The organism is Priestia endophytica DSM 13796 (genome assembly GCF_900115845.1).
Lineage (GTDB): Bacteria > Bacillota > Bacilli > Bacillales > Bacillaceae_H > Bacillus_I > Bacillus_I endophytica.
In genome coordinates this window covers 14,152-71,822 of the sequence record NZ_FOXX01000016.1, presented here as the reverse complement: position 1 = coordinate 71,822, position 57,671 = coordinate 14,152, and the positions used below count along the sequence as shown (strand labels likewise).

Here is a 57,671-nt window from a genome sequence, read left to right as displayed (position 1 = left end):
TCGATAGTCAAACAGCATCATTAAAAACTCAGTAAGAAATCAAAAATTACATTGTTATATTTTTGTTGCATTTTAGAGAAAATATAAGTAAAACAAGTAAATTAATGTTTGTTGATGTATAATACTTGAATGATTATTTATAAAATGACAGGCATTTATCCAGTAAGGATTAATGCCCTTTTTAGCTTTCATTTTGACTGATAAACTCATTTGTGAAAGGTAACGGTGGCTTTCTTTAAATCATTGCAGGGAATTTTCTTATAATAAATGTGGCATATTCCTGTCATAAGTTAAGTGAAAAATAGATTAGAGAAATTTGTGAAGGAATACACTTAAACATTAGGCGGCGTTAGTAAAATAAGACATTCCAATATAAAAAGCATGTTTTGATATCAAAACATGTTTTTTATATTATATTTTTAGTGCAAATTATCTCCTAAACATATGAAAAATAACTCCTAAAGTAATAGAAAAAACCGACTGTTCTTCATAATATCCCAAAAACCATGTTTTTTGGGATACCATTAAACCTAAAACCCTAGACAATAAAAATATTCCTTTTTTCTTAGGAAAGCATTATAATAGGAAAATCTGAAAGAAAAGGAAATAAGTTATGGTAGAAATATTTTGGTACATTTATTTAGGTTTATTAGGGACTGCAGCAATCGGATTTTTAATTAAGGGAGAGAAAACTCTCTTTTATATGTTAGATTTCATTATCTCTATCTTCACTTGGCTTGGACTTTTTGGATATGTAACGCATACAACCATGTTTACACCAGTTATATGGAAGATTGTATTTGTTGGAGGTCTCCTTTGGGATATTGTATTTAGCCTTATTAAAGGGGTAAAGAGTGAAGAGTTTGAAGAAATGCCTATATCCATTCGGATTATTTTTATGTTAGGAACTACTCTTATCTTGCTTGGTCCATTATATTACGGGCTGTTTAAATATGCCTTTTAGGAAGAGGTAATATATACGTACTAAAGTCCAAGAAATTAAATAAAGTAGAAGGCTAATTTAATTAATAAATAGCCTTCTACTTATGCTTTATTAGGTACTGTCTCCTTTCTGCTTAATAGAAAGAATGACCACCAACTCTTTTATTTGATTTATCTCTAGCATGGTAATGCGAGAAGTAATTACTTCCCGTTCCATGTTTCTCAGCTTTGGTAGGGCTGTATTTACCTGCACTGTTAGCTACACTCCATGCATACCCACTACTTCTTGACCAAGTATCTCCACCTGCTCGTAAATTCTTTGCAGCTGTAGAAAGAGTAACGCTATTTCCAATATATAATTTCCCTTTTACTAGTTTTGCTAGATAATACTTTGGATCTTTACGTTTTAGTTTACTTGTTACCTTAGTAGCTGCATAATATGTTGCACCAGCTATAACTACAGCAGCAGAAGCAGCGATAAGATGTGCTGCTAGGGACTCACCAATTACCACTCCTATAGGAACTAAAAATGCAAAAGAAGCCTGCAATTCTCCATTGTTAACCGATATTGTCTCATTTGTTTCAGTGTCAGTAAAGTCTGCTACAAAGACATCGTCATATGCTTCTTTAACATCTACTTCATATGTTTTCTCTTTTTCCCCATCAACTACAGTAGAGATAGTAAGTTGACTTAAATCCTTATCTACTTCAGCAACAACAGAGTCTACTTCTTCACCTTCCCCTAAATCAGAGTAACTTTCTTCTGATTCCTCTTCTGTCACAGCTGTCTCATCATAATCCTCTGAATCTACTTCCATAGAAACGATTAAACTTTTATCTGTATCTTCTAAAATCTCAATATCTTCATTAGCTAACATACTTTCATTTACATCTGGAGTTATGGTATCTATACTTTCTTCTGCGGAAGTATTCTTTGCTGGAACTAATCCAATACCCATTGTTAAAATAATTAATAGAGAAACAACTTTTGCTATACCTTTTTTCATCTTAATTCTCCTTTTGGTTGAATTGAACAAACCCATTTCCATATAATTCTCTTTCTTCAGAAGGGACAACTTTATTTACCTTTTGATTTAGTATATTTTTTACTTCCTCTGTTAGATTGGTATCAGGAGATCTCCTATCTAATAAACCCCCTTCTTGAATAATTAAAGAAATTGCTCCTGTTATATACGGAGCAGCGAAGGAGGTCCCATCTACTGTAGAGTAAGCTCCATACTTACTGGTTGTAAGAATATTTCTCCCTGGAGCTGAATAGTCTATTTTACCCTTTGACGAGAAACGTGATCTTACTAAGTTTTTATCTACTGCCGTTACAGAGAGGGTCTCCTTATAACGTGCAGGATAGTCAACCTCCCACCCGTAATTATTTCCTGCGGCTGCTACAATAACAATGTTTTTCTCATAGGCTTCATGAATTATGGTGCGAAGCTTCGGATTATCAGTTTTGAATCCAAAGCTTATATTAATAACGTTAACATCGTTATCAATACACCATTTAATAGCTTTGACGAGATTGTCAATACTCCCTTTTCCTTTGCTATCTAATACTTTGACTGAATAGATATTTGAATCAGGAGCAACCCCAACTACTCCAAATTTATTATTTTGGGCAGCAATAATTCCAGCAACAGAGGTTCCGTGTCCGAAATCATCTTTAGTTTTCTTATTTGGATTAATAGCATTGTATTCCTTTTTCACTATGCCCCTTAAATCCGGATGGTTCTTATCAACACCACTATCAATGATAGCAATGTTAACAGGCCGTTTACTAAGACTTGTCTCTGTATACGTGCTTTTATCTAATAAAATCTTATGTAGCCCCCAGGGGACAACCTGTTTTTCTGTTAATGTATTGAATTCTTGGTTAGGCTCTTCTTTATAAGAAGAATTATTTGGGATATTCTCTTCACTCCTATCCTTAACGGAGCTACTTTTATTTAAATAAAAGAATAAAGATATACAAATGATAGATATAGCCATCAAAATAATAGAAATGTAAACAAATAATTTCCTTTCCTTAATAAAATAGTCCTCCCTAACTTCATATTCCAAAAATACAATAATAAACATATTATACATATTTCAACATTAATTGCATATATTTTTTTGGGATTTAGTGCATTAATTGGATTTTTTGTTAAAATAGAGCTTTATTGATGTGTTATATGGAGGGATAATATTGGAATTTAAAAATAAATTAGAGGAAAAAGGTTTAATTTTTAATGAGTTAGAGGGGAAAGCAGGGGACTTTAAGAAAAAATGGGAAGAGGTATTTTTAAATAATATTAGTAAATCACAGAAAAAGAAGATCAAAATTGATTCTTTTCTATGGCATATTTTTAGTTATGAAAAGTTACCTTGTTTAAAAGGGGAAGAAGCTATCGAAGCTTTTGATAAACAAACTAAGAAAGAATGCTATATTTTTGAACAACATGAGGATAATGCTTTTAAAGTTATGAATACTCATAAACTAAAAGCAAAAGATATTACAACAGAATTAGGTGAATACCTATCTGATATATATATTGTAAGCTCTTGCTTTACGTGGACTTACATAGTAACACACGAAAAAGAATGTGGCCCCTATTTTTACAAAAAAGAGGATTAAACTTATTAGTTAAATAAGGCCTTCAAAGGAAGGCTTTATTTATCTATCCCATCACAAATAATACATTTTTAGTTAACATAATGATTGTTATTAACAGTAAAAAGCAAACTAGTGGATAGACAATAGGTTTATTTATTTTATGTAGAAACCCTTTTATAACTTCATTATGTACTAACAAGACTATGTGAGACTCTTTTTTCCTTATCTCCTATTAGTGTGGATCTAGAATAAAGCTGTACTGTTTTGAAATAAAGATGGATAAAACAGTTTGCTAATCATTAAAATAGTGTAAGCTGTTTTTACTTAATAGTTAGTGTAAAATTGAGATAAGGAATATAGAACGACGCATAGAGGTGAAATTAGATGTTTGAACAAATAAATATGAAAAAGGGCAAGCTAGATACCTTACGTCCATTGCCGAAATATACATTAAAGAGTTTGCGTGAAAAGCTATTGCTTGAATGGACATATAATACCAACGCTATTGAAGGTAACACCTTAACAATAAATGAAACAAAGGTCGTGTTAGAAGGAATTACTGTTGGCGGTAAAACGATGCGAGAGCATTTGGAAGTCATCAATCATCGAGATGCAATTGCATACGTTGAAGAAATTGTGCAAAAAGGAGAGCCATTAACAGAATGGCAAATAAAAAATCTCCATCGACTAGTTTTAAAAGGAATTGATGATGAGTACGCAGGTGTATATCGTGATCAACAAGTGTTTATTGCTGGCGCAAAACATACACCACCAGCGCCTTATTTAATTAAAGAACAAATGGAACAGCTAATTAAGTGGTATGAGAGTGAGGCACAAACGTTACATCCAGTGGAGCGAGGAGCTATGCTACATGCAATATTCGTTGGAATTCATCCGTTCATTGATGGTAATGGGCGTACATCTCGCCTTCTTTTAAATTTAGAATTGATGAAAGCTGGTTTTCCTGCAGTTGTTATTAAAGTAGAAAACCGATTAGCTTATTATGAAGCATTAGATAAATCTCATACAACAAAAAATTATCATGATTTCATTCAGTTAATTGTAAAAGAAGTAGAAGATTCATTAAATCTTTATTTAAGTGCTCTTTCTTAAGATCATTAAGAGCTTCAGGAAAAAAGCACCACTAAAAAGTGGTCTTTTTTCTTCTTATAACTGTATAACTCTATACATACTTAGTTCACATAATGAATTTTATAGGCAGTAATGGGTGTAATAATATTTCCAATTAGTGTATAGTAAAGAATAATTTTTCATTATATATCTAAGAGGTGGGATTGTTATGGAAAAACTAGAATATGAATGGGTAAAACAAGCACGACAGATTTTATTAAATCAGTGTAAAGAATTGAATGAAGATGACTTTACTAAGGAATTTGAATTTGGTTTTCAGAGTATTAGAGATTCTTTAGTTCATGTGGCAGGTTGCTATCATGCTTGGCTAGGTTCTTTTATACTTTCGGAAACATCATCACCACTATTTACAAAAGAAGTAATTAATAATATGCAGGTAGACGATATTCAACGTTATTTTCAACAGGCTGATAGACATGTAGAGAAAGTATTTGAACAATTTACAGACAAATTTGATGAAGTTATTGAAAAAGAGCCTTCTTGGAAAGCAAATAGTGGTTTTATCAAAAAAACACCTCGCCAATTGCTCATCCATTCAATTACTCATGAATCACATCATAAAGGACAAATTATAGCTATGCTACGTCTACTCGGCCATATACCTAAAAGTACAGACATAGTGGGATTACCTGCAAAAGAACTTGCCAAATAATAAATAAAGAAAACTTTCTTAATAGAGCACATTGTTAAAGCAACAGATGTGCTCTTCTTCATGTATACCATATACCAAATTAGTTTACATAATCTTCAGGGAAGTTGCGAAAGTGCAGATCCTTGTCCCCGAATGATTCTACGCCTTCCTTTTTTCTTCTTTATGCGGGAGTTTTATACATCCTTGACCTGACAAGCTTTATCCACTTCTCCAACACAAAAAACGCGCATTAAAACCAGCCGGTTTATGCACGCTTTTTATGACTTAATAAGAAACTAATAATCTTCGCTTCCCTTAATTATTTTTATTTTATTGTATCTTTCCATGATACTTAAAGCAATTATGGTAGCTAAAAATTCAACACAAAGTAGCCCCAGTACAATAACAATAAATTGAAAATCAAATATTCCCTCAATTAATGCTTTTTCCATCGGATCAGGTTGATCTTGACTTAGAATAAAGCTAATTAAAACATAGGTACCAAAAGTAAGCATAATCCAAATTAAAATGGGTTGATATGTCTTAATAAAACCGACTCCAAATAGTCTTTTTATTACTAGTCTCTTTTGATGCTTATGAAATAAAATAATTAAGTTTTGAACAATGAGAAAGATAAAAATGCCCATCATTCCTATCATTGTCAGGACAGTAGCTCTAATGTCCTTGTGTAAGTTTTCAAGTTCTTCAGATACGTATTGTTTAAATGAAACTATATTAATTATACTGTCTAGCTTATGTTGTCTAAGAAACGGCTTTATCTTGTCATAAGTAAGTATTGGATTTTGATTAATTAATTTTACCTTTAATGGGTCATTTAATCCGAATCCTTTAATACCACTTCTATATGTGAACAAATGATTTTTATCTGTTTTAATGTGAATGATTGGATCAATAATATTATTTTCCTCTTGTGGAAAAACATCAGGATTTAAAGTAAATATATGTTGATTTGACTTAGTCCAAATTATTTTCATTTTTTGACCAGTATCTTCTCTAAGGAAGAAACCTCTTGTTTCTTTATCTTCATCAAAGTATGAACGAATTTCTTTTTCACGCTTTTTATATTGTTCAGGGACTAATACCGTCCAATCCTCACTTGATTCCGATATTTGAATAGGTTTTCCTTGAGAATCATATATTGGATATTCTTTCAAATAATTAGGGTTTAAAGTAATCGATAGAATACCACTGAAACCTTCATTTAATTGTAAAGAGGACTGCTCATAATCCCTTGCATCGACATATAAAGCTCCTAATTCATTAAAGATTGGATATACTTTGTAAAGAGCTTGATCTATTTTGGACATTTCTTCTTCAAATTCTCGATTATTATAGGCTGTTGTATATCCCGCATAAGCTTTTGCAATTCCATAATTCTGTGCATCATTCCAATTACTAACCTGTTTTTCTTGCATGTGAAACTGTCGTTCTTTCTCACGTAAGTCGGTATACGAAGTATAAGTTTGTAAAAAGAGCTGGATTAAAATAACCGCACAGATAACTTTAAGAAGCATATTAAGGACAAAGATAGGGTTTGTCTTTTTCTTATTTTTAATTGCCTCATATACTTTAATACTTGCTATATATACGTAACAAACTATCGATAAAACCATGAAAATGATATAACTTGTTACTAATTGAAAAGAGATATTATATATAAAGGACATAGGCATTTTTAATGCTAAAGACCATATAAGCACACCAATAACTATTATTATAGTAGTTACTGTAACCATTTTACCTGCAATTAACCACCATAAACGAAAATTGGATACTCCATGCAATTTTAGGATTCCAATACGTCTTACAGAATTAAAAATGTAGTAAATTAATAAAAGTAATGTAACTAAGAGTAAAATAGATTGTTCAAGTTGTTTGCCTGAATCAGTAGTTAGTGTAAAGAAGCCTTCTTGTGGTTCTACAAATGCTTTGGAAGGTTGTAGATCTTTTGGACTATAAGAAAAATTATCTGTTTTATCTTTTTGACTTAAGAATGAATTAATCTCTTTGGAAAATTCATTTAAAAATATTTGAAATTCTTTATCACTAGTTGCCTCTACGAAGTATCGTCCTGAAACCGGAATATGCTTATAAGAAGATTTTAATGAATGAATAGATATTATTTGTTTCTGATCAAAATAATGGATTTTCCCAATTTGTTTTCTATTAGTTGTTTTAACCGATGACAAGAACAATTGACTATCTTGAGTTTCATTCATTTTGAGCCTACGGCCGTTATCCAATTCTATATAATCATAAAAATCTGTTTTATCTGTCAACAAAATATACTTAATAATCTCTATTTGCTCATCATTCCTATAATGGCGCGCTCCTCTAAAAATATTAACGCCGGATTTCTTTGCAGACTTTAACAAGAGTGGATATATATTGTCGGAGTTAGACAATAATTTATTATCAGGAATGACAAATGGATGCGTAAACCCTCGTTCAAACGTAGCCAGGTTCTCTATTTTCTCATTTTTTGTTTGTTCATAGGCAATGTAAATTGAATATAAAAAACTAGCAATTATAGCAACCAAAACCACTTTTCTCAAAATTATAAACTCCTTCATGGTAACTTTTAGGTCGTAAGTAGAGAATAAATTGGAAAAAAGAAATCATAGTGAATTACTATAATCCACTATGATTCTCTAAATTTAAAATATTAAGAAAACTAAGACTCTACTTTAGGGAACAACTTGTGTTCCAGTTAACGTACGCTGTTGCGTTTGTCTTCTTTGTCATTTTAGCATAGGATGACTTGTCTTTTCCAACACAATCACGCACAGGGGTACTAGCACCAAGTGCAGCAGAAGATCCATGAACTTTAGTTTTGTGCCAATATTTGGAGGAAGCTGATTTATATTTATTTAAAAAACCATGTGTCCAAACATTATGTTCCCAAGTACCTCCACCTACTTTTCCACCACCAAATGGTGTTACTGTACTATTCGAAATTGCCAAACCTCCACTAGTTGCCTCCTCTGCTGATGATACTGTAGTAAACGATACTGCTACACCTATGCTTAAAACAACAGCAGTAATACCTCTCATAACCTTTTTCTTCATACTAAATACCTCCCATTTTTAGAATTAGTTACAAATTAACTTTAACAAATTATTACATAAAATTACATAAAAAGTATTAATTTTCATTATTTTCTATATAACTCATTTTATGTAGTGTTATAATCGTCTTATAATTTCTAACACGTCTCTCTATTGATACTAAATTTAAGCTCTTTCATTAATCAAGTTCATCATCTGACACTAAAGGAGTAATAAAAAAATGGAGAAAATATGTGAATTAATAGAAGTAAATAAACGTTACGGAGAAAAATATATTTTAGAGGACTTTAGCCTTTCAATACATAAAAGTGAAATGATGGCTATTACAGGTAGAAGTGGATCTGGCAAAACAACAATATTAAATATTATAGGAGTCCTTGAAAAACCAGATTCAGGAATAGTCCAGCTATTTGGAACAGAGAATCCCCGTCTTAGTTCCTCTAAAACTAATCAACTCCTAAGAACAAAAATAGGTTACCTATTTCAAAACTTTGCATTAATTGAGGATTCAACTATAAATGAAAATTTAGAAATTCCCTTAATTTATTCAAAAATGTCGAAAAAAGAAAAGGAAAAAAGGAAAAAACAAGTTTTAGAGCAAGTAGGTTTACATGTATCATTACAGCAGAAAGTTCATCAGCTATCTGGAGGAGAGCAACAACGAGTTGCTATTGCTAGAATTCTTCTGAAGCAATGTGAACTCATTTTAGCAGATGAGCCAACTGGATCATTGGATCTTAAAAACCGTAATGAAATTATGGAGCTTTTAACACAGCTGAATCAAGCTGGAAAGACAATTGTTATAGTCACTCACGATCCTTATATAGCAGATAAATGTGATAGGGTTGTAACGTTAAACTAACTCATTTTAAATATTAAACTTAGTTCAGATTCTAATTATAAGACTTCACAAATTGTCATTTTATGTAAATAAATAGAAAAAGGACTCCGGAATGTGGAGCCCTTTTTATTATCTCGTTATTTTCAACTTTAATATTGACTAAGGGAAAATTTCTAATAATGAACTGGAACACGCTCTAACTTTCTCTGTTTTGCTACATAATAGCGACTGTAACTATCCAAAAGTTCATGCGTTTCAGGATCAATAATAATCGGTTTATCTACCGTTCCATTCTTCTCAATACTCTCTTCCACTGCCTTTTGTTTAGCAATTCCTGGTGTAAATTGAAGAAAGGTTTCTGGAACCTTAATTTCTTCTAAAGACATCCAATCCTTTGTTCCCTTTGGAACAAGAATCTGCTTTTTCTCTTTCCCTTGTTTACTTTCTCCTTGAGGTTTGGCTTCCTCTTGTTTTTTAGCCCTTGAACCCTTTTTTGGTGTTTGTTTCGGTTGTTTCTTCTCTTTTCCTCTGTCCTCAATTTCTTGTATCTGCATACAGATAACGCCAATCTCACCTGTACATTGCTCAAACGGAATATCCAAACAAGGCTCTCCTTGCACAAGGAAGCGTCGTTGAGAAAATTCCTCTTGGCTTATATTTAATTTGTTAAATTGTTTTAGACTTACTACAACGGTATAGGTAATCAGATTACTTTTAAACGGAATCCCTTTTGGTGCATTGGGACTTCCCTTTTCCTCCATATCAAAAGCCAAGTACTTCCCATAGTCTTGAATTGAGCTAGTCGGACAGCCAGTTACACTAATTTTATGAGCCATCGTTCTCCTCCTTCTCTCTCTATATGTCTAGTATATATACCCTCATATACGATTGAACAGAGCTAAAATCCAAAAAGCAACAGAAAAAAATGATTTTCCCATAATTTTATGAATTTACTACATTATCAATTTCCTATATTTGCTACAATAAAGAAAACAAAGGGAAAGTGGTGTTGATAAAGTGAAAAGTACGGGGATTGTAAGGAAAGTCGATCAATTAGGACGTGTGGTCTTACCAAATGAGCTAAGAAAAAACCTTGCTATCGAAAAGAATGATCCTTTAGAAATTTTTGTAGACGAGAATCAAATCATCTTAAGAAAATATCAGTATCATAAAGCATGTATGATTACGGGAAAAATATCCGAAGACAATATGGTATTAGCAAATGGAAAAGTAGTACTAAGTCGGGAAGGAATAGAGATTTTATCTAAAGAGGTAGGGGAAATCGACGTTTACGTCTAAAAGATAAATGATAAGTATGAATGAGTAAGTATGGATGTGATGATAGGCCCGAATTTTGCATTTACCTTTTGTTTCGTGGGGAATCCACTAAATGCAAAATTCAGGCCTCTTTTAATATGTGCTTTTTTGCTTATATCCTTTTATTAACAGCATAAAAAAACAAACCGTCATTAAAAGGTTTGTCTCTTTAAGGCTATTAGTTGTTAATGCACTGCAACGAAGCCGTACATTAGTGAAAATAGGAAAACAAATGTAAAAACAGCCTATTTTTTTCTTAAAATTAGTCGCCATTTATTATTGAATTTCTCAAATTGAATAATATAATTTTCTTTTTCATAAATAAAAATATCCCCAGGTTTTGTTGGTTTCCCCATTATCTCCAAAATTTCATCTTTTGAATAATCAAGTTCAACTTGAATTGTATAAATCTCTTTCATTTCATCTTCGTCGATAATAAAATTTTGATTTTCAATTGTATATCCATATGTTTGAATGTCTTCATGGTCAAAATGTTCGTTTGGTTTACCCCAAATTCTCTCTACATCGCTCATTTTAATATCATTATCAAGCCTTAAAGGTGTTCCTTTTATGATTCCTTTTTCTAAGTTTTTAATCGTTTCAGCATCTAAATTAAATACGCTATGCCTTGAAGTATCTCCTACTTTATTTTTCTCTTTTGATACTTGCGTACTGCAACCAGATATAAAAAGTAAAACAGCAATCAATGTTATTAATAAATTCACTATTTTCAAATTCATCACCTATTCTAACAACACTTACTTTTCTTAAATGCACATAATGTTAAGTTCACTTTTCGTTCCTCTTAAGTAATATATTCTTTTTAATTTTCCGTAACAAAAAAGCACCTTCTAAGATAGAAGATACTTTCTAATCACCTTTATTTATTTTTTGGTAACCACTTTCACCTTTTACTTGGGAAGTTGACGAATAAACAATCAGGGTGAAAAAAACAGAGTTTAATCGACTTTTAAAATTATTTATTGTTTAAAATAATATCTGACTGTTATATGCTTATATTTCATTATGTTTGGTTTTTACCAAAGTAAAAGGATAAGACTAACTAATGATAGTTACCTTAACGTACAAGAATAATGGAGTTGATTTTATGAGTAAAGCTAAGGGTAAAGGCGGAACAGGCAGAGGAACAGGTAAGAAGGGCTGGAATCGTTGGCAAGCTAGTTCAAAAAAAGCAAAGAGTGCCAAACCCTACAAAAGTAAAGATGTTAAAAATCGCGATGATACAGAGACAACTATTAATGGTGATACATTCGAAAAATAGTGACTACTTCTAAAAAATACCATTCCTTAATGAACTAACGGGTGCATTAGCTGAAAATCAGCGCTGTCGGATTGATTTCATAAAATAAAAAATAACCTCGAAAGATCGAGGTTATTTTTTATTTACTTGACGTCCACTTTTTTTGGAACTCTGTGAACTTGTGTTTCCAATTTGAAATTCATTACCTAGTTCAACATCATTTCTTTTATCCTGTTTCTCGATTTGCTTTCTCGTTTGATCCTTGTTTTGCATCCCTTGTTTAGACAATACATATCCATCTCGCTTTCAATGTTATTGTTTTTAATATGCGCAAGTATAAGGAAAATACGTATTATTTATTTAAAAAATAATTCTTGTCTTTAGTAACTTATTATTTAGACCTTGTTGAAATATCAGGTACGTTAGCTTAAAAATTACTGTCTTTAAGGCAGTTTTTTTCTTTATGCAACTAAAAAAAGGGCAACCAGAAATATTTTCTTATCTGGCTGACCTTATAATACGAACGGGCAGCTTAGTTTAAGGAAGTTTTTTAACTTGTATTCACCAATCGGGCCAATTTTTTGAATAAAACTTAGATTTTTAAAACACTACACTACGCTACATTAAATAACTTTATTGTCATCTTACACTTAGTGCAAAATGCTTTTATTTTATGAAGAAAACAGGGTTTAAATGAACGAAAGTATGACATATTAAGGGAAAGAACCATTTGGAAGGGAGAATTTTAGTGGATTATCTATCTCGCGAACAAATTATGAATGAATTACAGCAATCCTTTCAACCCTATTTAAATATGTATGGAATTGAAAATATCGGTATTTTTGAAGAAGAAGGACAAGATGATCGCTATTATCTTGGATATACAACTCGAAAAGATGGCCAAACCCATCATATTCATCTGCCTTTTCAAAAAAATAATAATGGCGGGTTATCCCCAATTGATAGTAAGTGGACGGTAGAATCAGACAATCCACTGGAAAAAGATCTTAAAGAATTTGAAGATCTAGATCATGTATTCCGCGAAATATACTAACGATTACTTAGATTACTTAGGTGAAGGGCAGAGGAAAACCACTTCACCTACAAATTTTTAAAAGTGTAAAGTTGTACAATCCCAATGTTTGCTGCTCGTCGTTCGCTGACCTTGTCATCCTATTTGTTGCAACTCTTTTGCAATAAATTTATTAAACCATCAGTGTCCAACTTAGTTAAAGATAATATGTGTCTTTGAAATAAAGTTGAACTGTTAATAAAAAAAGAGGAACATTCAAAAAAGCGATTTGGCTTTCCTTGGCATACCACTAATGACTTTCCACACGTTGGACATTTATGAGGCTCTGCTTCCACCTCTTGATACACCTCTTTGGCTGTGTCGGTAGGATTTACTTCTAAAATCAACTCTTGAAGGGCTTTACGGTCAAATAGTTGTACACTACACGCTTCGGCTAATGCACTTGCTGATTTCGTAAAGAAACTATTTTTGATGACCCATGCTTCATCGGCTTTATAATAAGCTTGTACTTCATATATCTCTTGCACAGCTGATAAACTGACTCTATTTTTAGATCCATATCGCTTCGCTTGAATGACAATTTTTTATTATCCCTTCATGATTAAATTGGCCACAAAATTTATCAAGACTTAAATCATAAAAGGTCATAAAAAATAAAGGATGATACATATTGTACATGTACAATATGTATCACCCTTTTACTGTTGGTTTATAAAAAATTTAATTATTATTCTACCTGTGTTGCTCAACAATCGCGCCCTATTGTGGTATTAGTGCTCTGACAATGTAGTAATAATAGGCCCTTCCTTCGTAAGAATAATCGTATGTTCGTATTGAGCCACAAAGCTTTCATCGGTTAGGAGGGTCCATCCATCTTCGGATTGGAAAACCTCCTCTTCAAATGTAGAGATAAAAGGTTCAAAGGCAATTACCATACCATCTTTTAAAATTTCATCATCCTCGTGAGAGTAGTAATTGAAAATATGTTCTGGTTCTTCATGAATGGAGCGCCCAATACCGTGTCCAGTAAGATTTTTTATGACGGTTAAGCCATGCCTTTTCGCTACATTATGTGCAGCTTTTCCGAGCGCGCTTTTTTTCGAACCTGGTTTTGCTTTCTTAAGTCCAGCGTCGAATGCTTCTTTAGCAACGTCACATATTTTCTGTAGAATGCTCTCTCCTTTTCCCACTACAATGGAAATTCCGGTATCTGCGAAATAACCGTTTTTCGAACCTGAAATATCAATATTAACAAGATCCCCTTCTTGAATGGTCTGTTCCCTCGGAATCCCGTGTGCTACTTCTTCATTTATGCTGATACACGTATATCCAGGAAAATCATATTCACCTTTTGGTGCAGATTGAGCTCCTGCTTTTTTAAACATCTCTCCCGCAATTTCATCGAGTTCTTTTGTAGTCATTCCAGGTTTAGCGCAATGGACTAATTCATCTCGAATCGATCCGCAAATCTTACCAATTTCTTTTAATCCATTAAAATCCTCTTCAGTTTTTGCAATCATTGTATATCCTCACTTTTTAAAGTATTCTATGATCAGTATTCCATTTAAATTCTAGTATAAACGAACAGGCTTTTTCTTCAACAAAAGGTTCATTAAAAGAATAAGCAATCAGAAGAATACCATTCCCCATTCCTAAAATTTTTTCTATACCTCTCCATAAAATTTAAACACTTTCACATCATGTTAATATTTTATTAATAAGGTTTTCTAGGTGACATTCTCGTTTAGTCTGTTCTCAAAAAAAGGCCTGCATTCCAAACTGACCTTTCAAAAATTCTTGTCGTGAAATTCCTTTTTCTTTTGCCAGTTCATCAATCTTTTTCACTGCAACTGGATCTACATTTCTCACTTTAATCTCCATTTCATTCATCCTCTCTCAACATTCAGTGCTCTACATTTTAAAAGCTAGAAGAGCATAAGGGGTTTTTGCCCCCACTAAGGTGTGGGGTTAGGCAGAGCCTAACAAAACCGTGGGTACAAAGAAAAGTGCCAAACGTCCCCTCAACGTCCCCTCAAATCAGGGTGGGGTCCCCTCAACGCCACCTCATTTTTTCGTGAAGTCCCCTCAACATCCCCCTAGGTTTCACAAGTTCAAGCTAAATCTTGCTCTTTTTCGTTCAACCTTTTTACCTTTTCCTTCAACATTTTCTTCTCATCTTTATAGAGACTAATGCTCTCTTCTTTCATTCGAATGTCATTTTCTTTACCTGAAATTTGAGCTTCCATTTCAGCTTTTCTGTCTCAATTTGATACTACATATTGGCTTTTAATTCCCCCATTTCTTTTCGGAAAGTTCCTTGGATTTCCACCTCAACTACAACGGCTTTTTTAGGGAATTTCATTTTCTTTTTGATCTATTTTTACCGGATGTCGATCACTAATAACCTGTAAACTTTCCTATTCTTATATGACCTTTTTGCACTCGTAGGTATTTTTGCTTAATCCCTGAACAAGTTCATCTTCTGATTATTCCTTCTCTGTTTTTTCTTTATTTCTCTCGCTATCTACACTTTCTGCTGTCGTCGACTTTTGATACACATCAAGATCTAAGACTCCCTAATCTAAAGATAATTGTTTCACCCTTACCACGTCCCTGATATAAAACTTTAATCTGTAAGTCTATCCTTGAATGGACTTTTTCTAGATTTTAAAAGGAAATGACTCTCCATTTTATTTATTCAACTTTTTATCTTATCCCCCTACAAAAAATAGCCCTCGCATCATGTGAGGGCTATACTCTCTTCCTTAAAAGTTATCAAAAAATTGATTTCGGGTTAACCTCTTGATAATTGACTTTACTTTTGGCTTCTGATTTATTCGGTTCTTCATTTACACGACGTTCATTTTGTACAGAGGGAGACGTTTTCTCAAGGATAGATAAATCTTTTCGTGGAGATCCCCCTGAAAGGATACTCTCTTTTACCGTTAAAGTATCTTTTCCTCTAAGAGCCTCTAAAATGAACATATCTCGACTCATTTCTTTATCGACATGATGATTTAAAACGCTCTCCGTTCCATACAGCTCAATCATATGGTACACAATTTTACGTAGAGATAGCGCAATGTTATCTTGATTTTCAAACCATTTATAAAACTCATCGGTTTCGTTGCTTTTAAACTTCCAGTTGTACTGTGTTTTTCTCTTTTTTTCGTTCGTCATACCTTTACATCACCACAGTTTCTTTGTATTCTTCTGTAAATAGCATGTTGCGATTTAAGATATCTAATCCTTTCACGTTCATATCAACCGCATATTGTTCTGGAATCCAAAGGACTTTCGCATCTACAGAATCTGCAAATTCTTTTAAATACTTATACATGTCTTCTTTAAACTCAATGGATCCCCCACCATAGCAAGCCAGATATTCCGGTTCACTAGATAAAGTCGTTGTATACTTACGTTCTACATCTTCTAAGATAAAATCAACTTGATTAATACGAGCTTCACGTAGGAAATGAACAGCTAGATTATGATCTTTTGGATACTCGTCTGGTCGCTCAATATATTTGGCAAACTGTTGACGGTTAATATTTAGGCCTTTACGTTCTTCCTTCATTAATTGAATAGCTTCTTCTACTGCATGACCTACCCCACGTCTTTCTCCTGTACATTGCTCTGGTTGTGGGTTCACCCCTACAGAATAAATGTACTCGGTTGTTCCACTTCCAATATCAATATGCATAATCTTCGAATTCATAAAGTATGAACCATCTACCTTTTTCAATCCATATTCTTTAGAAAACTCTTTAAACATATCATTTGGGGCTTCAAAGATGGCATATAATGCCGGAATACCTTCTTTTGTGACTTTTAATTGTGAGAAGTTTAATTCTACGGTTACTTGCTCTTGGCCAACATACACAATCACCACATGAGAAGTCTCCATGAAACGTTCCTCTAACTGTTTTGCTGTCTCTACATTGTGTTGGCTTGCTGGGATTGCACTACTCATGCCTACTTCTGCTTTTAGAGATTGAGGAAGTTCTCCTTTTTCCTCATAGTGTTTTTGCACCACTCTCGCAGCAGCATAACCTAATGTATTAATTAAAGGTAAATCGCTGCTATGTTTCTCATGAACCGCAATATCCATATTGCTTACGCCTTCTGTGGTTTGAATTGCTCGTTCTCCAATCATATATAAACCATCACGACGAATCGATGAGCTTGAAATATGTACAAGTAATTGGTCAATAAGATTTGTTACGTTCTTTTTTACATCATTTTCGTGAACCGAAGGTTTTCGATTAATTCGTTTATAAGCACTTGGAACTTTCACTACCTCTTTCATGCCTGGTTCAAGAATCTTCATTTTGTCATTTCCAATATCATTAGCAAGGATTAATTTCATTAACAAATCCCACTCCTTATATATAATATATGTATATTATATCATTTATTATACTTTTATAACATTTATTATATAAATAATAAATAAAAAAGATGTATTAACTGTAATCCATACAATTAATACATCTATATTGATATAAAATATATATATAATGAGTATCTGGTTTGTTAATAAGTTTAATTTTATATATACTTTATATAATTAATATACTTATTATCTCCAAAATTCCCACCACTTCTTTTGAAGTGCCTTCCTATTTTCCTCTAAAGATGTAGCAATCACCTTTTTAGTTTCTTTTATTTCTTTCATTGCATCAAGGAGTAGCTTATCTCTGTTTTCAATTTTCTCTTTTTCTAACGAACTGGTATCTTCTAATCGTTCAACCTTTCTTATGAGTTCTTGATTTTGCAGAAGAACTTTTTCATTCTGATCTAAGACAGCTTTCATTTGAGCTTGCATAGCAGCTATAGCTTTAGACATATCTTGCACATCAGACATACCAGACATATCATCATATGGTCCTCTAGATATATCTGCGATATCTACCATATCTGACATGTTAGAAAGAGCTCGTTGTACAGCTTTTTCTAGAGTCATATTCTTTTGTTTTTTAATTTGGATTATCTCTTTAAATATAGATACTTCATCTTTATCATACATTAAAGCTCCTTGGTTACTTCTTGAAAATGTATAACCTTGTTTTTCAATTAAAAAACTGTATTTACGAATTGTAGATGCAGCAACACCTACAGCATGGGAAACATCTTCGACCTTTAATAATATATCAGACATATCAGTTACACCTCCTATATCTTACTGATATGTCTAGTATATCTTGTTGCTATATTTGTTGCTACTACTGATATATAAATCTCTAATAAGTTTCGTTTTAAACTAACATGTAATTAGATAAGGTTAAATGTTGGTTTAATTCCTATATACTAAAATGTTAAAGTAGAAAAAAATAACAATTATTCAATTAAATCGAAGAAGGGGACTAAAACAAATGGAGGAAAGAATCGACGAATTTTAAAATTAAATATAAATGATAATGAAATTAATCAAATGGATAGTGAATACTCGTTATCAGTTCCAGCTCAGGATTTATATGATTTTAAAGATGGGGGACGGATTAAACATAATCTATCATGGTAGTGGATTTTAAAAATATGGGGGGGAGAATTGATAATTTATTACATAGGATCGAAAAACGAGGACTTGAATACTATATAAAATCTTTCTAAATTGATCAGGAAGGCGAAAAAAACTAAGAAAAAGGATTGAATATCTTGGTCTTACATCTTCATGGATTAATAAGGGAACAAAGAATGAATTAAATATTTTTTATAATGATAAATTAATTTATAGTTTTGATAACCCTACTTCATTTAATTTTTCAAATGAAAATTTAAATGAAGCTCATAGCATGTTAGATAACCTAGAGAAAACAATTGAAATTAAAATCTTGTCAAAGGAAGGCTATTTAAAAGTAGAGGTAACACCTAAGGATTTTACCGTCATTATGTAGATTAAAAATATACTACCCTATATAAATTTCTGCTTCATTTAAGTCACCAAAATACAACTTAAGTTCACCCTCGTTTTTCAATTAAGATGCTGTATTTACGAATTGTAGATGTAGCAATACCTACAACTTGGGAGACATCTTCGACTTTTAATAATATATCAGACATATCAGTTACACCTTATATATCTTACTGATATGTCTAGTATAGCCGTGTTTGGTTCTACTACTGATATATAAATTTCTAATTAATTAACTTTGTTTTAAACTAATCTGTAATTAGATATAGGGAAATGTCGGTTTTATTCATATGTATTAAAATGTTAAAGTAAAAAAACAACCATTCAATTAAACAAAAGAAAGAGGCTTAATTAAATGTGTAGAAGAACTAAGCGAAGCAGTTTGCGAAACTACAAGAATATATTAATTCCAACTTAGAGGCACAAGCTCAACAAATAATCAGTACAGCTCGCGACATTCAAAAAATTAGGAAGGTACTCTCGAAAAAGCCCTGGTAGAAGTTTTAGTGATATATCTGATATGTCTTGTTAATAGCGATCAAAATATTATAGGGAGGGATTTAGATGTCTAAGTATAAAATGGGAGATGAATTTTCATTAGATGAGATTATGGAGTCTGGAAAGGATTTTTCCACTTTTGAACTAAAGGGTTATCAAGTTGAAGGGAATACAGCGATACACCCTGAAACACAAGAAGCTATTCTTCTGCAAGATATGTTAGATGAAGTTAGAAATGTACGAAATGAACAAGAAAAAATTATAGCAAAGAGAAAGAACCCGTCCGATCCATTAAGAGCTGTTCTAGCTATTAATAAAAAAGGATAAGGCTCATCACATAATAATTCAAATGATTACGATACCTTTACATAAACACCTCTTACAAAATCGTTATATAGGAATCTAAAGGAGCTATAAAACGGCTCCTTTTTTATTTTGCTGCCGTTGTTTAAGATCGATTTAAAATACATCACAAGCACGCATTTTAAATAAATGAAAAGGAGTATGAAACAATCTGGTCCGTTTCTTGATAACAAAACATCACTTGAAATAATTAGATTTAGCTAACTTATCTAGAATGTCATTTATATACCAAGGACTTCTTCTCCTCAGTTTAAAATAACGTATATTAAGTAATAAGAGAGAATCTGTAAGTAATCTTCGAGCATCAATCAATGATTCTAATACCTCTAGTTCATCAAATACCTTTTCGAGATCATTTAGACATGTAATATTAAAGTAGTCAATTGACTTCCCTTTATAGGTAACATAAATCTCTTTGCTTTTTCCTCGAGAATCTTTTTTTGTAGTCGAATCCAATCCTAAGTTTGAAATCCGTTTTCTCAATAAGGGAAATTCTTTCTCCAAACGTTCTTCTTCTTCTTTTTTCTCTATTTCCAATTGTTCACGTCTTTTTTTCTTTTCAAGCAGCTCTGGTTTGAATTCATAAGGTCTTACACTAGCTTTTATGGTTTCTATACCCATAACCTTTGCTAAGGTTGTACGGTGACTCCCGTTATCCATAACATAAAACTCATCTAAATTATTATAGTAATCTACAACAATTATTTCATCCTTCTGATCTGCTTGAAGGAAAGCAATAAGTTTACTTAACCCTTCTTTTTCTAAGCGATCTAATTGTCGATCCATCCTAGGAATAACCTCAAAGTTTTCCAACCAAGTTTTTTCTGTATCAATACGAAGGGGATTGCCACCCATTATCTTTTTAACTGGAATAAGTTCTTGAATCTCTTTTATCTTTTTACATTCATATTCGCTAGAATCAGGGATTGGTTTAGGATGGGAATCGCTGGTTCGAGAAATATCCTGATTGTATAATCGACGCAACCTAGCTTCTCGGTTACTTTTTTCCATATCAAATACACTACCTTTCTGTAATTGAAACCACGATAAACATTAAATGAAGTGTCACTCTTGTGCAGGAGCTACTTGTTAGATAAACACACCTGATAATGGAATAAATTAAATACAGAATTCTAACCAATCATTTTTATAATTTATTAAACTTTGTTTTACATCCACAGTAACTTAGAAAATTTAAGTTACTAACTATTATGTATAATGGGCCAAAATAGCCTTCATTTTCACCATTTCTTCTTCAGTTGCTACAGATACAGACTCTTGGCTTTCTGTTGTTTCTTCTTTCTCTTGTTGTGCCTGGAACCAATCCGGGAGCATTTCTTTACGCACAATTTTACGTGGTGACATCATTACAGACTCTTCCTCGTCCTTTTTGTCTTCTGGTTGTACAAGTTCATTAAATTTGTTTAAAGCAATATGATATACCAATTTACATTGCTCTTCAAAGCTCATGGAACGCGTTTTTATGTATGTAAATAAAACATGAATAGATTCATAAGCAATAGAGTGAATATCCTTCTTAGAAAGAGTCATAGATACAGATTGACATACTTTTTGAGAAGCCATACGTACACGCAAATAAAGGTCTCTTAAAGACTCTTTGAATATATCTTTAAAGGTTTGATTAATTAATTTTGGGACTCCCTTGATAAAAGGAATCGTTTTGTACATAAAATGATTTTTAATATAATGATTTTTAGGTAAAGAATAGGTAGAAACTTTTTTCGCCTCTTCGTCCCTACTCCCACAAGGGATTTCAGCGTTTTCTGCTTGGACATCAGCTTGGACATCAAAGCCGAAATATTGTTGCCAGTGTGTAAAACACGGATGATCCACAAAGAAATAAACGGCTGCACCACGGCCATTATGTTTAGAAGAAGAGCGATGAGCCTTCACAATCTTGCTCGCATCTTCTAAGGTTTTCATGACACGACGAATTGTACGAGTAGAAATGTTATGCTCTTTAGCAAAATAGGAGTCTTTCGCATAAACAAAGCCTTTTTCTGTAGCTAAAAAACAAATCATATCAATAGCGTTTCTTGTTTCGGGTTTTAATCGAGCATATGAATCTCCAAATGCAGACTCCACGATGCTTAATAATTTATACTTCATTTGTTTTTGTTGATCTTTATCTTTTATGTAAGATTCATAGTTTTGCATACGGGCAAAATCATCACTAAAGATTAACATATTTTCTCTCCTCTTTTCCTGCGGAAAAAGAAAAAGGGTGTGTTTACCGTTTAAAAATTCGGTAAACACACCCTTTACAAAAGAGAGTACAATAAACCCTTGCAATAGTTAAAGTTTTGCTGTAAAATGCAGATAGAAACTTTAACTATTGTGAACAAGGTTTGAGGTAAGTGTTTACCGTGGTTTCGCACGGTGAGCCGTCGTAGGATGCTTCCAACATCGCTATGATTGCCTTGAACCTTTTTTCTGTTCCGAACTGTCTAATTGCTGTTATTATAGCAAACTCTACCAATGTGCACAATGTATATTCGACCTATTTTTATAGATTTCCCTTAAATGAGTCATTATTCTTTTGTTTAAATATTATCTTTTAGAACATAGTTTTAAAAGATAAATAGTCTCTCATAAGGGCTGCCTGGTTGCACTTTGTCCATATTAAAATCTATACTGTTTATAAATTTATTAAAAATAATTTTCAAGATCATCCGTTGTTAGAATTTCCGCATTGACTTTATATTCCTGACACCAGCTTAGAATTCTTTCTTTTCTCACTGGAGTGGTCGTATAAAAGATGAGTAAAGCTTGTTGGTTGCCCAAAGCTTGAAAGAGGGATTGATACAGTTTAATTTTCTTTTTATTTTCGAGCATCTTTTGTTTGAGATCCACTTCCACAAAGCAAATGACACCGTGAAGGGAAAAGCGAGCATCACTAATGAGCTTATAGGTTTCTCCTTGGATCCTCCATTCATTCGGTCGTTCCACTTTCCACTCTTTCGGACACCCATAATACAAGTAAATATCATTCCGTCGTACTTTATGTTCGAGCTGTGTTAAGTGAGGCTTGTTTTTCTCTGATCCAATGTGTTGGCGTCCTTTCTTCGATAAATAGTAGACATTTTCATGGAGACGCTTGTAATTTAAAAAGGAACTCATATTATAAAGAACACGATTAGCATTGCGGACACTCTTCAACTGAAAGAGATACTGCAATTGAGATCGACTCATACATTCCAACTTATCCAAGGCGTACATAATCTTCTCCTGTCTCGTCTCGCACAACTGTTTGTTTTGCAATTTCATAGCCTCCAATCCGTTTCCAGATTTCCTCATGATTGAGGTAGGGGACTTGCACTTCTTTCACTTCATGCGTTTTAATCAACGCACGCCCTTTGATATCTGAAGGTAAGGTTTCGGCTCCATAAGCATCAATAGCCACCTTGGACGCATAATCACTTCCTAGACGAAAACTCACCTTTAAATCCGCATTTTGCTTGATAGAGCCATTTAATACATTCGAGGTAGGGTATTGGGTTCCATAGACCAATCGAACGCCCAGAGCGCCTCCTAGGCGTGCAATTTCACTGAGGATAGATTGACACTGTGCTAACGTCTTCTTTTCTTCTTTCTCCATGAATTTTTCGGGTGTAAGTTGGGCGGCTTCATCAATCAAAACAAACAGACGTTGAGAGAGGGGAGTGTCTACAATGTTGGACCAGCCTTCACGTTTAAAACGGTCCATTCGTTCCTTCATATCCTTTTGGACTTGTTCTAAGATGTATAAGGCCTCCTTTGGATTACTAGCAACCCATTTCACTTGTTGAAGGTTCTTATACCGATCAAACTCTAATCCACCCTTTAAATCGATAATCATGAATTGAGCATCCCACGGATGATGTTCAATGAGATAGGTCATCATGACTTTTATCATGACTGTTTTTCCAAAGCGAGTTGTCCCGGAAACGGTGGTGTGTGGGGTATGGTCGAAATGGTGAAAGTGCCACCCCTGATGGTTTTTCCCTAAGGGAACCACCCAACCTTTACGATAAGGAACGTCTTGATACGACACATACGAAGGCATTTTACCGTTGGAAATCTCAATGATGAGCCATTTTTTGAACGATACGTTCACTTCTTGATCTAAGGTGACGGATAAAATCTGTTGTAACGTTCGTAAGGTTTTTTCTTCTAAAGCTAAAGGGGTGCGATAAATCAGCTTGATTTGTTTTGTGCTTTTATACTCTCGAACGAGCTGAGGATATCGGTTGTTTTTTCCGTCTTTCACGTGGATATGGTAGTGCTCAAAAACCTGTTGGATGACACGATGTTCCTCACTCGATGTATTCGTTCCAAACCATAAGGCTGCGGCACTTGTTAAAACCGGAATCGCCATGAGCTCCCACATGATTTTTCCTCCTCCTTATTTATCTTCTATAGATAGTTCCTTAAGAAAGGAAGCTTCCAAATGTTGTTCTAATCATCATGAACCTATTCCTTTTTCTCTTCTAGCCTGGTTGGAACCCTGGTCATAAGAAGGGAAGAAAAGAAGACAGGGTATACAAAAAATAGAGCAAGCTTCCCAAGATACCCACATTCATTCCAACCTGCATGACCACTCTTACTTTTTCTTTATCGACCCATCCTTTTCTCTCTGCATAAATCACCGTGAATAACACCATGCTTGTTCCCAGGACTGTAACCATGTGAACGCCTCCTAAATTGGTATAGTCGATTGTATGTTGCATGGCTTGTTCGACTTATCTTGTCTTATAAAAAAAATCAAGTTAACTTGATTTTTTTTGAATATAAACTTGAAAAAATGGACATTAATGAAGACATAAAACCATAATATAGAGGTGTAAAGGATGGGAGTAAAAAGAACAAAGTTGAAGAAATGGCTAGCGAGTGAAGGAAGGACTCAACAATGGTTGGCGAGAAATTCAAAACTCTCAAATACAGCAATGAGTGACATTTGCACAGGTAAACGAGATCCCAATATATCCACAGTTAAAAGAATTATGGCAGCTATTAGAAAAGTAAATAAAGATGCAAAGGTTGAAGATTTCTTTGATATCTAGAATTATAGGTTGGAATATTGTCGTGAAAAAGCGAATAGTTATATATCATAAATATACTTAAGACCGCCTTATACACTGATGGATATTGGGCGGTCTTTGTTATGGGTATGCTTATGATTTCAAAAAAGCTCAAGCCTTTGGCTATAGCCTTAAGGCTATATAATATTAAAAATTTTATCTATCAATCTCGTATTGAAAAAGTATAAAAGGGGAATACTTTTTACCAAAGAGAAAAGATAAAGGGGTTGACGTTGGATGGAAAATAACGTGTCTAATGAAATGAACCAAGTTGAAATAAATATACATGACGAGGTAGTGGCTGAATTATTTTTGAATCAAGTGGTGAAGGATTTCAAAAAAGGGAAGATCCTTGAGGAAATTGACCAATCCTTAAAAAATAGAGATAAAGAAACTTTTTTACGCTTAACGGAAGAACTTCAATCCGTTTCTTGATAAGAGCTTATTAGTATACAAAAGACTCTTTAAATAAAATATGACTTCATATCTAAAAAATAAGGAATTCGATCATGAATCAGTATTTATCGTCATTATCTAAAGGCTAGAGTAAGCATAGGTAAAACTTCCTTAACCTTCATATAGCAAATAAAAAAGAAACCCTTTGCTTAGCACTAGCAAAGGGTTTCTACATATGGAGAAATATATTAGAATAAATTAAAAGTTACTAATAGGGAAAACCTGCACGAAATCAAGTAAGATTTATATCAAGATTATTTGATCTTAGATATATCATCCTCAACGATATTAGAATTGATAGCTTTTTTTCGTGTAACGTTTGTTTTAATTATATAGAGAATGACCACAACAATCACACTAAATATACTTAATACTAACTGGGATTGGGTCTCAGAGTTAAAGCCCATACTTCCAATAATCATAGTGATTGCAATAATTGATGCAATGGTCACATAAGGATAACCCCACATACGAAATTTAAGACGATGAGGCATTTCATTCTCAATCTTTTTACGAAGAATTAACTGGGAAATGGCGATCAGTAAGTATACAAAGAGAGCAATTGCTCCTGAAGAATTTAATAAGAATTGAAATACTGTATCTGGGGATATAAAAGACATAATTACAGATAAAAAGCCAAATATGGTACATGTAAGAATTGCCTTTAAGGGAACTCCTCGTTTCGTAACATTAAGCATCCATTTTGGGGCATCTCCCTTATTACCTAAAGCGAACAACATTCGAGATGCAGTATACAGCCCTGAGTTTAAACAAGAGAGAACTGCTGTAACAACAACTAGATTCATAATTACGTCAGCACCAGGTATACCAATGACTTTAAGGGCGTTAACGTAGGGGTTTTTAAGTGCTACGTCATCATTCCATGGAATAATAGTTACAATTAAAAAGACGGATCCTACATAAAACATTAAAATACGGATGATAACAGAATTTACAGCCTTCACCACAGCCTTTTCTGATTCATCGGATTCTGCTGCCGCAATAGTTACAATTTCAGAACCAACAAAAGAAAAAATAATAGTCGCTATAGCGACAAATACCGCACCTGTACCAACTGGTGCAAACCCACCATGCGTCGTCAAATTAGAGAAATTCATTGTAGTACCAGGTAATAGGCCTAAAACATACGCCCCACCAACTAAGAGAAATAAAGTAATTGTAACAACTTTAATCAATGAAAACCAATATTCAAATTCACCGTAAGCTTTAACCGAGAAGAGATTAGTTAACGTTAATGCTAATAAAAGGATTAAATTTAATATCCAAAGTGGAGTATTAGGGAATATCCAATCTTGTAATATTGTAGCACCTGCAATCGCTTCTACAGCAATAACAATAACCCAGAAGTACCAGTATAACCAACCAACTGTAAAACCTGCCCAATTTCCAAGAGCCTCTCGGGCGTAATCTGAAAACGAACCTAGGCTAGGCTTTGCTACAACCATTTCTCCTAGCATCCTCATAATAAGAATAACTAAGATTCCAGCCATTAAGGCTGTAAGGACTGCTGATGGTCCAGTATCCTGGATGATAGCACCACTGCCTACGAACAGGCCTGCACCGATAGAACCTCCAAACGCAATCATCATCATGTGACGCATACGAAGAGTCTTCTGTAATTTTTCTTTTTGATTCATATGAAATAGCTCCTTTATATAAATTATTAATAACTTGGATGCTAAATTCCTTTGTCGATATCCTTGAATAATTAAGCCCTACCATGTCCAACTACACTAGCTCCGATAATAACAACTTTCTTGCCTTTCATAACTCCAATTCCAACTCCTTCTTGTTAACTAAATGTTAAATCTTGTCGATGGACTTATTATATTTTTAATATTTTGTATTTTTAAAATGTTTTGTGAAGTTTCTTGACACTTTTTTTTAGCGTTTTGATATTAGGGAGCTCCTTTACTTAAAGCACATCTTAACTGAGCAAGGATAAACAAATGATCCTTATTTTCCCTTACAGTATACTTTTGATCACTATGTGTTATAAAAGTGCTTACTTTTTTTTGTTTAAATTCTAATTCATAATAAATTTTAATATTACAAATTATAAATTCACTTTATACAAGCGGATGATAATTGTGGGAGAGACCGAAAAAGATTAATTCGGCACCGAAGGAGCAAACCTCAAAAAATCCTTGGGGTATAAACTCTCAGGTAAAAAGACTGCAATTGGACGCACCTCTGGAGAGAGCTGAAGAGCCACCAAAGGGGAACTCTTCTGTCTAAAACATTTTTAAAAAAGTTATTCTTCTTAAAATGTTTTAAACAGGAGGTAATCTCTCAGGTAAAAAGGACAGAGGAAGGGTAAGATTGATATCTTGCCCTTCCTCTGTCTTTTTATTAGGGAAGGTAAACAGATATAAAGTTTTAGAAAAATTAAAGGAGGTCTGTATATGAGTCTACAAAACTATGACCATGAAATTTTTACTGCTATTAAAGACGAAAGAACCAGACAATTAAACACCTTGGAGTTAATTGCATCGGAAAATTTTGTGAGCAATGAAGTTATGGAAGCAATGGGGTCCGTTTTTACCAATAAATATGCAGAAGGTTATCCAGGAAAGCGTTACTACGGGGGCTGCGACTTTGTGGACATAGCAGAACAAAAAGCGATTGAACGTTTAACGAGTTTGTTTGAAGTGAAGTTTGCAAATGTACAACCGCATTCTGGAGCTCAAGCAAACCTAGCAGTTCTTTATGCTCTACTCCAACCTGGAGATAAAGTGATGGGAATGAACCTTTCTCACGGAGGGCATCTCACTCATGGTAGTCCAGTGAGTATCTCAGGAAAATGGTTTGAAGTAGTGTCCTATGGAGTTAGAGAAGATACTCATCTAATTGATTATGATGAATTAGAAACAATTGCGAAGAAAGAAAAACCAAAATTAATTATTGCAGGAACCAGCGCTTATCCACGAACGATTGATTTTGCTCGATTTAAATCCATTGCCGACCAAATTGGTGCAAAATTGATGGTGGATATGGCTCATATTGCTGGACTTGTAGCAGCTGGTTTTCACCCATCGCCTATTCCATATGCAGATGTTGTGACCAGTACCACCCATAAAACATTACGCGGACCGCGCGGTGGCATTATTTTAACCAATGATGAAGAAATGATTAAAAAGATCAATAAAGCTGTGTTTCCTGGAATTCAAGGTGGCCCCCTCATGCATATTATTGCAGCAAAGGCAGTGTCTTTCAAAGAAGCCTTACAACCTGATTTTAAACATTATGCTAGGCAGATTATTAAAAATGCGGAAATGCTAGGTGAAATATTAAAAAAAGAAGGAGCAACACTTATCTCTGATGGAACAGATAATCATATTGTCCTTTTAGATGTGCGGCCATGGAACTTAACGGGAAAAGAGGCGGAGAAATCACTAGAGAAAGCGGGAATTACTGTTAATAAAAACACTATTCCCTACGATCCTGAAAGCCCATTTGTGACAAGTGGGATACGTATGGGAACAGCTGCATTAACAACACGTGGCATGAAGCAGGAAGAAATGATTAAAATTGGTGAAACAATTGCGTCTGTTCTTAGAAGTAAAGGAGATCCATTAATTTTAAAACAAGCAAAAGAAACAACAAGAAAAATTTGTGAGGGATATCCATTATTTCAACAGTCCGTGACTGTTTAAAAAAGGAGTATCATTATTATGGAATTTCAAAGTTGTTTTGACATTATCGGTCCAATCATGGTAGGTCCGTCTAGTTCTCATACAGCAGGCGTTGTGTCAATTGGGAAATTCACTCATCAACTATTAGGCTGTTGTCCAGAAAAGGCAATAATTATTTTCTATGACTCCTTTGCTGAAACCTACCAAGGCCATGGAACAGATAAGGCATTACTTGGTGGACTACTAGGAATGGATACAGATGATTCTAGGATTAAATATGCTATCGATCTAACTAAACAATATGGAATGTCTTATGAAATTCGGCTTGAAGATCGTTGTCCATATTTTGAACACCCAAACACAACAGTTATTACGGTAAAGCAAGGGGATTGCGTAGTAAAAATAGGTGGTGCATCACTTGGTGGCGGTTTATCTAAAATCTTTATGATCAACGAAGAGACCGTAGATATTCGTCTAAGCGCTGGGGATGACTTTGCAGCCCTTGCGAATCATTGTCAGTCAAGAAGCGATTTAATGGTGAAGGCACTATGATGAAAATTCAGTCCATGGCAGATCTTGTTCAGGCTTGTGAGAGTGAAGAAAAAACAATTGGTGAAATGATGCTGATGATGGAAGCGAAAAAGACAGGAAAAGGCAAAGAAACCATTATCAGCATGATGGAAGAGCGATTAATTAAAATGAAGGAGGCAATTGATGACGGGATAAAAGATGATTCAACTGCACCAAGTGGTCTCTCTGGTGGTGATGCTGTAAGAATGAATGGCTACATGAATCAGGGGAAACCTCTGTCAGGACAATATATAAGCCATGCGATGACTTTTTCATTAGCGACATCTGAAAGCAATGCGCGAATGGGGGTCATTGTGGCTACCCCAACAGCTGGAGCAGCCGGCGTTTTACCAGGAGTATTGTTTTCCCTTCATAAAAATGATGGCACTTCCTATAAAGATTTAGTCATGGGCTTGTTTACGGCCAGTATGCTTGGTTATGTAATTGCTAACCGTTCCTTTATTTCAGGAGCCGCGGGAGGTTGCCAGGCAGAGGTCGGTTCGGCCACAGCCATGGCAGCCGGCACAATCGTTGAATTAAAAGGCGGAACACCCAAACAAGCCGTAAATGCAACAGCTATTGCCATGAAATCACTATTAGGCTTAGTATGCGATCCAGTCGCAGGACTTGTTGAAGTGCCTTGCATTAAGCGAAATGTCATGGGCACCTCGATTGCTTTCTCGGCTGCTGATTTAGCCCTTGCTGGTATTGAAAGCCGCATACCATGCGATGAAGTCATTGAAGCTATGTATAAGATCGGAAAAGATATGCCTAGAACTCTTCGAGAAACTGCACTTGGGGGTCTTGCGATGACCGAGACAGGTAAAAAGGCAAAAGAAAGATTATTTCGTAAAAAAACTTAAAGCGAGGTGTAATCATGATTATAGAAACAGCATTAAAGAGAACACCACTTTTTCCTATATATAAAAAGCATGGCGCAAAGGTTATTAATTTTGGGGGTTGGGAGCTTCCTGTACATTTTTCAAGTATCTTAGAAGAACATGAAGCTGTCCGAAAGGAAGCAGGACTCTTTGATGTCTCCCATATGGGAGAAGTGCTCGTTACAGGAAAAAATGCAGAAAGTTATATTAATTACCTTGTAACAAACGATGTAACAAAACTTAGTATCAATCAAGCTCTATATACAGCTATGTGTTATCCAGACAGTGGTACGGTCGATGACTTGCTTGTTTACAAGTTGGCGAATGAAAAATATTTACTCGTTATCAATGCAGCAAATATAAAAAAAGATGTCGAGTGGATGGAGCAACATGTAAGAGGAGAAGTGACTCTTCAAAATATGTCAGGTGATATTGCGCAGCTCGCTATCCAGGGACCAAAGGCCGAAGTCATCTTACAAAAGTTAACGGAAACAGACCTAAAGAAAATTAGTTTTTTCCATTTTGCTCAACATGTCAATCTGAATGGGATTGCAGACGTCCTCGTATCCCGTACAGGTTACACAGGGGAGGACGGATTTGAACTTTATTTACCAGCAGATAAGGTAGAAGCTTTGTGGGAGAAGCTTCTGAAAGAAGGAAAAGAAAATGGATTAAAACCATGTGGACTTGGTGCGCGTGACACTCTTCGTTTTGAAGCGAGGCTTGCGTTATACGGGCAAGAGCTCACAAGTGATATCAGTCCCCTTGAAGCAGGAATTGGTTTTGCCGTCAAAACGAACAAAGAAAGTCATTTTATCGGCAAAGATATCCTTATAGCTCAAAAAGAAGGAGGAATAAAACGAAAATTAGTAGGAGTTGAAATAACAGGTAGAGGTATTCCTCGTAATGGTTACAAAGTATTCACAAATGATGGAAAAGAAATTGGTTTTATTACATCTGGAACTCATTCTCCTTCTTTAAAGAAAAACTTAGGACTTGCGCTAATATCGGCAGAACATACAGAAATAGGAACGAAATTAAAAGTTGACATTCGCAATAAAATGGTTGATGGCATTATAGTAAAAGCACCTTTTTACACAAAAAAACTATGAGATTTTTCTTAGACTATTAGAAGAATATAATGTACTTAGAAATAGATAATATTAAATCAATTCTATCTAGAGGGAGGATCATAAAGAAGTTTACACCTAATTATCTAAATATTCCGTTAAATTAAAAGGAGAAAAAAATGACAAAATCGATATTAAACTTGCTATATAGCAGGGAACATGAGTGGATTCTACAATTAGATAAAGATCGAGTACGTATTGGTATTTCTGATTATGCTCAAAGACAATTAGGGGACATCGTCTTTGTTGAAAACCCAGAAGTGAACGAGAAGGTAACAGCCAATGAATCAATAGGAACAATCGAGTCTGTTAAAACAGCTTCTGAAATTTATGCACCTGTTTCTGGGACGATTATTCGTGTAAATGAGGAGCTACAAGACGCACCTGAAATAATGAACGAACAACCATATGAAGCAGGATGGTTAGTAGAAATAGAATTATCAAGTTCAGGGGAATTACAAACACTTTTAAATGAAGAAGAATATCAAATATTTATAAATGAAGGAGGAGAGTGAAATGACAGCAAGTTATCGTTACCTTCCTGATACAAAACAAGATCAAAAAGAAATGTTTTCACTTTTAAATATTTCTTCTGTAAATGAGCTATTTGAGGATCTTCCCACTGAAATTCGACTAGAAAAGGAGTTAAATATACAACCAGCTACTTCTGAATCTCTTTTGATGAAAAAAATGCAAAATCTTGCTTTACAAAATAGGAATGCTAACCAATACCCAAATTTTCTGGGGGCAGGCACCTACGATCATTACATTCCAAGTGTAGTGAATCATATAACTTCTCGTTCAGAATTTTATACTGCTTATACACCGTATCAACCAGAAATCAGCCAAGGGGAGTTACAAGCAATTTTTGAATTTCAGACGATGGTTTGTGAGCTAACAGGAATGGAGGTCGCTAACTCATCCATGTACGATGGGTTTACATCTCTTGCAGAAGCAGCGTCGCTTGCTGTTACATCAACAAGACGTTCGCAAATACTTGTATCTAAGGCTGTTCATCCTGAATCTCGTGCAATCTTAGATACAGTAGCATATGGTCAAGAGTATATGGTAAAAGAAGTTGATCTTACTGTTGATTGCACGAACTTAGAGAAACTTAATGAATATGCAAATGAAGATACGGCAGCAATTATTGTGCAATATCCAAATTTCTTTGGTTCTATTGAAGATTTAATAGAAATAAAGAAAGTTGCAGAAATAAATGGAGCAGCTTTAATTGTCAGCGCCAACCCTTTGGCATTAGGACTGCTTCAAACACCGGGAAAGCTAGGCGCAGATATTGTAGTTGGTGATATGCAACCTTTAGGGATTCCAATGTCCTTTGGCGGACCACATTGTGGGTATTTTGCAGTAAATAAAAAACTAATGAGAAAGATACCGGGACGTATTGTTGGACAAACAACAGATGAACAAGGTAAGCGCGGATTTGTATTGACACTCCAAGCACGCGAACAGCATATTCGCCGTGATAAGGCATCATCAAATATTTGTTCTAACCAAGCTTTGAATGCTCTTGCTTCTTCTATTTGTATGACTGCTCTAGGAAAACAAGGAATTCGTCATATGGCACAGCTGAATTTTGAGAAGGCTGGTTACATGGTAAAGCGTCTTAAAGAAAAGGGGATGATCATTATTAATCAAGCTCCTTTCTTTAATGAATTTGTAGTAGAACTTCCGATTCCAGCTAAAGAAGTCAACGCTAAACTTTTAGAAGCAGGGATTATTGGAGGATTTGATTTAGGACATGATTATGGCCTTGAACATCAAATGCTTATTGCCGTGACAGAACAAAGAACAAAAGAAGAGATTGATCAATTTGTAGAAGTGCTGGAGGGGATTTTAAATGGTTGAATATAATAAATTAATCTTTGAGATTAGTCGCCCAGGGCGTGTTGGATCGAGCTTACCAGAAAGCGATGTAGATGCAATTGATTTAAAAGAAAAGATTCCTCAACATTTAATTCGTGATGTATCAGCTGAGCTTCCAGAGGTATCAGAGTTACAGCTTATTCGCCATTATACTGCCCTTTCAAATAAAAACCATGGAATTGATAACGGTTTTTATCCACTTGGTTCTTGTACAATGAAGTACAATCCGAAAATTAATGAAGATGTTGCACATTTACAAGGTTTCACCCATATTCATCCTTATCAGCCAGTTGAAAGTGTTCAGGGAGCATTAAAGCTTTTATACGAATTACAAGAAGATTTAGCTGAAATCACAGGTATGGATGCAGTGACCCTACAACCATCAGCAGGCGCTCAAGGAGAATGGACTGGGTTAATGATGGTTAAAGCGTATCTTGAACACAATGGGGAAAAGAGAACAAAAGTATTGGTACCTGACTCAGCTCACGGTACTAATCCAGCAAGTGCTACAGTTGCTGGATTTAAAACAGTTACGATTCCTTCAAATGAACAGGGTCTTGTTGATTTAAATGAATTAAGAAAGCATATGAATAGTGATGTCGCAGCACTTATGCTAACTAATCCTAATACACTTGGACTATTTGAAAAAGAAATTATTGAAATTGCCAAAATTGTGCATGATTCAGGTGGTTTACTGTATTATGATGGAGCAAATGCGAATGCAATTTTAGGAAAAACCACACCTGGACAAATGGGATTTGACATTGTTCATTTAAATCTTCATAAAACATTTACAACCCCTCATGGAGGCGGAGGGCCAGGAGCTGGTCCAGTCGGTGTAAAATCCAAACTTTTACCGTATTTACCCGTTCCACGAATCGAAAAACAAAAAGATAACTATGTAATAGATTATAATCACCCCTTATCAATTGGTCGTGTTAAAGGGTACTATGGAAACTTCGGTATTCTTGTTCGTGCATACACCTACATTCGAACTATGGGTCCCGAAGGCTTACGCCAAGTATCTGAAAGTGCAGTACTTCATGCTAACTATCTTCGAAAAAAGTTGGAGCCTTACTTTGATGCACCATATTCGCAAATTTGTAAGCATGAGTTTGTTTTATCTGGATCTAGGCAGAAAAAACAGGGTGTAAGGACTCTTGATATGGCCAAACGTCTACTTGATTTTGGGTATCATCCACCTACTATCTATTTTCCATTAAATGTAGAGGAATGTTTGATGATTGAACCTACAGAAACCGAATCAAAAGAAACACTCGATGCTTTTGCAGATGTAATGATTCAAATTGCGAGAGAAGTAGAAGAAAATCCAGATATCGTTTTAAACGCGCCTCATACAACGATAATTGGTCGACTAGATGAAGTACAAGCAGCAAGACAACCAATATTACGATACACAAAAGAGGTAGAGTTAGAAAAAGAAACCATAAAATTATAAAATATCTCATTACTAAATATTCGATACCAGAAATAGAGATGAGAGAAAGCCTCCTTTCATTTCTGGTAGTTTAAATAAATTAGAATCAATACTAGATATAACTATCTTAAATATGATGGCTTTAATTTTATATCACATTTATAGAAGCAAAAGTGATGAAACATTCAATTGATTATATATGTAAATTAGAGTAAATCCAATTTAAATATAAAAAAAGGAGAAAAATCAATGCTTCTCACACTAACAGAGGCAGCTTCCAAGCAATTAAAAACAATGAAGCTACAAAAAGAGCAAACTCCTCGTATTGATACTGATATAACTGGAGGATGCGGGATGTCCATCAAGTTCACGCTTATAATTGATGGACCACGCCGAAACGATATGCTTTTAAAATATGATGGCTTTCAAATTCGTGTAGATCAGTTTACAAAAAGGTATTTAAACGAAGAAATCCAGATTGATTATAAAGATAAAGAAGGTTTTCTTGTTGGAGAAAGTTTTGCCTCAAGTGCATGTGCTTTTGAGTTTGATTAATCAAGAATATAGAACTTAACTTTGACCAATTATGACTCTAAAGAATAGGAGAAGATTATGACAGGGACAAATCTTGTATCCCATATTAATAATAATATATTGGCTATTCTGTGGATATTGCTTTTTTTAAAAAGTAAAAAGGAGAATAGTTTAAGAGCTGGACATATTATATTGCTCATTTTTTCCTTTATTATATTATCCAATTCAATATATAAAACTTTTATAATGTTGACTGGTTTCCTTTAATTAAATCTTATTTAATCTTTTAATTTTAAAAGAGAACAATTAGAAGAAATTTATAACAAGTTTGAATAACTGAACAATGTACAGGGAGTGTTATAGGCGAAAGGGAGATAAAGATACCGTACATATAAAGTACATGGAGAGGTGATAAACATGACAAATGATAAGGATATTTATGATATTACGATCATTGGGGGAGGTCCAACAGGTTTATTTACAGCTTTTTATGGAGAAATGAGGCAGGCAAAAGTTAAAATTATTGAAAGCCTGCCTCAACTAGGTGGACAGCTCACAGCTCTATATCCAGAGAAATATATTTATGATGTTGCTGGATTCCCTAAAATTCGAGCACAAGAATTGATTTCTAACTTAAAAACACAGATGAAACCATTTAATCCTACAATTTGTTTAGGAGAATCTGTAGAACAACTTGAAAAACAAATGGACGGAACTTTTAAATTAACAACCAATTATAGTGTTCATTATTCTAAAACTATTATTATTACGGCCGGGAATGGGGCCTTTCAACCACGTAAATTAGACTTGGAGAATTCTGAAGTATTTGAATCATCTAACCTTCACTACTTTGTTGAAGATATGAATCAATTTGCAGGAAAGAAAGTTGTCCTGTTTGGAGGAGGAGATTCAGCTGTGGATTGGGCACTTATGTTAGAACCAATCGCTGAGAAAGTGATATTGGTACATCGTCGTGATAAGTTTCGTGCCCATGAACATAGTGTAGAAAACTTGCTAAAATCTTCGGTTGGGATTAAAACACCTTATTTTCCTTCTCAACTTATAGGGGATCAATCCATTACTGAAGTAGTACTAGAACATGCAAAAAATGGCCGAAAAGAAGTATGGGAAGTAGACGATGTTATTGTAAACTACGGATTTATCTCTTCTCTAGGTCCTATTAAAGAATGGGGCCTTAAAATTGAGAAAAATTCGATTGTAGTCAACTCTAAACAAGAGACCAATATTCCAGGTATTTATGCAGCTGGAGATATTTGTACTTATGAGGGCAAAGTGAAATTAATTGTGGCAGGGTTTGGAGAAGGTCCAACAGCTGTTAATAATGCGAAAACGTATATAAATCCAAAAGAAAGAGTCCAACCTCTTCATAGTACCTCCTTATTCACTCAATAGATGAAGATAATATAAATAGTTGATTGATAAATTCTTTTTGGTTTGGCAGATGTCACCCTTTGGTGAGTTTGCCTATTTTTTATTATGGACATAACTTTTATGACATAGATAATGTAAATCTCTACATTGTAGTCAAGATTCTTATCTATAGTTATAAGATAAAGGTTAAAAACATACGAAAGAGCCAAGTCTTTCTAAAAAAAGCGCTTGGCTGCCAAGAACAACTTGTCTATAGTGATACTCTTTTTTCTTTGCTACTATCAATCTTTAAATTATCTTCATGAACTTGATTACTTCTAATTTCGTCAGCTTCAATCTTTAATTCCTTTAATAATGACCAGCATACAAATATTAAAATAATGGCCAAGGGGAATGCAACTATAAGAGAAGCAGTTTGAAGTATATTCAATCCACCAATTAAAAGTAGAACAGCTGCAGTTATTGATTGAATGAGACCCCAAGTAATTTTAATTTTAGTAGAGGGATTTAACTTTCCTCTTTCACTAAGCATGCCTAATACAAAAGTTGATGTATCAGCAACTGTTATATAATAAATGATAACGACTGTAAATCCTATGAAGCTTAACATAGAACTTGCAGGCAAATAATCAAAGAAATTAAAAATAGATAAATCTATATTAGAAGTGATTTGTTTTGCTAATTCACGATGACCTAGATTTTGAATAATATGAAGAGCTGATCCACCAAAAATAGAAAACCATGCATAGGTACCAATTGCAGGGACAAGTAGAACCCCAATTACAAATTCACGAATAGTTCTCCCTTTAGAAATTCTCGCGATAAACATACCTACGAAAGGACACCAAGCAATCCACCAAGCCCAATAAAACAAAGTCCAATTTCCAATCCATTTACTGTCACTGAAAGGTGCCATTTGCAAACTCATATTAATATAATCATTTAAATAACTTCCTACTGAATCAGAGAAAATTTTAAAGATTGGGAAAGTAGGACCGAGTAGTAAAACTAATAACATAATAAAAAAAGATAGGAGGATGGCAGCATTCGATAGATACTGAATTCCTTTTTCTAACCCAGTACTTATAGAAATGATAAATAGAACAGTTCCTATTCCAATGACGGAGAGTTGTAAGGGGACAGTATTTGGAATATTAAATAAGGCTTGAAAAGCTGCTGAAATTTGCAAAGCCCCTAGACCCAAAGATGTTGCGATTCCAAATACAGTGGCAACGACTGAAAAAATATCAATGGCTTTTCCTATTGGACCATGGATTTTATTCTTAAGTATAGGATAAAAAACAGAGCTAATTGTGGCTGGTAGACCTTTTTTAATTTGAAAATAAGCAAGAGCTAAGCCAAGAACGGTGTAAATAGCCCAAGGCTGTAATCCCCAATGGAAAAAGGAGTATTTCATCGCCGTGTTAGCTGAATCGGCTGTATACCCCTTACCATAAGGAGGATTCACGTAATGGGTAACTGGTTCAGCCACTCCCCAGTAAATGATACCTACACCCATCCCAGCACCAAATAGCATGGCAAGCCAAGAACCTGTTTTGAATTCAGGTTTCTCATTTTCTTTTCCTAACCTAATCTTTCCATACTTTGAAAATAACAAATAGACTGAAAAGACTACTAGAAAAAAGGTTATATCCATGTATACCCAACCCAAATCATTGATAATTAAATTATAAATCAATGTTGTAATTTTCTTGAAATTTTTTGTGAAAATTCCTCCCCAAATGATAAAGGTAACAGTCAAAAAAACTGATATATAAAACACACTATGCCTATTTAAAATTTTATTTAGCATGGCTACTAAATTCTCCTTCCCTGTTTTGGCTCAATATTATTCCTAATATCATAACTGCTCTTACTTGATTAAAAAGGTAAGAATGGATGGTACCTAAATTAGTATTACCACATAGAAAAGAGCTGATTTCGGAAACTAGAAAAAGAGATAGTATAACCATCCAAACTAATAATAAAAATTTTCAGAAATCTAAATTGAAATAAGGATATATATCTGATATAATAGGTAACGATTGTTAATGAGTAATATATTTTTTCCTAAATATATTAAGTTTAATGCTCTTTTACTAATTAAATACTTTTCATACATTGTTAATATCAATAATAGTCTTTACTAATTGGGCTTTCATATCTAAAATTTTCCCTTCCTTCCCTTTATGAAAATAAAGGAAGAGAAAATTCTGATATGTAAAGACTGCCAAGCCAAATTTATTTATTACTCATTTCCATTTTCATACCAATTGCTTCTAGTACGTAATCATAAAAGTGAGAAACATGCTGTTCAATTGGTACTAAGATACCACCATCTTTATATGCTTTTGATCCCATATTTTCTTGACACCATTCACAAGCCTCAAAATCTTGGAGGTTTACACGATGAAATAATTCTACAGCGTCCTTTGGATCAAAGTCTGGCTTAGCTATCTCTTCTGGATCAAATAACCATTCACAAATAACTTTTGATTTCTCAGCGCTAATTGGAATAATGCGATGAATAATGACATGATCCGGCGTTAAATTAATAAATACAAGTGGAAGAATAGTTATCCCAAAATATGTGCGATCATCCTCTGGAAGTAGCCCTTTTAACATCGGACGACTTTCTTTACCGTTGATTGAAAAAGCATTTACGTTATCATCAAATTTAGCTCCGCCACCAACTGAGTTTTGTGTCCCAACTCCTGAACGAAATTCTGGCAGAGCAGCTGTAAGTTCAGGGTGAATAGAAGAACAATGGTAGCATTCTTGGAAATTCTCTACAATAAGCTTCCAGTTTGCTTCTACCTCATACTCTTTACGATGCGCTACCTGTAAATTATGAATTTGATATCTAGAAAAGGTATCAAGCTCACCAAAACGTTCAAGAATTTGTGCATCTAAGCTTTTTTCAATTGATTCAGGATTTTCAGATAAATTCACCCAAATCATCCCATGCCATACTTCAAGATGGACTGATTCTAAACCATAGTTTTCATTATTAACTAGTTCTTCTCGACAATGACTTGTATTAGGGACTCCAATTAAGGAACCATCAAGACTATAAGTCCATGAATGATAAGGACAACGAATAGCGCCTGTTTTTCCAGATGAATCACTACAAAGCTTTGCTCCTCGATGGCGACATGCGTTTAAAAAAGCTCGTAGCACAGAATCCTTTCCTCTAACAATCAAGACATTTTCATTTTCCACTTTTGTTGCGATATATTGACCTGGCTTTTCTACCTCATATGCAAATCCAACCAAAATCCATGATTTAGAAATAATATTTTCTTTTTCTAGTTTAAAAATTGTTGGAGAGGTATATAATTCACCCTTCAATGTAGACTTAATTCTACCTTTATCGTTTATAATATTGTGTTCCATTACCATCTATTATTCCCCCATTATCCTCTTAAAAAGTTTAAATAAAATATTTTCAAAAATAGATAAGCTAACTTATATATTTAAAAGATTTATTGATAGATAAAACGCTTTGGGCTAAATAAATCAATTGGATGATCCGTTTCTCCTTTTATCACCAAATCTGATAAAATCTCCCCTACTACACTTGCAAATTTAAATCCGTGTCCTGAGAATCCAGCTGCAACAGCCACTTGTGGATGATTTGGATGAAGTGAAACAACAAAATGTTCATCTGGTGTATTTGTATACATGCAGGTTTTCCCTTGTAAAAATCGACCATTTAGCTGTGGAATACCTTGAGCTAGATATTCTCGCATCATTTCTACTTCTTCTTCGTATATGTTTCGATCAATGCTTTCTGGAGTACATAATTTCCCTTTACGGAAAAAAGCGATTTTTGCTCCTTCAGCATGTAACCCATGAGAAGGAAAACCATATAATTGCACATTATCGTCTGCTTCCCATATATAAATAGGATGTTTTCCTACACGGAAAGAATCAATACCCTGTGTTGGCTCAAAGAACATCTGTATATGGCGTTCTACTTGCAAGTTTACTCCTAATTCTTTTAATAACTGCGGTGCCCAAGCTCCTGCAGAAATGATTATTTTTCCAGCTTCATACGTTCCATTAGTTGTCACAACACGTACCCCTTCACCAGAAGGATGTGCCTCCCACGATTGAACCTCTTCAAAGAAACGAAGTTCAGCCCCATACTTTTCTGCTTGAAGGAGATGGCTATATACACTTAATTCAGGTCTAACAAATCCAGCTTTTTCTTCGTATAATGCTATTGTTTGAGGTGATGGACTAAACATTGGGAAACGTTTAAGGATGTCGTTTGCTTCCAAAATCTCATAAGGTAGGTTCCATCTTTTTGCACTATCGATACTACCAGATACCGTTAAGCTTTCTAGCGGGCCTAACATTAAGCCCCCTGTAATCGTGAGAATCTCATTTCCACTTTCTCGCTCAATTTCATCCCATAACTCATATGCACGAAGCAGTAATGGTACATATGCAGGATCTTCAAAATAAGATTGTCGAATAATACGTGAACCGCCGTGACTAGACCCTTGGTCGTGAGCTGGACCAAATTGTTCAATCCCAAGTACCCGTTGACCTTTCTTTGCTAATTGATACGCAGCTGTGCTCCCCATTGCTCCTAAACCAATGATAATAACATCATAGTGTGTTGACATAGTCATTCCCCCTAAAATTTTTCACTTAATAGTTAAATAACAACAGTTGAATCTTTCATAACTTGTGCTGTATATGTTTTTCCGAAATATTCAACATCTAAAGTAGCCTCTTCATTTACATTTTCAGGAAATAGCAACGCATATACAATTCCTTTCCCTAAGCTGTATGAATATCCAGCACTTGTCACAAAACCAACTACTTTTTCTTTAGAAAATACCGGTTCATATCCCATTACAACCACGGTTGGATTATCCAGTATTAATGTCACCAATATTAATTTAGGGCCTTTTTCTTTACGGTCTATCAGTGCCTTTCTTCCGATGAAAGTGGGTTTATTAAGATCAATCATATGATCAAGTCCAATTTCATATGGATCATGTTCACTCCAGAAATCTTTACTACTTCTTAACGTAAATGACTCAATTCGAAGAGCTTCAAGGGCACGATCACCTGCAGCGATAAGCTTATAAGGACGCCCTGTTTCAAATAGTAAATCCCATAATTGCAACCCTTGGTCATTAGTCGTTGATAATTCCCAACTATCCATTCCAGCATAGGAATTGTATACAGCTAGAACTGGAATATTACCGATTAATAATTCTTTAGCGCTTTGACTTGTCCATTTATTTTCTACAAAAACGTCAGAATCAAGAGATTGGAGCATTTCCTTCGCTTTAAGGCCTATAACACATAAACTACACGTTTCTGCTGTTACATCTTGAATAACAACCTGACTAGATGCTGACAATTGTTTTTGTATCCAGCTAGCTTCTACCGGTCCTGTACAAAGAACATGAAAAGCAGAAGTCGCTTTACGGATGACCTTTATCTCATCTTTTATTCCAGCTAATTCATGTAACATTAATGTATTTATTGCATGCCCAATTGGGATATCAATATTACTTGTCGTTAATTGTTGTAAAAACTCGACTACTCCATCTCCTTTAATTTCTAAACGTTTTTTTGTTGCCGTTACATCATAAAGTCCAATATGTTGGCGTGTGTGCAATTGTTCAGCTTCAATAATTGGTGACCAATATTTGGCTGCCCAACCCTTTCGTTTTAAGATTGTTTTTTCATATACGCTCACTAACGAATCATTAGCTTCATACCATTGCGGCTGCTCCCATCCGTTTTTTTCGTTAAAATAAGCTCCCAGTGTTTTTTGTCGCATATAATATGGACTTACACGTATATTGCGTGATGTCTCTGGTGGCATGGACGGATGATGAATATCGTATACTTTTTCGTAATTTTCAATGGATCGCGGTTTATAATAATCTGGACTTTGTGCATACGTATCAAAACGATTAATATCGCATAATTCTAAATCAACGGTTGGAGCACCATTAACAATCCATTCAGCCATTTGCCTAGCTACACCTGCAGAATGAGTAACCCATATTGCTTCTGCTACCCAGAAACCACGAACTTTTTGTGACTCTCCAAGCAATGGCATTCCATCAGGTGTGAATGAAAAAATCCCATTTATTCCTTTTTTTATTCCTGCTTGTTTTAATGATGGAATAAATTCAGTAGCATCCTGCCACGGTTTTTCAAAATCTTCTGGTGTGAACGCCTTTACAGATGGCATTTCTTTTGCTTCCCCATATTTCGTAATTTCATTAAGCTCAACAGGAAGCGGTCGATGTTGATATGAGCCAATACCTAAACCATTGAATACTTGACGAAAATATATAGAACTATCTTGTTGACGAATAAGTGGCATAGTTACTTCTTCTTCTTCTTCAGCTAATTCTTCTAATTCATTCGTAAACACGTATTGATGGGCCATTGGCTGAAGGGGTATAGTTACACCTACCATCTCTCCAATATGTGGTCCCCAGAACCCTGCACAGCAAATAATCAAATCGGCTTCAAATTTTCCAGCACTTGTTTCTACTGCTTTTACTTGACCATCCACTACTTCTATATTTGTGACTTCTGTATTTCCGTAAAATTTAGTATCACAAGACTTCGAGAAACTAGTCATTTGATCAACAGCATTAAGTGGTTTAGCAATTCCATCTGATGGAACATAAAGTCCTCCATAAATGTTATCTCTGTTGATTAACGGACTCTTTTCACAACATTCCTCTGGTGAGAGAACAAATGCATCTATTCCCCACGAACTAGCTACTCCAGCTTTTCTTTTTAAATCTTCTAAACGATCTGATGTATGTGCAACTTCAAGACTTCCAACCGAATAGAAAGAGCGTTGTGCATCTGTACTTAATGATTTAAAGGTCTCAACCGTTTGAGAGGCTAAGGTTGTAAGTACTTTAGAAAAACTAACTTGAAATACAAGACCTGGGGCATGAGAGGTTGATCCTCCTGTTTCAAACAGTGGTCCCTGTTCAATGACCGTAACGTCTCGTTGTCCCATTTTGTTTAAATAATAAGCCGTACTACATCCAACTACACCAGCTCCGATAATGACAATTTTCTTTTGTTTCATAACTCCAAGTACCACTCCTTCTTGTCAAATAAATGTTAAATCTTGTCGGTGGATTCATTATATTTCTAATGTTCATATTTTTTGCAACATTTTGTAATAAAAGTTGACATGGATTTTTTTATTACATAACTATCCACAATGTTCGAAAAACAAGATTCTTATTTTCTTATTCGCATAAAATCAAAGAGCGATTAAACGAAATCACGAACTTTTAGAAGAAAAGCTATCTAAAAAAGATGAATATTATAGTTGGCATTTACTCAAATTTAATCCTACCTTTAGTAGATTAATTGAAAAAATACATTTTAATAAATGTTTAAAGAAGTAAACTACAATAAACTGCTTCCCTTATACAGAATAGTCCTTATTTTTCGACAGTATACTTTTATTCACTATATGTTTTGAAAGTGCGTACTTTTTTTTCTGTAAATTCTAACTCATAATGACTTTATATTATCCAAACTAACTTTATTTAAAGAATGAGAAGCCATTAAACTTTGCATACATTCCAAAAGTAAAAGAGATTTCAAAATAAAACACACAAGTATTAGAAAATAGTCACTTCAGTTGGTCTTAATGAAGGACTTAAAGCAGTAAAAGAAAGGAGAATGAATCCTATGAAACTAAGAGTCTCAGCAGTTCAATATCATCTTCATACCATACAATCTTTTGAAGAATTTGCTTATCAAGTGGACCATTATGTAAAAACAGCAGGGGAATTTGGAGCAGAATTTATTATGTTTCCTGAATTCTTCACTACGCAACTTATGTCTATTGGCGACGATCAAGGAAAGGCTTTAGCAATTCACGAATTGCCTAATTTTACTGAGCAATATCGCTCATTATTTATAAATCTAGCTATTAAATCAAACACACACATTATTGCAGGTACTCATGTTCTTCGAAAAGATAACAAGCTATATAATGTAGCTCACTTATTCTATCCAGATGGAAGAGTAGCGGAACAGGCAAAGCTTCATATGACGCCAACAGAGTTACAGGAATGGAATATGACACCTGGTGAAGATTTACACGTATTTAAGACAAACAAAGGCACGATTGCAATGTTAACGTGTTACGATATTGAATTCCCTGAGATTGTTCGCATTGCAAAGGCGAAAGGTGCAGATGTTATTTTCTGTCCTTCCTGCACAGACGACCGACACGGATTTCATCGAGTTCGATATACAAGCCATGCAAGAGCTATTGAAAATCAAGTATACGTAGTAAGCTCTGGTACAGTTGGTTCTTTACCTACTGTTGATTTCATGCGAGCTAATTTTGGTCAAGCTGCAGTTATAACACCAAACGATATACCATTTCCTCCTAAAGGTCTTTTGGTAGAAGGAGAAATTAATCAAGATATGATTGTCACAACTGATTTAAATTTAGAACTGTTATATCAGGTTCGTGAAAGTGGATCTGTTACTACATGGAGAGATCGCAGAACAGACCTTTATCCAGATTGGAAAGCTAAAGAAGAGGTTCCTACACGTCTATAAGGAGGCATGACTGTGTACCATAAGGAGTTTTTTGTCTTTGATCAGGGCCGACCCATTCCGGCGTTAATTAGAAATTATGAACAAAAAGACTTTCTGGATTTAATTCGTATCCAGCAAGAATGTTTCCCTCCGCCATTCCCCTCTGAATTGTGGTGGAATACACAGCAACTATATAACCATGTTTCTCTCTTTCCTGAAGGAGCTTTATGTGTAGAAGTAAATAATGAAATTGTTGGATCAATGACTGGACTGCTTATTGATTTCCATTTATCTAGTCCTGGTCATACTTGGAAGGAAGTTACTAGTAATGGATACATTACAAATCATAATCCTAATGGAAATACATTGTATGTTGTAGATATTAGTATAAGCCCTTACTTTCGAAAACTAGGATTAGGAAAATGGCTCATGTCTTCTATGTATGATGTGGTTATTCACAAGGGACTGGAGCGTTTACTGGGTGGCGGAAGAATGCCTGGATACCATAAATACGCGCATAGAATGACACCAGAAGTATATATAGAATTACTTTTAAATGGTGAGTTAAAGGATCCAGTTATTACATTTCTTCTCCATTGCGGTCGAACTCCAATTAAAGTAATAGCAAACTATTTAGAGGATAAAGAATCCTGTAATCACGCTATACTAATGGAATGGAACAATCCATTTATTCACAATAACTCAAGTAGGGAGAAGAAGAAAAATGGAATATCGTAGAATAACAGGCATAGAAGACCCTTTATTTAAACAAATGCACCAATTAATGCAACAAGTATTTCCCACAGAAGAGGTATTAGAATTTAATCTTTGGAAAGAACCATTAGAAGATATAGGGATTCGTGTTTTTATTGCTGTTAAAGATAACAAGGTAGTAGGGGCGACAGAATATCGATATTATGAAGACTTTAATGTGGCAATGACAGACTTTACGATTATTGGTAAAGATGGGCTTGGCGTTGGTGCATTTTTAGCACAAAAGAGATTAGTCGACTTAAATATGTTAGCCTCTGCTAACGGAAAGAAACTGCGTGGTATGTTTGCTGAAATCTATGACCCTTGTAAAGTAGAACAATATGAATTTGGTAGTATTAAATCAATGAATCCATATGTTCGTCGAGAAGTTTTATCTCATCTAGGTTATAAACGGCTTAATTTTTCTTATGTTCATCCATCTTGGAAAAATGACGGAGAAGCTGTATCTGGTCTTGACTTGTGTTTTCTTCCTATTGACCATAAGGAGGATGAGTTAAATAGCAGTCTTATTGTACAATTTTTGAGACGTTACTATTCTGTCCTACCAAATAAACCAAGGTATTGGGAAGAAATGATTAAGGATTTAGAAGAGAAAAAATCCATAGAATTATTATCTATGTAATTTATATAAGGGGAGCTATAAAAATATAGAATGCATCTGTAGACTGTTTATATTACTCTTTCTTTAACATCTTAAGGCATAAAAAATAAAAGACAGGAATGAAACTAACTTTTATATCCATGCTAAAGCTCGTATTCAAATAAGAGACTCGTCAAAAGAAAGGCTTCTATTGTAGAAGTATCCCTTTCCTTTTTGACGAGTTCCTTCTATTAAAATACATTTTCGTTTTTCATACTAATCAATTCCTTTTTAGATCCAAAATCGATACGTTCAACATTTAGAGATTCCTCGCAATCACTTGAATTTTTTGCTCAAGAAATCAATTTTTAGCTACGTTGTTTATGAACTGTATTAAAGCTTTATTATTTTTAAAGTATATTAGATTTAAGGAAGATATACTTATTTTTGTAAGGCAAATGAGTAATTAACCTTTTTAAACGCTAGTTATGATATTTTGAATCTAGAGTATATCAATTTACACGTAAGATAAATTATTCCCCATTTCCTGTAAACTATCTACATAACGCTGGGCCTCAATTGCTGCTCTTGCACCTAAATAAGAACCCCCAATACCAATTACAATAAGAGCATCTGACTGACCTTAAATTCTCTCGGCAGCCTGTTTTATTTGTAAAAACTCATCTTTATCATAATTAATCGGGAGGTCCAACCAACCAAGAATGTCAGATCCAGGACCTTTTCTTTCATGAAGACTGTTATGAGCTACTTTTATAAATTCACTTAAATAATCCACTTCACTTTGTCCGAAAAATGATGATGCACTGGAGTAATCAAAAGAGATAGCCATCCTATTTTTCTCCTTCCCATTCACACATTCTTTACTTTTATACACTTGTAACTTTCTCATTTTTTTCGAAAGCATGACCACCAAATTCGTTGCGCAGTGCTGCTACTACCTTTCCTGTGAAGGTATCATCCTCTAATGAGCGATAGCGCATCAATAAAGACATCGCTATAACTGGAGTGGCTGCTTGGAGATCTAAAGCTGTATCAACAGTCCACTTTCCTTCTCCAGAAGAATGCATAATTCCCTTAACCCCTTGTAAGTTTGAATCCTTTGAAAATGCATTTTCAGTCAAATCCATAAGCCAGGATCGAATAACTGAACCATTATTCCATACTCTCGCTACACTTTCATAGTCAAAATTAAATTCACTCTTTTCTAATATTTCAAATCCTTCTCCGATTGCAGCCATCATTCCATATTCAATTCCATTGTGAATCATTTTCAAAAAATGGCCACTTCCTGCTTTCCCTGCATACAAATATCCTTTTTCTACAGCTGTATCTTGAAAAATCGGTTCAACAATTTTCCAAGTTTCAGGATCTCCTCCAACCATATAACAAGCTCCTTTACGAGCACCTTCCGTTCCACCGGAAGTCCCAACATCCATAAAACTTACTCCGACTTTTTTCAAATAATTGTATCGACGAATAGAATCCTTGTAATGGGAGTTCCCTGCCTCAATTATAATATCACCACTATTTAAAGATGGTATTAATTCGTTAATTACTGAATCAACAACTGGGTGTGGAACCATAATCCAAAGAATCCTGGGCTGATCTAATGATTTTACAAGGTCTACTAAATTATATACACCTGTACAACCGTATTTTTTAATTTCGTTGACAGCATTGGTACTTAAATCAAATCCAACTACTTCATGATTATGATCAGTAAGATTTCGGGCTAAATTCAAGCCCATTTTCCCTAATCCAATTAATCCGATTTGCATCTTGAATACCCCCTAAAAATAGCTTTATAAGATATTGGTTGGATAATTTATGACAAACATAGGATTATCAAAAGTCCATTGAATGGTTAACAAACAATTATAGATTTTACTCCTCAGTTTTTATCTACCACCATATGAAACCATCTTCTTTCAACAACTGGTCAGAAGCATCTGGTCCCATAGAACCTGCACTATATGAATGAAGAGGAAGGTCATTATTCTTAAAAGCTTCTAAAATTGGTTGCACCCAACGCCAAGATAACTCCACTTCCTTCCAGCTAGCAAAAAAAGTAGCATCACCTCTTAAAGCATCGAATAATAACAGTTCATAAGCTTCAGGTACATCTTTTTGATCAGATGAAAATTGTGTAAGAATAGGTTCAATTTTATTGTAATTTAAAGCGTTTTTGCTATTTAGTTGCAATGAAATACCTTCGTTTGGACCAATCTCAATCACCAGAATATTAGGGTTTATTTCCCTATTTTCAACAGCATATAAATCATTAAAAGAATTTTTGAACTCTATTACAATACGCGTGCTTTTTTCCTTCATTCTTTTTCCTGTACGAATATAGAATGGTACACCGTTCCAAAAATAATCATCAATCCATAAACGAGCTGCAACAAAAGTATCATTAACCGTGCAGGGTGTAATTCCAGGCTCCTCTTTGTATCCAACAACTGATTCCCCATGAATTTCTCCTGATTCATATTGTCCTCGTACTACATGTAAATCTATTGTTTTTTTTCCTAATGGACGAAGGTTCTCCATAACTTTTATCTTCTGCTCTCGAATATGCTTTGCATTTCTTGATTTTGGAAGATGCATAGCTGTCATCATAAGCAGTTGTAACATATGGTTTTGAACCATGTCTCTAAGTGCGCCTGATTGATCATAATAACTCGCTCGTTCTTCAACTCCAACAGTTTCACTAGCAGTGATCTGAATATTCGAAATACATTGGTTATTCCGTAACACTTGCAGAATAGGATTAGCAAATATTATGGCCTCTAAGTTTTGGACCATCGTTTTTCCAAGGTAATGATCAATACGGTAAATTTCTTCTTCTTTAAAGGTTTGTAATAGTTTTTGATTTAACTCTTGGGCTGATAGTAAGTCATGCCCAAAAGGTTTTTCAATTATAAGACGCTTCCAACCTGTAGTAGAACCTAATCCACTTTGGTTTATATTCGATGTAATCACATCAACAAATTCAGGAGAAACAGATAAGTAGAATAGACGATTTTCAGGAATACTCAATTCTCTTTCTCTTTGTTGAATCATATCAAGTAACTTTTCATATGTTTCCCCATTTGTTACATCCAAGGCGACGTAGCGGAATGCACGAAGAAATTTTTCTATTGATGCAGTGTTACTTTCCAGACGGCGAGAAAATGTCTTTAATGATTCTTCTATATGTGCTTGAAATGTATTATCAGACCAGCTCCTTCTCCCTAAACCAATAATTGAAAAGGAGTGAGGGAATTTTCCATCTAAAAATAAATTATATAAAGCAGGAAAAATTTTTCTTTTAGCTAGATCACCTGTTGCTCCAAACAAGACGAAGGTCATGGAATCTAGTTTCATCTTATTTAGTTCATTGTGATTTCTTTCTTCTAAACGAATGCTACTCGGCATGATTAAGCTTCTCCTCCTTTACTTTTAATCACTTGTTCTAGTATCTTTAAATTATCGCCTTTATGGATTTGAGTATAATGAGTATAACAGGTACAATTTTTGGTTAAAAGTACACACTTTATTTTCATATAGTGTGTAAAAGTATACTGATAGTTGTATAAAATTAGGAGGGAAAAGAAATGGGCCATCTTTGTAACAAAACATTTAACTGTGAAAAGGAATTGACGCTCTCTATTATTGGGGGGAAATGGAAAATGCTTATTTTATGGCATTTAGGAAAAGAGGGAACTAAACGCTTTGGTGAGCTAAAGTCTCTTATGCCAGGTATCACTCAGAGAATGTTAGTTAGCCAATTGAGAGAATTAGAAGAGGATCTTATTGTAAATCGAAAAGTATATCCTGTTGTTCCGCCAAAAGTAGAGTATTCATTAACTGAACAGGGAAGAAGCTTGATGCCAATCCTTGAGTCTATGTATGAATGGGGGAAGACTTATATGAAGACTGTACAAATCAATACGAAAACGACTATTTCTAAAAATTAGAAGGTTATTTACGTCTACTTTATAGACAAATAGTAACTTTTATTGTGTGAAAATTCATAAAATTAAAAATGAGTTAGTTATATAAGCACATGCAGTAATTCTAAGACATTACTGTATGTGCTTTTACATTTTCAAACATTAAAATTGAACCTAGCAGAACTAATAGATTTATAGAACGAGATATTGTAATTTGTAATATCTTGATCCTTTCCTTCCGTTAAAATTACGTATTTTCAGCATTATTTCGTTCGACAATATCAAGTATACATTTTCTCACTATGTGTTTTGGAACTTACTATATGGGTTAAAAGTGCGTACTTTTTTTAAAAGAAATTAGATTTTATAATAAGCGTATCTTCAAAAAATCTAATTAGGGAGTGAAGTATTCATGGAACTTCAATTAGCATTAGATCTTGTGAACATTCCAGAAGCAAAGGGAGTAGTAAGAGAGGTTCAGGAACACATAGATATCGTAGAAATCGGTACTCCAGTTGTTATTAACGAAGGACTTAAAGCAGTAAAAGAAATAAAAGAAGAATTCCCATCTTTAAAAGTTTTAGCTGATTTAAAAATCATGGATGCCGGAGCATATGAGGTAATGAAAGCTTCTGAAGCTGGAGCTAGCATTATTACAATTCTTGGGGCTACTGATGATTCTACTATAAAGGGTGCAGTGGAAGAAGCTAAAAAACAAGGAACACAAATCCTTGTAGATATGATTAATGTAAAGAATCTTGAACAGCGTGCTAAAGAAGTAGATGCACTTGGAGTTGACTATATCTGTGTACATACAGGATATGATCTTCAAGCAGAGGGGGAAACACCTTTCGAACAACTTCAAACAATTAAACGTGTTGTTAAAAACGCGAAAACAGCAGTAGCAGGAGGTATAAAATTAAATACACTCCCAGAAGTAGTCGAATCAAAACCTGACCTGGTAATTGTAGGTGGCGGTATTACAGGTGTAGATGATAAAAATAGTGTTGCAGGTGAAATGAAAAAATTAGTTAAGAAAGCAACACTTGTATAAAGAAATGATTAAAACAATGCAAACTACTGAATACTTAGCTGAAATTATAAAAGAATTAAATCAGACTACTGGCCTAATAGTAGATCATGAAGCTGAAAAATTAGTAGATAGTATTATTAATTCAAAGAAAATCTTTCTAGCTGGTGCTGGAAGATCAGGATTTATGGCCAAATCTTTTACAATGCGAATGATGCACATGGGTTTAGACGCTTATGTAGTAGGTGAAACTGTAACACCTAATCTCAAAGAAGAAGACCTTTTAATTATTGCATCTGGTTCAGGTGAAACAAAGAGTTTGGTCTCTATGGTTCAAAAAGCTAAAGATATAGGTGCAACAGTAGCTAGTGTCACAATTTTTCCTGAATCGACCATTGGAAAGGCATCTGATATTATAGTGAAATTACCTGGTTCCCCTAAAGATAAGGAACAAAGTCAATATAAAACTATTCAGCCTATGGCATCGTTATTTGAGCAAACCCTCTTATTGTTTTTCGATGCTATTATATTGAGGTATATGGAAAAGAAAGAATTAAGCTCGAGTAAAATGTTTACTAGACACGCTAATCTTGAGTAAAAGAATATACGGTAGGGATCTTGAATTTTTTCTAGGTAGACTTATCTTGTGAGATAAATCATACCATTGGATGAATACCCCTTTTGATAAAACGATAATTCTGTTCACATACCGACAGGTTTGAAAGTTAAACTAATGCTTGAATAAAACTAAGAAGCCTTTGCTTACTAAAGCAAAGGCTTCTTTTTGACTAGTTTCTTCTATGACACTATAGAAATTCTAAGTCACGAATACCCAGTTTTACTAAAGGGAATCAGATTCTCCGGTTCCTGTAACATGTTTTATGTAAACTAAGATTGTATATTGTATATATTCATTAACAATAATTATTATTGAAACGAAAATGATAAAGAAACGTATAAAGAGAAGAAAAGAGAAAAGGGGGAAATATACATATGCCTTGTTGTAACCATTGTAACTATAAATGGAAAGCAAAAGATATATGGATACTTAGTCTTTCTAAAAAGGGGAAAGAATGTCCTAACTGTAAAACAAGGCAATTTATCTTACTTAAAGGAAAGGAGCCCTTAATTGGGCTAGGATATTTAAGTGGAATTGTTGCAATACTTTTCATTGTCTTTTTTCCGTTTTTAGCAAGATTATCGGATAATGATGAAACAATGTTATAAAGGTGGGGATAATATGTTTACAGCAGGTATTAAGGTTATAAAAACAGAGGATGAATTAATTATCAAATGGCAACTATCTGAAGTTAAAATTCCTTTAGAAGATATTATCGAAGTTATTGAGGATGAAACTTATGGCGGTCAATCACCAGATAGCATACGTATAGGAACTCCCTATGGAACAACTGATCGAATTATAATTAGGACTAAGCAACATAATTATTTACTGTTTACTACCAATAAATTTACGATATTAAAAGAGATTAATTCCTAAATAAATTCTCTTAACTTTTACTAACGTCTCCTACTATGAAAAAACAGATGTTACAGAACATCTGTTTTTTTAAGTCCGGTAAAATGCGTTATGTTAACTAAAATTTATTTGATATTTATTATTCACTAACTAGCTTTTCTTCCTCGATGTCTGGCAGCAAAGGACGATGGGATACAGAAGATGAAAATATAATAGATGTCGTTACTTGACCATAAGGAATAAGTTTATCTACTAGGGCTTCTAATTGATGCATAGACGCCACTGCGGTTTTCATAAAATAACTATCTGTTCCTGTAACCCGATGACACTCTAAGATATCTTTTTCATTTCTTATTTTATCTTCAAAATTGCGACACTTACATTTTAAACTTCCAATCTGAATAATAGCCTGTACACCTTTTCCGATGGCTTCTGGAGATATACGAGTAGTAAATCCCTCGATTACTCCACTTTCCTGGAGTCGTCTTAAGCGTTCTTTTATGCTAGGACGACTAAGATGTAGTTCTTTAGACAATTGAATAATGGTCATTCTACTATCTTCTTGAAGAAGTTTAAGGATTTTATAATCAATATAGTCCACTCTTTTCACCCTTTTTCACTTTTGTTTATAATTCAGATGATTTTTATCCAAAACTAAAATCTTAAATCCATTATTTGTACATTTCTGCATATAAATATACCTTATTGTTTTCTATAATGCTAGTAAACCTATAGATTAAGGAGGAAGTGGATTGGATAAGTCATCAAAACAAAGTATTTCAGCTTCTCAAGGAGTAGCCCTATATGCTGGTGCTGTATTAGGTTCAGGAATCTTAATATTACCAGGCATAACAGCCGGAATAGCTGGAAGCTATTCACTGATAGCATGGATAGGGATGGTGTTATTAAGTATTCTACTTGCCTGCACGTTTGCCTATCTCTCCATTGAGTACCCTAGTTCAGGAGGAATCGCTACATTTGCTAATAAAGCATTTGGGTATTATACAGGAGCTTTATCTGGATGGTTATTCTTCATAGCTGGAAGCTTTGGGCAAATAATCGTGTCACTAACAGGAGGAATGTACATAGCCTTTGCGTTCGATTTACCAGATTTCTTTGCATACATAATCGCTGTTTTATTACTCATAATCGCTACCGTTGGGAATTATTTTGGGTTAAAGACTAGTGGTAAAGTTCAACTTGTTATCGCTGCTCTCACATTTCTCATCTTACTTTCCACTATTTTGTTATCTCTGCCACACATTCAATACCATCAGTTATCTTTACGTATTAATCAAGACAATATCATGTCAGTGGGACAGTCTGCTATGTTAATATTTTGGTCTTTTTTTGGATGGGAAGCGATATCAAGCTTAGCTCCTGAATTTAAACAACCTAGAAAGAGAAACATTATGTTCTCAACATGGGGGGCTATATGTATAGTGGGTATTTTGTATATCGGAATTGCCTTAGCTGTAGTGGGAACGCAATCCTATACACTAGGAGGGACATCCACTGAACAAGCACTAAATAATGCCTCCTTAGCCGAAGTAGTGAGGAAAGTTGTCGGTTTGAATGGTGCATGGATAACTGGAATAGTGGCTCTTACTATATGTTTAGGTACAACGAATGCATTTATTGCTGGTATTAGCCGTCTAGGCTATTCCTTAGCTCATGATAAATTAGCACCAAAATGGCTAGATAAATATGATAGTAAAAATGCTGTACCTCATAGATCTGTACTTCTAGTTGGTCTATTCTCCGTAGCCGGTGTAGTGATTAGTTTCATTTTAAATATTAGGTTAGATCAACTAGTATTAGTGCCTAATTCATTAGCTATTGCGACATATGTTATTGGTACAGCTGCAGGGGTAAAATTGATTAAGCATAAACTAGGAAAGATATTAGCTTTCTTATCGTGCATCTTATGCTTAGCTGCTTACCCCTTTATAGGAACTTCTGTTGTTATACCTATCAGTGTAGTGATTATTTGTCTTTCCTATATAACATGGAGAAAGAGGAAAGAAAAAAATCGTAATGCATCATCCAATTATAGGGGTGAAACACATGACTAGTGGTCTTTTTAGTTACTTTCTTTTAGGCATTTCCCTATCTGCACCAGTAGGACCTATCAATGTAGCTCAAATCAATAAGGGAATAAAAAATGGATTTTGGAATGCATGGCTTGTAGGAATGGGGGCCATGATTGCTGACGTATGTATGATGCTACTCATTTATCTTGGAATAACACGTATTTTTGAGTATGAAGGTGTCAAACTTGCCATGTGGACTTTGGGATTTATTACATTAGGCTATCTAGGATACGATAGCATTAGAAATGCTTCAGTGAATATTTCTGCAGATATAAATGCTCAAAGCAAAGAATCTTTGAGCCAATCATTTTTATCAGGCTTCTTAATTGCTATATCGAACCCGTTAAATATCGTTTTTTGGGTTGGGATTTATGGATCTATGTTAACAAGCGTTATCAATAAATTAGGAAAACAAGAAGCTATATTGTATAGTACGGCCATATTCGTAGGCATTACATGTTGGGACTTATTCATGGCTACGATTGTTCACTTCGGACGTAAACGATTAAACCTAAATATGTTAAAGTGGGTCTCCATTATAGCCGGTGTGGTCTTAATAGGTTTTGGTCTTACATTTGGATACCAAGCTATAAAGAGTATACTTTCACTTCTAAGCTAAGTCTTTAATAATAGAAAATAGAAATGCACTTGTATCTGGTAACCAGCCCGTAAAAGTATATATAGAGGAAAATAAAAAGCACAAATCCGTTGTTACTGAACAGGTTTGTGCTTTTTTACTTCCTGTAATCAACATTATGGTGCGACAAGAAGTCGCTTTTATATAGTGTGGCTCACGCCACTAGTGCTCATAGGATAAAAGTATATGTTTTTCTAAGAACGTTCGTAATTTAATTTATAACTTAAATGAACACAAAAAAGACTAGATTTCTAATCAAAAAGAAATGACCGTAAAAGTAAACTTTTACGGACGTACACTTTGCGAACGATATGATTGTATTCACTTTTTGTGGAGTGGAAAGGTAATTGTTGGGAAATAATCCATTTCGATCAAAATGGATTCTTTTCATTTGTATAAAGAGGTTTAAAAACCGTTTAGATAATCTTCACCTAAATGGTTTTTTTGTTTGAATTATTTGTACGACTGTACTAAAATAAGAACATGAATAAAAAAAATAAACCGACTAGCAAAAAACAACTGTCATTCATCGAAAAAGCCCGTAGAGCTCAAATTGTGGAATGTGCAATTGAAACAATCGCAGAAGTAGGTTACGCTCAAGCTTCTTTAGGACGGATTGCAAAACGTGCAAATATCAGTAAGGGGGTTATTTCTTATCACTTTGCAAATAAAGAGGAATTATTGGAGCAAATACCTATCGAATACTATATGGCTTGGCAATCATATATTGCTCCACGAATAGAAGCTCAAAAATCTCCTAAAGAAATGCTTCGGGTGTATATTGAATCCAACCTTACATTCGTAGATGAAAACCGGAAGCATGTTTTCGCTGTTATAGAAACGGTTTCTAATCAGAGAACTGCTGATGGTAAACTTCGGTTTGCAGCAGACCATGATGAAGCTATTATACTTCCCATTGAAAATATTCTCACCTTAGGGGTGAAAGAAGGAATTTTCCGGGAATTTACCAGACCATCAGCAAGGGTGATGGCGTTAACAATAAGAAATGCCATTGACGGGTTCACCCTTGAATTAATGAGAAAGCCTCATTTAGATGTTCAGGAATATACTAGAGAACTGGTTACAATCTTCGATAAATCAACTAAAAAGTAATGTGTCATTTAGGGGGGGACCAATGTTTTACTATGAGGTACTTTGTTATAGTTGTAAAAAAACATTCAGAGTATACGAAGGTTCACTAAAATATAAACAATTTAAGGAAAGAAAGAGTAAGATTTTTTGTTGCGAAGATTGTAGTCATAAAATACGCATTGATGCAATTAAAAATTTCTTTAGATAGTTTTTTGGGGAGAGTCCAATTAATAGATTGTGAAATAATGTACTTCAACTTACGGATGCGTTAGCATAACAAGCCAAATCAAAAAAATCGGTTCCTAAACGTTATAAGGAACCGATTTTTCTATGTTGTAATTTTCCTAATGTTGTAAACCTGCATTTTCCTGATGATACCCCTAGTAGAAATTGTACCTAATCCAATTTACACGTAAAGAACCTTGAAATGGTAATAAAACCCTCAAACTCATTGTAATTCAAAGAGTTTGAGCTTTTATTACTTCCTGTAATCAACATTATGGTGCGACAAGAAGTCGCTTTTATATAGTGTGGCTCACGCCACTAGTTTAGACGCAAAAACTATCCCTGTCCAAAACTGCGTGTCTGGCAACGGATTCGTGGGTTGCATGCGGAAATGCGGAAACAGAGAGCCAGTGCACGGCTCGGAACACTGCTAGGGGAAGATGAGTATGGTGAACGCAAGTGAAGGTTTGTAAGCTTCGTAATGATTAGCTCAAGATAGTGCACAGGTTTGCTTGGGTATTGGCAAGAGGAAAAGTAGATTCATAATGCTAC

General features: G+C 34.3%; 59 protein-coding genes, 1 pseudogene and 2 riboswitches (1 of these 62 running past the window's edge). Of the genes and pseudogenes, 32 read left to right on the top strand and 28 right to left on the bottom strand.

Annotated features, from left to right (window positions below; all coding sequences use genetic code 11):
• Together BM012_RS21810 and BM012_RS21805 are read left to right on the top strand one after the other, a co-directional pair.
• Window positions 1–35, top strand: the 3' end of a protein-coding gene (locus BM012_RS21810) for an MFS transporter (protein WP_061803003.1). Its footprint begins 1,174 nt before the window's first position; 35 of the gene's 1,209 nt are visible here — the last part of the coding sequence; its start codon lies off the left edge, out of view; it ends in the stop codon at window positions 33–35.
• A 578-nt stretch (window positions 36–613) separates the two neighbouring features.
• Window positions 614–964, top strand: coding sequence for a hypothetical protein (locus tag BM012_RS21805; protein ID WP_061803004.1), 351 nt, complete (start codon window positions 614–616; stop codon window positions 962–964).
• A 112-nt stretch (window positions 965–1,076) separates the two neighbouring features.
• Here the strand turns inward: BM012_RS21805 and BM012_RS21800 are convergent, their stop codons facing one another.
• Both BM012_RS21800 and BM012_RS21795 read right to left on the bottom strand, forming a co-directional pair.
• The gene (locus BM012_RS21800; RefSeq protein ID WP_061803005.1) at window positions 1,077–1,949 is read right to left on the bottom strand and encodes an SAR2788 family putative toxin; all 873 of its coding nucleotides are present in this window, start codon (window positions 1,947–1,949) and stop codon (window positions 1,077–1,079) included.
• 1 nt (window position 1,950) lies between these two features.
• Window positions 1,951–3,036, bottom strand: a complete 1,086-nt coding sequence (locus BM012_RS21795; RefSeq protein WP_061803006.1) for a S8 family peptidase — start codon at window positions 3,034–3,036, stop codon at window positions 1,951–1,953.
• Window positions 3,037–3,145: 109 nt separating this feature from the next.
• Between BM012_RS21795 and BM012_RS21790 the strand changes: the two genes are divergently transcribed.
• The 3 genes from BM012_RS21790 to BM012_RS21780 all read left to right on the top strand — a co-directional run bounded on the left by BM012_RS21790 (window position 3,146) and on the right by BM012_RS21780 (window position 5,357).
• Window positions 3,146–3,574, top strand: coding sequence for a DUF4275 family protein (locus BM012_RS21790; RefSeq protein ID WP_061803007.1), 429 nt, complete (start codon window positions 3,146–3,148; stop codon window positions 3,572–3,574).
• A 363-nt stretch (window positions 3,575–3,937) separates the two neighbouring features.
• Window positions 3,938–4,666 (top strand): Fic family protein, encoded by a 729-nt coding sequence (locus tag BM012_RS21785; RefSeq protein ID WP_061803008.1) that lies wholly within the window; start codon window positions 3,938–3,940, stop codon window positions 4,664–4,666.
• A 187-nt stretch (window positions 4,667–4,853) separates the two neighbouring features.
• Window positions 4,854–5,357, top strand: a complete 504-nt coding sequence (locus BM012_RS21780) for a DinB family protein (RefSeq protein ID WP_061803009.1) — start codon at window positions 4,854–4,856, stop codon at window positions 5,355–5,357.
• A gap of 275 nt (window positions 5,358–5,632) precedes the next feature.
• On the opposite strand, the gene BM012_RS21775 is transcribed toward BM012_RS21780, so the two are convergent.
• Both BM012_RS21775 and BM012_RS21770 read right to left on the bottom strand, forming a co-directional pair.
• A complete protein-coding gene (locus BM012_RS21775) occupies window positions 5,633–7,903 on the bottom strand; it encodes an FtsX-like permease family protein (protein WP_235606115.1) in 2,271 nt (756 codons plus the stop codon).
• Window positions 7,904–8,039: 136 nt separating this feature from the next.
• Entirely contained in the window at window positions 8,040–8,426 is a 387-nt protein-coding gene (locus tag BM012_RS21770; protein WP_061803011.1) for a lactococcin 972 family bacteriocin, read from the bottom strand.
• 220 nt (window positions 8,427–8,646) lie between these two features.
• Between BM012_RS21770 and BM012_RS21765 the strand changes: the two genes are divergently transcribed.
• Entirely contained in the window at window positions 8,647–9,288 is a 642-nt protein-coding gene (locus BM012_RS21765) for an ABC transporter ATP-binding protein (protein WP_061803012.1), read from the top strand.
• Window positions 9,289–9,440: 152 nt separating this feature from the next.
• Here the strand turns inward: BM012_RS21765 and BM012_RS21760 are convergent, their stop codons facing one another.
• Complete coding sequence (locus tag BM012_RS21760; RefSeq protein ID WP_061803013.1) at window positions 9,441–10,103, bottom strand: ParB N-terminal domain-containing protein; 663 nt, start codon at window positions 10,101–10,103, stop codon at window positions 9,441–9,443.
• 181 nt (window positions 10,104–10,284) lie between these two features.
• On the opposite strand from BM012_RS21760, the gene BM012_RS21755 reads away from it, so the two are divergent.
• Window positions 10,285–10,566 (top strand): AbrB/MazE/SpoVT family DNA-binding domain-containing protein, encoded by a 282-nt coding sequence (locus tag BM012_RS21755; RefSeq protein ID WP_061803014.1) that lies wholly within the window; start codon window positions 10,285–10,287, stop codon window positions 10,564–10,566.
• A 263-nt stretch (window positions 10,567–10,829) separates the two neighbouring features.
• Here the strand turns inward: BM012_RS21755 and BM012_RS21750 are convergent, their stop codons facing one another.
• On the bottom strand, window positions 10,830–11,318 hold the full coding sequence (locus BM012_RS21750) for a hypothetical protein (protein WP_061803015.1): 489 nt from the start codon (window positions 11,316–11,318) through the stop codon (window positions 10,830–10,832).
• Between the two features lie 374 nt (window positions 11,319–11,692).
• On the opposite strand from BM012_RS21750, the gene BM012_RS21745 reads away from it, so the two are divergent.
• Window positions 11,693–11,866, top strand: coding sequence for a DUF3934 family protein (locus BM012_RS21745; RefSeq protein WP_074842897.1), 174 nt, complete (start codon window positions 11,693–11,695; stop codon window positions 11,864–11,866).
• A gap of 111 nt (window positions 11,867–11,977) precedes the next feature.
• Here BM012_RS21745 and BM012_RS26575 read toward each other — a convergent pair whose 3' ends face one another.
• Window positions 11,978–12,133 carry a hypothetical protein gene (locus BM012_RS26575; protein WP_164468797.1) on the bottom strand — a complete coding sequence of 52 codons (156 nt, stop codon included), beginning with the start codon at window positions 12,131–12,133 and terminating at the stop codon, window positions 11,978–11,980.
• A 460-nt stretch (window positions 12,134–12,593) separates the two neighbouring features.
• Between BM012_RS26575 and BM012_RS21740 the strand changes: the two genes are divergently transcribed.
• Complete coding sequence (locus tag BM012_RS21740; RefSeq protein WP_061803016.1) at window positions 12,594–12,899, top strand: DUF5634 family protein; 306 nt, start codon at window positions 12,594–12,596, stop codon at window positions 12,897–12,899.
• Between the two features lie 119 nt (window positions 12,900–13,018).
• Here BM012_RS21740 and BM012_RS21735 read toward each other — a convergent pair whose 3' ends face one another.
• From BM012_RS21735 to BM012_RS21715, 7 genes are all read right to left on the bottom strand, one after another.
• A complete protein-coding gene (locus BM012_RS21735) occupies window positions 13,019–13,453 on the bottom strand; it encodes a restriction endonuclease (RefSeq protein WP_268801462.1) in 435 nt (144 codons plus the stop codon).
• A gap of 195 nt (window positions 13,454–13,648) precedes the next feature.
• Entirely contained in the window at window positions 13,649–14,398 is a 750-nt protein-coding gene (gene map / locus BM012_RS21730) for a type I methionyl aminopeptidase (RefSeq protein ID WP_061803018.1), read from the bottom strand.
• A 235-nt stretch (window positions 14,399–14,633) separates the two neighbouring features.
• Complete coding sequence (locus BM012_RS26970) at window positions 14,634–14,759, bottom strand: hypothetical protein (RefSeq protein ID WP_372439895.1); 126 nt, start codon at window positions 14,757–14,759, stop codon at window positions 14,634–14,636.
• A 230-nt stretch (window positions 14,760–14,989) separates the two neighbouring features.
• Complete coding sequence (locus tag BM012_RS27130) at window positions 14,990–15,124, bottom strand: hypothetical protein (RefSeq protein WP_268801459.1); 135 nt, start codon at window positions 15,122–15,124, stop codon at window positions 14,990–14,992.
• A gap of 529 nt (window positions 15,125–15,653) precedes the next feature.
• Window positions 15,654–16,058 (bottom strand): hypothetical protein, encoded by a 405-nt coding sequence (locus BM012_RS21725; protein ID WP_061803019.1) that lies wholly within the window; start codon window positions 16,056–16,058, stop codon window positions 15,654–15,656.
• A 4-nt stretch (window positions 16,059–16,062) separates the two neighbouring features.
• Window positions 16,063–17,247, bottom strand: coding sequence for a ParM/StbA family protein (locus BM012_RS21720; protein WP_061803020.1), 1,185 nt, complete (start codon window positions 17,245–17,247; stop codon window positions 16,063–16,065).
• A 213-nt stretch (window positions 17,248–17,460) separates the two neighbouring features.
• On the bottom strand, window positions 17,461–18,039 hold the full coding sequence (locus BM012_RS21715) for a DUF3967 domain-containing protein (RefSeq protein WP_061803021.1): 579 nt from the start codon (window positions 18,037–18,039) through the stop codon (window positions 17,461–17,463).
• Window positions 18,040–19,356: 1,317 nt separating this feature from the next.
• Between BM012_RS21715 and BM012_RS21710 the strand changes: the two genes are divergently transcribed.
• Window positions 19,357–19,617 (top strand): hypothetical protein, encoded by a 261-nt coding sequence (locus BM012_RS21710; protein ID WP_235606114.1) that lies wholly within the window; start codon window positions 19,357–19,359, stop codon window positions 19,615–19,617.
• A gap of 213 nt (window positions 19,618–19,830) precedes the next feature.
• On the opposite strand, the gene BM012_RS21705 is transcribed toward BM012_RS21710, so the two are convergent.
• From BM012_RS21705 to BM012_RS26570, 5 genes are all read right to left on the bottom strand, one after another.
• Window positions 19,831–20,664 carry a hypothetical protein gene (locus tag BM012_RS21705; RefSeq protein ID WP_061803022.1) on the bottom strand — a complete coding sequence of 278 codons (834 nt, stop codon included), beginning with the start codon at window positions 20,662–20,664 and terminating at the stop codon, window positions 19,831–19,833.
• A gap of 198 nt (window positions 20,665–20,862) precedes the next feature.
• Window positions 20,863–21,861, bottom strand: a complete 999-nt coding sequence (locus BM012_RS21700) for a hypothetical protein (protein WP_061803023.1) — start codon at window positions 21,859–21,861, stop codon at window positions 20,863–20,865.
• 462 nt (window positions 21,862–22,323) lie between these two features.
• Window positions 22,324–22,893, bottom strand: a complete 570-nt coding sequence (locus tag BM012_RS21695; RefSeq protein WP_061803024.1) for a replication-relaxation family protein — start codon at window positions 22,891–22,893, stop codon at window positions 22,324–22,326.
• Window positions 22,877–24,043 (bottom strand): FtsK/SpoIIIE domain-containing protein, encoded by a 1,167-nt coding sequence (locus BM012_RS21690; RefSeq protein WP_061803025.1) that lies wholly within the window; start codon window positions 24,041–24,043, stop codon window positions 22,877–22,879. The genes BM012_RS21695 and BM012_RS21690 overlap by 17 nt, the downstream gene beginning before the upstream one ends.
• A gap of 121 nt (window positions 24,044–24,164) precedes the next feature.
• A complete protein-coding gene (locus tag BM012_RS26570) occupies window positions 24,165–24,341 on the bottom strand; it encodes a hypothetical protein (RefSeq protein WP_167360157.1) in 177 nt (58 codons plus the stop codon).
• Window positions 24,342–24,503: 162 nt separating this feature from the next.
• On the opposite strand from BM012_RS26570, the gene BM012_RS21685 reads away from it, so the two are divergent.
• The gene (locus tag BM012_RS21685; protein ID WP_061803026.1) at window positions 24,504–24,716 is read left to right on the top strand and encodes a helix-turn-helix domain-containing protein; all 213 of its coding nucleotides are present in this window, start codon (window positions 24,504–24,506) and stop codon (window positions 24,714–24,716) included.
• A 255-nt stretch (window positions 24,717–24,971) separates the two neighbouring features.
• Window positions 24,972–25,169, top strand: coding sequence for an IDEAL domain-containing protein (locus tag BM012_RS21680; protein ID WP_061803027.1), 198 nt, complete (start codon window positions 24,972–24,974; stop codon window positions 25,167–25,169).
• 275 nt (window positions 25,170–25,444) lie between these two features.
• Here the strand turns inward: BM012_RS21680 and BM012_RS21675 are convergent, their stop codons facing one another.
• On the bottom strand, window positions 25,445–26,848 hold the full coding sequence (locus tag BM012_RS21675) for an amino acid permease (RefSeq protein WP_061803028.1): 1,404 nt from the start codon (window positions 26,846–26,848) through the stop codon (window positions 25,445–25,447).
• Window positions 26,849–27,292: 444 nt separating this feature from the next.
• Window positions 27,293–27,399, top strand: a riboswitch (glycine riboswitch).
• A 2-nt stretch (window positions 27,400–27,401) separates the two neighbouring features.
• Window positions 27,402–27,523, top strand: a riboswitch (glycine riboswitch).
• Window positions 27,524–27,616: 93 nt separating this feature from the next.
• On the opposite strand from BM012_RS21675, the gene glyA reads away from it, so the two are divergent.
• The 9 genes from glyA to BM012_RS21625 all read left to right on the top strand — a co-directional run bounded on the left by glyA (window position 27,617) and on the right by BM012_RS21625 (window position 36,699).
• A complete protein-coding gene (gene glyA, locus BM012_RS21670; protein ID WP_061803029.1) occupies window positions 27,617–28,867 on the top strand; it encodes a serine hydroxymethyltransferase in 1,251 nt (416 codons plus the stop codon).
• A gap of 18 nt (window positions 28,868–28,885) precedes the next feature.
• On the top strand, window positions 28,886–29,398 hold the full coding sequence (locus tag BM012_RS21665) for a serine dehydratase beta chain (protein ID WP_061803030.1): 513 nt from the start codon (window positions 28,886–28,888) through the stop codon (window positions 29,396–29,398).
• A complete protein-coding gene (gene sdaAA, locus BM012_RS21660; RefSeq protein WP_061803055.1) occupies window positions 29,398–30,279 on the top strand; it encodes an L-serine ammonia-lyase, iron-sulfur-dependent, subunit alpha in 882 nt (293 codons plus the stop codon). The genes BM012_RS21665 and sdaAA overlap by 1 nt, the downstream gene beginning before the upstream one ends.
• Window positions 30,280–30,293: 14 nt before the next feature.
• Entirely contained in the window at window positions 30,294–31,409 is a 1,116-nt protein-coding gene (gcvT, locus tag BM012_RS21655; protein ID WP_061803031.1) for a glycine cleavage system aminomethyltransferase GcvT, read from the top strand.
• Window positions 31,410–31,546: 137 nt separating this feature from the next.
• Window positions 31,547–31,942 (top strand): glycine cleavage system protein GcvH, encoded by a 396-nt coding sequence (gcvH, locus tag BM012_RS21650; RefSeq protein ID WP_061803032.1) that lies wholly within the window; start codon window positions 31,547–31,549, stop codon window positions 31,940–31,942.
• Window position 31,943: 1 nt separating this feature from the next.
• A complete protein-coding gene (gene gcvPA, locus BM012_RS21645) occupies window positions 31,944–33,296 on the top strand; it encodes an aminomethyl-transferring glycine dehydrogenase subunit GcvPA (protein ID WP_061803033.1) in 1,353 nt (450 codons plus the stop codon).
• Window positions 33,289–34,773 (top strand): aminomethyl-transferring glycine dehydrogenase subunit GcvPB, encoded by a 1,485-nt coding sequence (gene gcvPB / locus BM012_RS21640; protein WP_061803034.1) that lies wholly within the window; start codon window positions 33,289–33,291, stop codon window positions 34,771–34,773. Before gcvPA ends, gcvPB begins: the two co-directional genes overlap by 8 nt.
• 228 nt (window positions 34,774–35,001) lie before the next feature.
• The gene (locus tag BM012_RS21635) at window positions 35,002–35,307 is read left to right on the top strand and encodes an iron-sulfur cluster biosynthesis family protein (protein ID WP_061803035.1); all 306 of its coding nucleotides are present in this window, start codon (window positions 35,002–35,004) and stop codon (window positions 35,305–35,307) included.
• A 396-nt stretch (window positions 35,308–35,703) separates the two neighbouring features.
• Window positions 35,704–36,699 (top strand): NAD(P)/FAD-dependent oxidoreductase, encoded by a 996-nt coding sequence (locus BM012_RS21625; RefSeq protein WP_061803037.1) that lies wholly within the window; start codon window positions 35,704–35,706, stop codon window positions 36,697–36,699.
• Between the two features lie 229 nt (window positions 36,700–36,928).
• Here BM012_RS21625 and BM012_RS21620 read toward each other — a convergent pair whose 3' ends face one another.
• The 4 genes from BM012_RS21620 to BM012_RS21605 all read right to left on the bottom strand — a co-directional run bounded on the left by BM012_RS21620 (window position 36,929) and on the right by BM012_RS21605 (window position 43,774).
• Window positions 36,929–38,491, bottom strand: coding sequence for a BCCT family transporter (locus tag BM012_RS21620; protein WP_061803038.1), 1,563 nt, complete (start codon window positions 38,489–38,491; stop codon window positions 36,929–36,931).
• A 428-nt stretch (window positions 38,492–38,919) separates the two neighbouring features.
• A complete protein-coding gene (locus tag BM012_RS21615) occupies window positions 38,920–40,080 on the bottom strand; it encodes an aromatic ring-hydroxylating oxygenase subunit alpha (protein ID WP_061803039.1) in 1,161 nt (386 codons plus the stop codon).
• A gap of 83 nt (window positions 40,081–40,163) precedes the next feature.
• The gene (gene solA, locus BM012_RS21610; RefSeq protein ID WP_061803040.1) at window positions 40,164–41,315 is read right to left on the bottom strand and encodes an N-methyl-L-tryptophan oxidase; all 1,152 of its coding nucleotides are present in this window, start codon (window positions 41,313–41,315) and stop codon (window positions 40,164–40,166) included.
• 32 nt (window positions 41,316–41,347) lie between these two features.
• Window positions 41,348–43,774, bottom strand: coding sequence for a GcvT family protein (locus BM012_RS21605; RefSeq protein WP_061803041.1), 2,427 nt, complete (start codon window positions 43,772–43,774; stop codon window positions 41,348–41,350).
• Between the two features lie 617 nt (window positions 43,775–44,391).
• Between BM012_RS21605 and BM012_RS21600 the strand changes: the two genes are divergently transcribed.
• Genes BM012_RS21600 through BM012_RS21590 form a run of 3 tightly spaced genes read left to right on the top strand, consistent with a single transcriptional unit; the run spans window position 44,392 to window position 46,651 of the window.
• Window positions 44,392–45,276, top strand: a complete 885-nt coding sequence (locus BM012_RS21600) for a carbon-nitrogen hydrolase family protein (protein ID WP_061803042.1) — start codon at window positions 44,392–44,394, stop codon at window positions 45,274–45,276.
• A gap of 12 nt (window positions 45,277–45,288) precedes the next feature.
• Window positions 45,289–45,993, top strand: a complete 705-nt coding sequence (locus tag BM012_RS21595) for a GNAT family N-acetyltransferase (RefSeq protein WP_061803043.1) — start codon at window positions 45,289–45,291, stop codon at window positions 45,991–45,993.
• Window positions 45,980–46,651, top strand: coding sequence for a hypothetical protein (locus BM012_RS21590; protein WP_061803044.1), 672 nt, complete (start codon window positions 45,980–45,982; stop codon window positions 46,649–46,651). Before BM012_RS21595 ends, BM012_RS21590 begins: the two co-directional genes overlap by 14 nt.
• Before the next feature lie 529 nt (window positions 46,652–47,180).
• Here the strand turns inward: BM012_RS21590 and BM012_RS21585 are convergent.
• The 3 genes and pseudogenes from BM012_RS21585 to zwf all read right to left on the bottom strand — a co-directional run.
• Window positions 47,181–47,459: pseudogene (locus BM012_RS21585) on the bottom strand (glucose-6-phosphate isomerase); the annotation flags it as partial.
• A 37-nt stretch (window positions 47,460–47,496) separates the two neighbouring features.
• Window positions 47,497–48,408 (bottom strand): phosphogluconate dehydrogenase (NAD(+)-dependent, decarboxylating), encoded by a 912-nt coding sequence (gene gnd / locus BM012_RS21580; RefSeq protein ID WP_061803046.1) that lies wholly within the window; start codon window positions 48,406–48,408, stop codon window positions 47,497–47,499.
• A gap of 124 nt (window positions 48,409–48,532) precedes the next feature.
• Window positions 48,533–50,047: a glucose-6-phosphate dehydrogenase gene (gene zwf, locus BM012_RS21575; RefSeq protein ID WP_061803047.1), complete on the bottom strand. Its 1,515-nt coding sequence runs from the start codon at window positions 50,045–50,047 to the stop codon at window positions 48,533–48,535.
• A 179-nt stretch (window positions 50,048–50,226) separates the two neighbouring features.
• Between zwf and BM012_RS21570 the strand changes: the two genes are divergently transcribed.
• From BM012_RS21570 to BM012_RS21550, 4 genes are all read left to right on the top strand, one after another.
• Entirely contained in the window at window positions 50,227–50,589 is a 363-nt protein-coding gene (locus BM012_RS21570; RefSeq protein ID WP_061803048.1) for a transcriptional activator HxlR, read from the top strand.
• A 388-nt stretch (window positions 50,590–50,977) separates the two neighbouring features.
• The gene (gene hxlA, locus BM012_RS21565; RefSeq protein ID WP_061803049.1) at window positions 50,978–51,619 is read left to right on the top strand and encodes a 3-hexulose-6-phosphate synthase; all 642 of its coding nucleotides are present in this window, start codon (window positions 50,978–50,980) and stop codon (window positions 51,617–51,619) included.
• Window positions 51,620–51,635: 16 nt separating this feature from the next.
• Window positions 51,636–52,193: a 6-phospho-3-hexuloisomerase gene (hxlB, locus tag BM012_RS21560; protein ID WP_061803056.1), complete on the top strand. Its 558-nt coding sequence runs from the start codon at window positions 51,636–51,638 to the stop codon at window positions 52,191–52,193.
• A 642-nt stretch (window positions 52,194–52,835) separates the two neighbouring features.
• Complete coding sequence (locus tag BM012_RS21550) at window positions 52,836–53,093, top strand: SunI/YnzG family protein (protein WP_040060095.1); 258 nt, start codon at window positions 52,836–52,838, stop codon at window positions 53,091–53,093.
• Window positions 53,094–53,211: 118 nt separating this feature from the next.
• Here the strand turns inward: BM012_RS21550 and BM012_RS21545 are convergent, their stop codons facing one another.
• A complete protein-coding gene (locus tag BM012_RS21545; RefSeq protein WP_061803051.1) occupies window positions 53,212–53,673 on the bottom strand; it encodes an Lrp/AsnC family transcriptional regulator in 462 nt (153 codons plus the stop codon).
• A gap of 151 nt (window positions 53,674–53,824) precedes the next feature.
• On the opposite strand from BM012_RS21545, the gene BM012_RS21540 reads away from it, so the two are divergent.
• From BM012_RS21540 to BM012_RS26965, 4 genes are all read left to right on the top strand, one after another.
• Window positions 53,825–55,147, top strand: coding sequence for an APC family permease (locus BM012_RS21540; RefSeq protein ID WP_061803052.1), 1,323 nt, complete (start codon window positions 53,825–53,827; stop codon window positions 55,145–55,147).
• Window positions 55,140–55,784 carry a LysE family transporter gene (locus tag BM012_RS21535; protein WP_061803053.1) on the top strand — a complete coding sequence of 215 codons (645 nt, stop codon included), beginning with the start codon at window positions 55,140–55,142 and terminating at the stop codon, window positions 55,782–55,784. Before BM012_RS21540 ends, BM012_RS21535 begins: the two co-directional genes overlap by 8 nt.
• A 501-nt stretch (window positions 55,785–56,285) precedes the next feature.
• Window positions 56,286–56,915: a TetR/AcrR family transcriptional regulator gene (locus BM012_RS21530; RefSeq protein ID WP_061804512.1), complete on the top strand. Its 630-nt coding sequence runs from the start codon at window positions 56,286–56,288 to the stop codon at window positions 56,913–56,915.
• A 22-nt stretch (window positions 56,916–56,937) separates the two neighbouring features.
• Entirely contained in the window at window positions 56,938–57,102 is a 165-nt protein-coding gene (locus BM012_RS26965) for a DUF2197 domain-containing protein (RefSeq protein WP_064504996.1), read from the top strand.
• The last annotated feature ends 569 nt before the right edge of the window (window positions 57,103–57,671 follow it).

Excerpts from the sequence above, each read along its gene's own strand:
- BM012_RS21805 (WP_061803004.1), top strand. The coding sequence starts at position 614 with ATGGTAGAAATATTTTGGTACATTTATTTAGGTTTATTAGGGACTGCA.
- BM012_RS21800 (WP_061803005.1), bottom strand. The coding sequence starts at position 1,949 with ATGAAAAAAGGTATAGCAAAAGTTGTTTCTCTATTAATTATTTTAACA.
- BM012_RS21795 (WP_061803006.1), bottom strand. The coding sequence starts at position 3,036 with ATGTTTATTATTGTATTTTTGGAATATGAAGTTAGGGAGGACTATTTT.
- BM012_RS21785 (WP_061803008.1), top strand. The coding sequence starts at position 3,938 with ATGTTTGAACAAATAAATATGAAAAAGGGCAAGCTAGATACCTTACGT.
- BM012_RS21780 (WP_061803009.1), top strand. The coding sequence starts at position 4,854 with ATGGAAAAACTAGAATATGAATGGGTAAAACAAGCACGACAGATTTTA.
- BM012_RS21770 (WP_061803011.1), bottom strand. The coding sequence starts at position 8,426 with ATGAAGAAAAAGGTTATGAGAGGTATTACTGCTGTTGTTTTAAGCATA.
- BM012_RS21765 (WP_061803012.1), top strand. The coding sequence starts at position 8,647 with ATGGAGAAAATATGTGAATTAATAGAAGTAAATAAACGTTACGGAGAA.
- BM012_RS21760 (WP_061803013.1), bottom strand. The coding sequence starts at position 10,103 with ATGGCTCATAAAATTAGTGTAACTGGCTGTCCGACTAGCTCAATTCAA.
- BM012_RS21745 (WP_074842897.1), top strand. The coding sequence starts at position 11,693 with ATGAGTAAAGCTAAGGGTAAAGGCGGAACAGGCAGAGGAACAGGTAAG.
- map (WP_061803018.1), bottom strand. The coding sequence starts at position 14,398 with ATGATTGCAAAAACTGAAGAGGATTTTAATGGATTAAAAGAAATTGGT.
- BM012_RS26970 (WP_372439895.1), bottom strand. The coding sequence starts at position 14,759 with ATGGAGATTAAAGTGAGAAATGTAGATCCAGTTGCAGTGAAAAAGATT.
- BM012_RS27130 (WP_268801459.1), bottom strand. The coding sequence starts at position 15,124 with ATGGAAGCTCAAATTTCAGGTAAAGAAAATGACATTCGAATGAAAGAA.
- BM012_RS21725 (WP_061803019.1), bottom strand. The coding sequence starts at position 16,058 with ATGACGAACGAAAAAAAGAGAAAAACACAGTACAACTGGAAGTTTAAA.
- BM012_RS21720 (WP_061803020.1), bottom strand. The coding sequence starts at position 17,247 with ATGAAATTAATCCTTGCTAATGATATTGGAAATGACAAAATGAAGATT.
- BM012_RS21715 (WP_061803021.1), bottom strand. The coding sequence starts at position 18,039 with ATGTCTGATATATTATTAAAGGTCGAAGATGTTTCCCATGCTGTAGGT.
- BM012_RS21710 (WP_235606114.1), top strand. The coding sequence starts at position 19,357 with ATGTCTAAGTATAAAATGGGAGATGAATTTTCATTAGATGAGATTATG.
- BM012_RS21705 (WP_061803022.1), bottom strand. The coding sequence starts at position 20,664 with ATGGAAAAAAGTAACCGAGAAGCTAGGTTGCGTCGATTATACAATCAG.
- BM012_RS21700 (WP_061803023.1), bottom strand. The coding sequence starts at position 21,861 with ATGTTAATCTTTAGTGATGATTTTGCCCGTATGCAAAACTATGAATCT.
- BM012_RS21695 (WP_061803024.1), bottom strand. The coding sequence starts at position 22,893 with ATGTACGCCTTGGATAAGTTGGAATGTATGAGTCGATCTCAATTGCAG.
- BM012_RS21690 (WP_061803025.1), bottom strand. The coding sequence starts at position 24,043 with ATGTGGGAGCTCATGGCGATTCCGGTTTTAACAAGTGCCGCAGCCTTA.
- BM012_RS26570 (WP_167360157.1), bottom strand. The coding sequence starts at position 24,341 with ATGGTTACAGTCCTGGGAACAAGCATGGTGTTATTCACGGTGATTTAT.
- BM012_RS21685 (WP_061803026.1), top strand. The coding sequence starts at position 24,504 with ATGGGAGTAAAAAGAACAAAGTTGAAGAAATGGCTAGCGAGTGAAGGA.
- BM012_RS21680 (WP_061803027.1), top strand. The coding sequence starts at position 24,972 with ATGGAAAATAACGTGTCTAATGAAATGAACCAAGTTGAAATAAATATA.
- BM012_RS21675 (WP_061803028.1), bottom strand. The coding sequence starts at position 26,848 with ATGAATCAAAAAGAAAAATTACAGAAGACTCTTCGTATGCGTCACATG.
- glyA (WP_061803029.1), top strand. The coding sequence starts at position 27,617 with ATGAGTCTACAAAACTATGACCATGAAATTTTTACTGCTATTAAAGAC.
- BM012_RS21665 (WP_061803030.1), top strand. The coding sequence starts at position 28,886 with ATGGAATTTCAAAGTTGTTTTGACATTATCGGTCCAATCATGGTAGGT.
- sdaAA (WP_061803055.1), top strand. The coding sequence starts at position 29,398 with ATGAAAATTCAGTCCATGGCAGATCTTGTTCAGGCTTGTGAGAGTGAA.
- gcvT (WP_061803031.1), top strand. The coding sequence starts at position 30,294 with ATGATTATAGAAACAGCATTAAAGAGAACACCACTTTTTCCTATATAT.
- gcvH (WP_061803032.1), top strand. The coding sequence starts at position 31,547 with ATGACAAAATCGATATTAAACTTGCTATATAGCAGGGAACATGAGTGG.
- gcvPA (WP_061803033.1), top strand. The coding sequence starts at position 31,944 with ATGACAGCAAGTTATCGTTACCTTCCTGATACAAAACAAGATCAAAAA.
- gcvPB (WP_061803034.1), top strand. The coding sequence starts at position 33,289 with ATGGTTGAATATAATAAATTAATCTTTGAGATTAGTCGCCCAGGGCGT.
- BM012_RS21635 (WP_061803035.1), top strand. The coding sequence starts at position 35,002 with ATGCTTCTCACACTAACAGAGGCAGCTTCCAAGCAATTAAAAACAATG.
- BM012_RS21625 (WP_061803037.1), top strand. The coding sequence starts at position 35,704 with ATGACAAATGATAAGGATATTTATGATATTACGATCATTGGGGGAGGT.
- BM012_RS21620 (WP_061803038.1), bottom strand. The coding sequence starts at position 38,491 with ATGCTAAATAAAATTTTAAATAGGCATAGTGTGTTTTATATATCAGTT.
- BM012_RS21615 (WP_061803039.1), bottom strand. The coding sequence starts at position 40,080 with ATGGTAATGGAACACAATATTATAAACGATAAAGGTAGAATTAAGTCT.
- solA (WP_061803040.1), bottom strand. The coding sequence starts at position 41,315 with ATGTCAACACACTATGATGTTATTATCATTGGTTTAGGAGCAATGGGG.
- BM012_RS21605 (WP_061803041.1), bottom strand. The coding sequence starts at position 43,774 with ATGAAACAAAAGAAAATTGTCATTATCGGAGCTGGTGTAGTTGGATGT.
- BM012_RS21600 (WP_061803042.1), top strand. The coding sequence starts at position 44,392 with ATGAAACTAAGAGTCTCAGCAGTTCAATATCATCTTCATACCATACAA.
- BM012_RS21590 (WP_061803044.1), top strand. The coding sequence starts at position 45,980 with ATGGAATATCGTAGAATAACAGGCATAGAAGACCCTTTATTTAAACAA.
- gnd (WP_061803046.1), bottom strand. The coding sequence starts at position 48,408 with ATGCAAATCGGATTAATTGGATTAGGGAAAATGGGCTTGAATTTAGCC.
- zwf (WP_061803047.1), bottom strand. The coding sequence starts at position 50,047 with ATGCCGAGTAGCATTCGTTTAGAAGAAAGAAATCACAATGAACTAAAT.
- BM012_RS21570 (WP_061803048.1), top strand. The coding sequence starts at position 50,227 with ATGGGCCATCTTTGTAACAAAACATTTAACTGTGAAAAGGAATTGACG.
- hxlA (WP_061803049.1), top strand. The coding sequence starts at position 50,978 with ATGGAACTTCAATTAGCATTAGATCTTGTGAACATTCCAGAAGCAAAG.
- hxlB (WP_061803056.1), top strand. The coding sequence starts at position 51,636 with ATGCAAACTACTGAATACTTAGCTGAAATTATAAAAGAATTAAATCAG.
- BM012_RS21550 (WP_040060095.1), top strand. The coding sequence starts at position 52,836 with ATGTTTACAGCAGGTATTAAGGTTATAAAAACAGAGGATGAATTAATT.
- BM012_RS21535 (WP_061803053.1), top strand. The coding sequence starts at position 55,140 with ATGACTAGTGGTCTTTTTAGTTACTTTCTTTTAGGCATTTCCCTATCT.
- BM012_RS21530 (WP_061804512.1), top strand. The coding sequence starts at position 56,286 with ATGAATAAAAAAAATAAACCGACTAGCAAAAAACAACTGTCATTCATC.
- BM012_RS26965 (WP_064504996.1), top strand. The coding sequence starts at position 56,938 with ATGTTTTACTATGAGGTACTTTGTTATAGTTGTAAAAAAACATTCAGA.